55 protein-coding genes, 1 tRNA gene and 1 pseudogene (1 of these 57 running past the window's edge) are annotated in these 56558 nt (G+C 56.1%); 34 read left to right on the top strand and 23 right to left on the bottom strand.

Going from position 1 to position 56558, the window contains the following annotated elements:
• The 5 genes from ABMA60_RS13100 to ABMA60_RS13080 all read left to right on the top strand — a co-directional run.
• On the top strand, positions 1-663 hold the 3' portion of the coding sequence (locus tag ABMA60_RS13100; protein WP_392803798.1) for an alpha/beta fold hydrolase. 147 nt of this gene lie to the left of the window's left edge; 663 of the gene's 810 nt are visible here — the last part of the coding sequence; its start codon lies beyond the left edge, outside the window; the stop codon is at positions 661-663.
• Between the two features lie 3 nt (positions 664-666).
• Positions 667-1485 (top strand): alpha/beta fold hydrolase, encoded by an 819-nt coding sequence (locus ABMA60_RS13095; RefSeq protein ID WP_392803796.1) that lies wholly within the window; start codon positions 667-669, stop codon positions 1483-1485.
• 103 nt (positions 1486-1588) lie between these two features.
• Complete coding sequence (prmB, locus tag ABMA60_RS13090; protein WP_392803794.1) at positions 1589-2530, top strand: 50S ribosomal protein L3 N(5)-glutamine methyltransferase; 942 nt, start codon at positions 1589-1591, stop codon at positions 2528-2530.
• Between the two features lie 48 nt (positions 2531-2578).
• Positions 2579-3676 (top strand): chorismate synthase, encoded by a 1098-nt coding sequence (gene aroC, locus ABMA60_RS13085; RefSeq protein ID WP_392803792.1) that lies wholly within the window; start codon positions 2579-2581, stop codon positions 3674-3676.
• Positions 3677-3753: 77 nt separating this feature from the next.
• The gene (locus ABMA60_RS13080) at positions 3754-4131 is read left to right on the top strand and encodes a DUF2914 domain-containing protein (protein ID WP_392803789.1); all 378 of its coding nucleotides are present in this window, start codon (positions 3754-3756) and stop codon (positions 4129-4131) included.
• Here ABMA60_RS13080 and ABMA60_RS13075 read toward each other — a convergent pair.
• From ABMA60_RS13075 to ABMA60_RS13065, 3 genes are all read right to left on the bottom strand, one after another.
• Complete coding sequence (locus tag ABMA60_RS13075) at positions 4112-5269, bottom strand: cation diffusion facilitator family transporter (protein ID WP_392803787.1); 1158 nt, start codon at positions 5267-5269, stop codon at positions 4112-4114. The two genes, ABMA60_RS13080 and ABMA60_RS13075, sit on opposite strands and share 20 nt — an antisense overlap.
• Positions 5266-5943 carry a tRNA (guanosine(18)-2'-O)-methyltransferase TrmH gene (trmH, locus tag ABMA60_RS13070; protein ID WP_392803785.1) on the bottom strand — a complete coding sequence of 226 codons (678 nt, stop codon included), beginning with the start codon at positions 5941-5943 and terminating at the stop codon, positions 5266-5268. Before trmH ends, ABMA60_RS13075 begins: the two co-directional genes overlap by 4 nt.
• A 91-nt stretch (positions 5944-6034) precedes the next feature.
• Positions 6035-7864, bottom strand: coding sequence for a beta-ketoacyl synthase (locus ABMA60_RS13065; RefSeq protein ID WP_392803783.1), 1830 nt, complete (start codon positions 7862-7864; stop codon positions 6035-6037).
• Positions 7865-7965: 101 nt separating this feature from the next.
• On the opposite strand from ABMA60_RS13065, the gene ABMA60_RS13060 reads away from it, so the two are divergent.
• Entirely contained in the window at positions 7966-8943 is a 978-nt protein-coding gene (locus ABMA60_RS13060) for a GlxA family transcriptional regulator (protein ID WP_392803781.1), read from the top strand.
• Here the strand turns inward: ABMA60_RS13060 and ABMA60_RS13055 are convergent.
• Genes ABMA60_RS13055 through ABMA60_RS13035 form a run of 5 tightly spaced genes read right to left on the bottom strand, consistent with a single transcriptional unit; the run spans position 8940 to position 11887 of the window.
• A complete protein-coding gene (locus ABMA60_RS13055; RefSeq protein ID WP_392803779.1) occupies positions 8940-9395 on the bottom strand; it encodes a hypothetical protein in 456 nt (151 codons plus the stop codon). The genes ABMA60_RS13060 and ABMA60_RS13055 overlap by 4 nt on opposite strands.
• Positions 9382-9981: an NAD(P)H:quinone oxidoreductase gene (gene wrbA / locus ABMA60_RS13050; protein ID WP_392803777.1), complete on the bottom strand. Its 600-nt coding sequence runs from the start codon at positions 9979-9981 to the stop codon at positions 9382-9384. Before wrbA ends, ABMA60_RS13055 begins: the two co-directional genes overlap by 14 nt.
• Position 9982: 1 nt before the next feature.
• The gene (gene arsC, locus ABMA60_RS13045) at positions 9983-10330 is read right to left on the bottom strand and encodes an arsenate reductase (glutaredoxin) (RefSeq protein ID WP_392803775.1); all 348 of its coding nucleotides are present in this window, start codon (positions 10328-10330) and stop codon (positions 9983-9985) included.
• A 19-nt stretch (positions 10331-10349) separates the two neighbouring features.
• On the bottom strand, positions 10350-10694 hold the full coding sequence (locus tag ABMA60_RS13040; protein ID WP_392803773.1) for a hypothetical protein: 345 nt from the start codon (positions 10692-10694) through the stop codon (positions 10350-10352).
• The gene (locus ABMA60_RS13035; protein WP_392803771.1) at positions 10691-11887 is read right to left on the bottom strand and encodes a transposase; all 1197 of its coding nucleotides are present in this window, start codon (positions 11885-11887) and stop codon (positions 10691-10693) included. The genes ABMA60_RS13040 and ABMA60_RS13035 overlap by 4 nt, the downstream gene beginning before the upstream one ends.
• A 228-nt stretch (positions 11888-12115) precedes the next feature.
• On the opposite strand from ABMA60_RS13035, the gene ABMA60_RS13030 reads away from it, so the two are divergent.
• The 3 genes from ABMA60_RS13030 to ABMA60_RS13020 all read left to right on the top strand — a co-directional run bounded on the left by ABMA60_RS13030 (position 12116) and on the right by ABMA60_RS13020 (position 14842).
• Positions 12116-13822 (top strand): protein-disulfide reductase DsbD family protein, encoded by a 1707-nt coding sequence (locus tag ABMA60_RS13030; RefSeq protein WP_392803769.1) that lies wholly within the window; start codon positions 12116-12118, stop codon positions 13820-13822.
• A 128-nt stretch (positions 13823-13950) separates the two neighbouring features.
• Complete coding sequence (locus ABMA60_RS13025) at positions 13951-14466, top strand: hypothetical protein (protein ID WP_392803767.1); 516 nt, start codon at positions 13951-13953, stop codon at positions 14464-14466.
• Positions 14467-14539: 73 nt separating this feature from the next.
• On the top strand, positions 14540-14842 hold the full coding sequence (locus ABMA60_RS13020) for a BolA family protein (RefSeq protein ID WP_392803764.1): 303 nt from the start codon (positions 14540-14542) through the stop codon (positions 14840-14842).
• A 15-nt stretch (positions 14843-14857) separates the two neighbouring features.
• Here the strand turns inward: ABMA60_RS13020 and ABMA60_RS13015 are convergent, their stop codons facing one another.
• A complete protein-coding gene (locus tag ABMA60_RS13015; protein ID WP_392803762.1) occupies positions 14858-15403 on the bottom strand; it encodes a YecA family protein in 546 nt (181 codons plus the stop codon).
• Positions 15404-15532: 129 nt separating this feature from the next.
• Here ABMA60_RS13015 and ABMA60_RS13010 point away from each other — a divergent pair.
• Positions 15533-15608, top strand: a tRNA-Arg gene (locus ABMA60_RS13010).
• Between the two features lie 49 nt (positions 15609-15657).
• Entirely contained in the window at positions 15658-16410 is a 753-nt protein-coding gene (locus ABMA60_RS13005) for an S-methyl-5'-thioinosine phosphorylase (RefSeq protein WP_392803760.1), read from the top strand.
• A gap of 72 nt (positions 16411-16482) precedes the next feature.
• On the opposite strand, the gene ABMA60_RS13000 is transcribed toward ABMA60_RS13005, so the two are convergent.
• Positions 16483-17304: a CsiV family protein gene (locus tag ABMA60_RS13000; protein ID WP_392803758.1), complete on the bottom strand. Its 822-nt coding sequence runs from the start codon at positions 17302-17304 to the stop codon at positions 16483-16485.
• An 8-nt stretch (positions 17305-17312) separates the two neighbouring features.
• Positions 17313-20774, bottom strand: a complete 3462-nt coding sequence (gene mfd / locus ABMA60_RS12995) for a transcription-repair coupling factor (protein ID WP_392803755.1) — start codon at positions 20772-20774, stop codon at positions 17313-17315.
• Between the two features lie 303 nt (positions 20775-21077).
• Here mfd and ABMA60_RS12990 point away from each other — a divergent pair, with 303 nt between their 5' ends.
• The 9 genes from ABMA60_RS12990 to sthA are packed head-to-tail and all read left to right on the top strand — an operon-like array spanning position 21078 to position 29631.
• Positions 21078-22415, top strand: coding sequence for a Na(+)-translocating NADH-quinone reductase subunit A (locus ABMA60_RS12990; RefSeq protein ID WP_392803753.1), 1338 nt, complete (start codon positions 21078-21080; stop codon positions 22413-22415).
• Between the two features lie 2 nt (positions 22416-22417).
• Positions 22418-23620, top strand: a complete 1203-nt coding sequence (locus ABMA60_RS12985) for an NADH:ubiquinone reductase (Na(+)-transporting) subunit B (protein ID WP_392803751.1) — start codon at positions 22418-22420, stop codon at positions 23618-23620.
• Positions 23610-24392, top strand: coding sequence for a Na(+)-translocating NADH-quinone reductase subunit C (locus tag ABMA60_RS12980; RefSeq protein WP_392803749.1), 783 nt, complete (start codon positions 23610-23612; stop codon positions 24390-24392). The genes ABMA60_RS12985 and ABMA60_RS12980 overlap by 11 nt, the downstream gene beginning before the upstream one ends.
• A 2-nt stretch (positions 24393-24394) precedes the next feature.
• A complete protein-coding gene (locus ABMA60_RS12975) occupies positions 24395-25054 on the top strand; it encodes an NADH:ubiquinone reductase (Na(+)-transporting) subunit D (protein WP_392803747.1) in 660 nt (219 codons plus the stop codon).
• Positions 25055-25663 (top strand): NADH:ubiquinone reductase (Na(+)-transporting) subunit E, encoded by a 609-nt coding sequence (nqrE, locus tag ABMA60_RS12970; protein WP_392803745.1) that lies wholly within the window; start codon positions 25055-25057, stop codon positions 25661-25663. It begins immediately after the preceding gene.
• An 18-nt stretch (positions 25664-25681) separates the two neighbouring features.
• Complete coding sequence (gene nqrF / locus ABMA60_RS12965) at positions 25682-26908, top strand: NADH:ubiquinone reductase (Na(+)-transporting) subunit F (protein ID WP_392803743.1); 1227 nt, start codon at positions 25682-25684, stop codon at positions 26906-26908.
• The gene (locus ABMA60_RS12960; protein ID WP_392803741.1) at positions 26908-27933 is read left to right on the top strand and encodes an FAD:protein FMN transferase; all 1026 of its coding nucleotides are present in this window, start codon (positions 26908-26910) and stop codon (positions 27931-27933) included. The genes nqrF and ABMA60_RS12960 overlap by 1 nt, the downstream gene beginning before the upstream one ends.
• Positions 27934-27976: 43 nt before the next feature.
• Complete coding sequence (gene nqrM, locus ABMA60_RS12955) at positions 27977-28213, top strand: (Na+)-NQR maturation NqrM (protein ID WP_392803738.1); 237 nt, start codon at positions 27977-27979, stop codon at positions 28211-28213.
• A gap of 23 nt (positions 28214-28236) precedes the next feature.
• A complete protein-coding gene (gene sthA / locus ABMA60_RS12950) occupies positions 28237-29631 on the top strand; it encodes a Si-specific NAD(P)(+) transhydrogenase (protein WP_392803736.1) in 1395 nt (464 codons plus the stop codon).
• Positions 29632-29698: 67 nt separating this feature from the next.
• Here the strand turns inward: sthA and ABMA60_RS12945 are convergent, their stop codons facing one another.
• From ABMA60_RS12945 to nhaB, 4 genes are all read right to left on the bottom strand, one after another.
• Positions 29699-30559 (bottom strand): DNA replication terminus site-binding protein, encoded by an 861-nt coding sequence (locus tag ABMA60_RS12945; RefSeq protein ID WP_392803734.1) that lies wholly within the window; start codon positions 30557-30559, stop codon positions 29699-29701.
• A gap of 173 nt (positions 30560-30732) precedes the next feature.
• Entirely contained in the window at positions 30733-31659 is a 927-nt protein-coding gene (tal, locus tag ABMA60_RS12940) for a transaldolase (protein WP_392803732.1), read from the bottom strand.
• Positions 31660-31741: 82 nt separating this feature from the next.
• Positions 31742-32737 (bottom strand): tRNA dihydrouridine(20/20a) synthase DusA, encoded by a 996-nt coding sequence (gene dusA / locus ABMA60_RS12935; RefSeq protein ID WP_392803730.1) that lies wholly within the window; start codon positions 32735-32737, stop codon positions 31742-31744.
• A 59-nt stretch (positions 32738-32796) separates the two neighbouring features.
• Positions 32797-34311 (bottom strand): sodium/proton antiporter NhaB, encoded by a 1515-nt coding sequence (gene nhaB / locus ABMA60_RS12930; protein WP_392803728.1) that lies wholly within the window; start codon positions 34309-34311, stop codon positions 32797-32799.
• A gap of 294 nt (positions 34312-34605) precedes the next feature.
• Here nhaB and ABMA60_RS12925 point away from each other — a divergent pair, with 294 nt between their 5' ends.
• Positions 34606-35253 carry a multidrug transporter gene (locus ABMA60_RS12925; RefSeq protein WP_392803726.1) on the top strand — a complete coding sequence of 216 codons (648 nt, stop codon included), beginning with the start codon at positions 34606-34608 and terminating at the stop codon, positions 35251-35253.
• 2 nt (positions 35254-35255) lie between these two features.
• On the opposite strand, the gene ABMA60_RS12920 is transcribed toward ABMA60_RS12925, so the two are convergent.
• Complete coding sequence (locus tag ABMA60_RS12920; RefSeq protein ID WP_392803724.1) at positions 35256-35570, bottom strand: SCP2 sterol-binding domain-containing protein; 315 nt, start codon at positions 35568-35570, stop codon at positions 35256-35258.
• Between the two features lie 125 nt (positions 35571-35695).
• Between ABMA60_RS12920 and sohB the strand changes: the two genes are divergently transcribed.
• Positions 35696-36697, top strand: coding sequence for a protease SohB (sohB, locus tag ABMA60_RS12915; protein WP_392803722.1), 1002 nt, complete (start codon positions 35696-35698; stop codon positions 36695-36697).
• A gap of 59 nt (positions 36698-36756) precedes the next feature.
• On the opposite strand, the gene ABMA60_RS12910 is transcribed toward sohB, so the two are convergent.
• The gene (locus ABMA60_RS12910; protein ID WP_392803720.1) at positions 36757-38502 is read right to left on the bottom strand and encodes a LysM peptidoglycan-binding domain-containing protein; all 1746 of its coding nucleotides are present in this window, start codon (positions 38500-38502) and stop codon (positions 36757-36759) included.
• Positions 38503-38638: 136 nt separating this feature from the next.
• On the opposite strand from ABMA60_RS12910, the gene ABMA60_RS12905 reads away from it, so the two are divergent.
• The 3 genes from ABMA60_RS12905 to dnaQ are packed head-to-tail and all read left to right on the top strand — an operon-like array spanning position 38639 to position 40617.
• Positions 38639-39430 (top strand): class I SAM-dependent methyltransferase, encoded by a 792-nt coding sequence (locus ABMA60_RS12905; RefSeq protein WP_392803718.1) that lies wholly within the window; start codon positions 38639-38641, stop codon positions 39428-39430.
• The gene (gene rnhA, locus ABMA60_RS12900; protein WP_392803716.1) at positions 39423-39869 is read left to right on the top strand and encodes a ribonuclease HI; all 447 of its coding nucleotides are present in this window, start codon (positions 39423-39425) and stop codon (positions 39867-39869) included. The genes ABMA60_RS12905 and rnhA overlap by 8 nt, the downstream gene beginning before the upstream one ends.
• Position 39870: 1 nt before the next feature.
• Positions 39871-40617, top strand: coding sequence for a DNA polymerase III subunit epsilon (gene dnaQ, locus ABMA60_RS12895; protein WP_392803714.1), 747 nt, complete (start codon positions 39871-39873; stop codon positions 40615-40617).
• A gap of 19 nt (positions 40618-40636) precedes the next feature.
• On the opposite strand, the gene lexA is transcribed toward dnaQ, so the two are convergent.
• Positions 40637-41245 (bottom strand): transcriptional repressor LexA, encoded by a 609-nt coding sequence (lexA, locus tag ABMA60_RS12890; RefSeq protein WP_392803712.1) that lies wholly within the window; start codon positions 41243-41245, stop codon positions 40637-40639.
• Between the two features lie 74 nt (positions 41246-41319).
• Here lexA and ABMA60_RS12885 point away from each other — a divergent pair, with 74 nt between their 5' ends.
• Entirely contained in the window at positions 41320-42162 is an 843-nt protein-coding gene (locus ABMA60_RS12885; RefSeq protein WP_392803710.1) for an alpha/beta hydrolase, read from the top strand.
• Between the two features lie 64 nt (positions 42163-42226).
• On the opposite strand, the gene ABMA60_RS12880 is transcribed toward ABMA60_RS12885, so the two are convergent.
• Positions 42227-43321, bottom strand: a complete 1095-nt coding sequence (locus tag ABMA60_RS12880) for a 3-deoxy-7-phosphoheptulonate synthase (protein WP_392803708.1) — start codon at positions 43319-43321, stop codon at positions 42227-42229.
• A gap of 108 nt (positions 43322-43429) precedes the next feature.
• Between ABMA60_RS12880 and ABMA60_RS12875 the strand changes: the two genes are divergently transcribed.
• Positions 43430-43876: a hypothetical protein gene (locus ABMA60_RS12875; protein WP_392803706.1), complete on the top strand. Its 447-nt coding sequence runs from the start codon at positions 43430-43432 to the stop codon at positions 43874-43876.
• Positions 43877-43881: 5 nt separating this feature from the next.
• Here ABMA60_RS12875 and ABMA60_RS12870 read toward each other — a convergent pair whose 3' ends face one another.
• The gene (locus ABMA60_RS12870; RefSeq protein WP_392803704.1) at positions 43882-44643 is read right to left on the bottom strand and encodes a sulfite exporter TauE/SafE family protein; all 762 of its coding nucleotides are present in this window, start codon (positions 44641-44643) and stop codon (positions 43882-43884) included.
• 238 nt (positions 44644-44881) lie between these two features.
• On the opposite strand from ABMA60_RS12870, the gene cysB reads away from it, so the two are divergent.
• Positions 44882-45856 (top strand): HTH-type transcriptional regulator CysB, encoded by a 975-nt coding sequence (gene cysB / locus ABMA60_RS12865; RefSeq protein WP_108165360.1) that lies wholly within the window; start codon positions 44882-44884, stop codon positions 45854-45856.
• Between the two features lie 9 nt (positions 45857-45865).
• On the opposite strand, the pseudogene ABMA60_RS12860 reads toward cysB, so the two are convergent.
• Positions 45866-46591: pseudogene (locus tag ABMA60_RS12860) on the bottom strand (phosphoadenylyl-sulfate reductase); the annotation flags it as partial.
• 239 nt (positions 46592-46830) lie between these two features.
• Here ABMA60_RS12860 and thrH point away from each other — a divergent pair.
• Entirely contained in the window at positions 46831-47448 is a 618-nt protein-coding gene (gene thrH / locus ABMA60_RS12855) for a bifunctional phosphoserine phosphatase/homoserine phosphotransferase ThrH (RefSeq protein ID WP_392803701.1), read from the top strand.
• A gap of 10 nt (positions 47449-47458) precedes the next feature.
• Here the strand turns inward: thrH and pabB are convergent, their stop codons facing one another.
• Positions 47459-48826: an aminodeoxychorismate synthase component I gene (pabB, locus tag ABMA60_RS12850; RefSeq protein ID WP_392803699.1), complete on the bottom strand. Its 1368-nt coding sequence runs from the start codon at positions 48824-48826 to the stop codon at positions 47459-47461.
• An 80-nt stretch (positions 48827-48906) separates the two neighbouring features.
• Positions 48907-49287 (bottom strand): FHA domain-containing protein, encoded by a 381-nt coding sequence (locus ABMA60_RS12845; RefSeq protein WP_108165356.1) that lies wholly within the window; start codon positions 49285-49287, stop codon positions 48907-48909.
• Between the two features lie 157 nt (positions 49288-49444).
• On the opposite strand from ABMA60_RS12845, the gene ABMA60_RS12840 reads away from it, so the two are divergent.
• From ABMA60_RS12840 to pgsA, 5 genes are all read left to right on the top strand, one after another.
• The gene (locus tag ABMA60_RS12840; protein ID WP_392803696.1) at positions 49445-51502 is read left to right on the top strand and encodes a protein kinase; all 2058 of its coding nucleotides are present in this window, start codon (positions 49445-49447) and stop codon (positions 51500-51502) included.
• 44 nt (positions 51503-51546) lie between these two features.
• Positions 51547-52947 (top strand): PhoH family protein, encoded by a 1401-nt coding sequence (locus ABMA60_RS12835; RefSeq protein ID WP_392803694.1) that lies wholly within the window; start codon positions 51547-51549, stop codon positions 52945-52947.
• A 123-nt stretch (positions 52948-53070) separates the two neighbouring features.
• Positions 53071-53715: a UvrY/SirA/GacA family response regulator transcription factor gene (gene uvrY, locus ABMA60_RS12830; protein ID WP_392803691.1), complete on the top strand. Its 645-nt coding sequence runs from the start codon at positions 53071-53073 to the stop codon at positions 53713-53715.
• Between the two features lie 7 nt (positions 53716-53722).
• Positions 53723-55555, top strand: a complete 1833-nt coding sequence (gene uvrC, locus ABMA60_RS12825; RefSeq protein ID WP_392803689.1) for an excinuclease ABC subunit UvrC — start codon at positions 53723-53725, stop codon at positions 55553-55555.
• A 119-nt stretch (positions 55556-55674) separates the two neighbouring features.
• A complete protein-coding gene (pgsA, locus tag ABMA60_RS12820; RefSeq protein ID WP_392803687.1) occupies positions 55675-56232 on the top strand; it encodes a CDP-diacylglycerol--glycerol-3-phosphate 3-phosphatidyltransferase in 558 nt (185 codons plus the stop codon).
• Positions 56233-56558: the final 326 nt, after the last annotated feature.

Genomic DNA, 56558 nt, shown 5'->3' with positions numbered 1-56558 from the left:
CCGCATCTGAAACAACAGTTGATCGACAGTATTGAAGCCCAATGTGATCGACCGGTGATTGGCCTGGGGCATTCCCTGGGTGGCGGTCTGACGATGATGGCGGCTCGCGAACGACCGGATCTGTTCGCAGCCATCCTGTTACTTGATGTGCCTTTGTTTAATTGTCTGGAAAGCCTGTTAGTGCGAGCGGTGAAACAGTTGGGCCTGGTTGATGCCGTCACTCCAGCAGGGCGATCCAAACGCCGGCGTACCCAATGGCCTGATGCAGAAACCGCACTCAACTATTTCCGCACCCGTGGATTGTTCAGCCGTTTTGATGAGCGCTGCCTGCGGGATTACGTCGACAGCGCCCTGCGGCCTGCCGCCAATGGTGGTGTCGAATTGGCTTACGAGCTGGAGGTGGAGTTAGCGATTTTCCGCAGCATGCCGCATACCCTGGCGGTGCGTGCCGGTCAGTTGTCGATGCCGGCCGGCATTTTGGTCGGCCGCGATACCGATACGGTTCGTAAAAGCCAGTATCTGCGTATGAAACGACGCCTCGGCTTCTATGGCGAGCGCATTGAAGGCACCCATATGTTCCCACTGGAATACCCGGAGCAAACGGCTGCGGCCATCAATCGTCAGCTGCTGCATATGCAGCTGGATCAGCAGCAGGTCGGTTAATCCATGCGTGAATTCAGTCTGTTGCAGGGACGCATTCAAGGCGTTCGTTGGGGGCAGGGCCGTCCGGTGCTGGCGTTTCATGGTCTGCTCGATAATGCCATGAGCTTTCAGCCGTTGGCGCAGCATCTGGATGACTGGGAAGTCTGGGCGATTGATCTGCCGGGCCACGGTCGTTCGGCGGCGTTGCCGGGTCGCGGTGGCTGGAGTTTGCCCGACTGGCTGCCGTTATTGGGTGAACTGCTGGACGATCTGGACTGGCCGCAATACGAAATTCTGGGACATTCTCTCGGCGGTATTCTCAGTCAGATGTTGGCGACCCTGGATGCGCGCATCCAGCGCTTATGGTCGCTGGATGCGTTGGGACCGATCAGCGACAGCGACCGTGGTAATCTGGACCGTTTGCAGCGGCTTTATGAGCGTCGCCTCAAACCCAACAGCCGTCGTCGTCATTATCATCATCCCGATGCGCTCTGGAAAGCGCGGATGGCAGGGCGCTTTCCGTTATCTGAACGTTCAGCGCAGTTGTTGACGCGACGCGGCGTTGGTCTGGATGGCGACGGCTGGTTTTTTAATTACGACCGGCGCCTGCGCCAGGAAACCAGCTGGCGACTGAGTGAAGCGCAAGTGTTGGCGATGTTGGCGCGGTTAGGTTGCCCACTGCATCTGGCCTTGTTTGAACAGAGTCCCCTGGCTGATCAGCAACAACTGGCAGCACGTCAGCAGGCGGTTCCGCAGTTGCATCTGGCCAGCTTTGCCGGCGGACATCATGCGCATATGGAAACCCCGCAGCCGATTGCCGAATGGCTTCAATCCAGTGTCTGAAATCTCGGTGCTCTGAAGGTCAATAAAGCTTGCTGGCGGGTGCGCAAGTCGATGGCTAAATCAGGTATACTGCGGCTTCTTTTTTAAAGGCTTGTTTCTTGGCATGTCTCAGTTTGCCTTTGCATTCGATGATTCCGATCTGCAGCAGCGTTGTCAGCAGCAATTAACTCAGTTGGCCGACTGGGTACGCTTTGGCGCCAGCCAGATGGCCCGTCATGAGGTGTTCCACGGTCAGGGTTTTGAGTCCGCCTGGGATGAGTCGCTGTTCTTGTGTCTGCGGGCACTGCAACTGGATTGGGACCTGCCGGCGGCGGCTTTGTCGACGTCCTTGCTCGACGAGGAGCGGGCGCAATTGTGGCAGTTGCTGCGCCAACGTTGCGAAGCCAAGGTACCCACGGCTTATCTGCTGCAGGAAGCCTGGTTTTGTGGCGAACCGTTTAAGGTCACGCCAGACGTGCTGATTCCACGCTCTCCCATTGCCGAACTCATCGAGACCGGATTTGAACCCTGGTTAAGCCAGGCTCCCGAGCGCATCCTCGATTTGTGTACTGGCAGTGGTTGTATTGGCATTGCCGCTGCCCGTGTGTTTCCCGAGGCGCAGGTCGATCTGAGCGATCTCAGTGAAGCGGCGGTGGCGGTGGCGGTGGAAAATGTTGAAGCCAAAGACCTGGGCTGGCAGATCGATGTCTACCAGGGCGATCTGTTCGCAAGCCTGACCGATGCACGCTACGATTTAATCATCGCCAATCCGCCTTATGTCGATGCCGAAGACATTGATTCGATGCCGGCTGAATTTCACCACGAGCCAAGACTCGGTCTGGCTTCGGGTGAGGATGGTTTGGATTTGGTACGGCGACTGTTAACTCAGGCTGCCGATCATCTGAGCGACGATGGTCTGTTGGTGTGTGAAGTCGGTAACAGTGCCGGCGCGCTGATGGAAACCTATCCCGATTTACCGCTGGAGTGGCCGGAATTCAGCCAGGGTGGATTGGGCGTTTTTATTATTCATGCGGCGGATTTACGCGCTTATTTTTCTCAGCTTTAATCCGTCTCCTTAATTTTGAACCGATAAAAAACTGCAACGGAATTCAGGATGTCAGGCAACAGCTTCGGAACACTTTTTACCGTCACCACCTTTGGCGAAAGTCACGGCCCGGCTTTGGGTGCCATTGTTGATGGTTGCCCTCCGGGAATGACGCTGTCAGAAACGGATTTGCAGGGCGATCTGGATCGCCGTAAACCCGGTACCAGCAAATACACCACTCAGCGGCGTGAAGCTGATGAGGTGCGTATTTTGTCGGGGGTTTTCGAAGGCAAAACCACGGGTACTCCAATTGGATTGTTGATCGAAAACACCAATCAGCGCAGCAAAGATTACTCCGAAATTATGAACACCTATCGGCCGGCACACGCTGATTACGGCTACGATCAAAAATACGGTTTCCGCGACTATCGCGGCGGTGGTCGCAGCTCCGCGCGTGAAACCGCTATGCGTGTGGCCGCCGGCGGAATTGCCAAGCGTTATCTCGCCAGCCAGGGCATTCATATCCAGGGATGGCTCAGTCAGATGGGGCCGATCGAACTGGAATATAAAGATGCCTCAGCCATCGAACAGAACCCCTTTTTCAGCGCCGATCCAGATAAAGTGGCCCAGTTGGAAGAGCACATTGTGCAGTTGCGCAAAGCCGGCGATTCGGTTGGCGCGCGTGTCAGCGTGCGTGCCACTGGTTTGATTCCTGGTTTGGGTGAGCCGATTTTTGATCGTTTGGATGCCGATCTCGCCAAGGCGTTGATGAGCATCAATGCGGTTAAGGGCGTGGAAATTGGCGATGGTTTTGGTGTGGTTAATCAACGCGGCAGTGAGCATCGCGATGAGTTAAGTCCGCAAGGATTTTTGTCCAATCATGCCGGCGGCATTGTCGGTGGTTTAACAACCGGTCAGGCCATCGAAGCGCACATCGCGCTGAAGCCGACGTCGAGTATTACCATTCCCGGCCGCAGCATTACCCGCCAGGGTGAAGCGACGGAAATGATCACCAAAGGTCGTCATGACCCTTGTGTTGGCATTCGCGCGGTGCCTATTGCTGAAGCCATGCTGGCTTTGGTGTTGATGGATCATTGGTTGCGTCATCGCGCTCAAAACGCTGACGTTACACCACCCATTCCTCCAATTCCCGGCGCTGTTGAATAAGTCGATCAGCGCATTTACAGCGGCAGCGTTTCATGCCAATTTGACGGAATACTTCGCGCCAAGAGGAGACAATAATAATGCGAAGCTTCCGTTGGCCGGCGGTTATTCTGGCGGTCCTCTTACCAGTGCTGGCCCAGGCGGACGTGGTCCGTCATCACTTCACCCGCAATGTCGTTGAGCGCGAACCAGTCGATCGACTGAGCAGCGCCACCAACATTAATCCGCTTTATTATTTTACCGAACTCGAAGACATGACCGGTGACACCATCGTGCATCGCTGGCGCTTGAATAATCGCCTGATGGCCGAGGTGCGTTTTGAAGTGCAGGGTCCGCGCTGGCGGGTCTATTCGAGCAAAGAAATGTTGCCCGACTGGGATGGCATCTGGAAGCTGGAAGTGCTCGATGGCGACGGCAATTTACTGGCGACCGATACCATCAGTGTGCTGATCGACTGAGCCGTTCACCGGTTATGGTCAGGGTAATGTCGGCAATCCAGTCGATATCGTTTAACAATTTCAGGCAGGGCTGACGCGCTGCCTGACGTTGTTCATCGCTGGCAAAACGCAGCTCCAGTTGGGCGCGTTGTTGATGGTAGTGAATGATCAAACGGTCGTAATCGATTACCGAGTACTCTGCTAATAAACGTTCCACTTCCGGACGCAAAGGCGCCAAGGAGCGGACCTGGCTGTCTTCCGGGTCGGGCTCGTGATCGATATGCAGGGTGACATCCGCGATATCGTCGAACTTTTCTTTGAGCGTGGTTAATGCCCATTCGTTGATCTGGTGTCCTTCGGAGACGGAGATACGGCTGTCGACTCTCAGGTGCGCATCGACGAACAGATCCGCGCCCATGCGGCGGGTACGTAACAGATGGACGTCGTATACGCCTGGTATCGTCGCCAGCGTCGTCGCCAGTTCATGCTGACGATCGTGATCAACGCCCTGATCGACCAATTGTTGAATGGCCTCCCAGGCCAGACGAACGCCCATCCAGCCAATCATGACGGCAACGATAAGCGCGGCGATGATCTCTAATGCCGGGAAACCGGCCAGCGTCGCCAATAAACCAACCAAGACCACCACCGATGACAGACTGTCCGACCGAGCGTGCCAGGCATTAGCTTCGATCAAGGCCGATCGTGCCAACCGTGCCTGACGAATGGCGTATTGGAAGTAGCCTTCTTTTAAGACAATGGCGATTACCACTGTTACCAGACCAAGCAGGCTTGGCAGCGGTCGCGTATCGGAAAACAGCAGCCCGACGGTTTCAACCGCAATTCCCAGAGCAACGGTCAGCAGCAGGGCACCGAGCATGACCGTGCCAAGAGTTTCAAAACGGGCGTGACCATAAGGATGATCGCTGTCCGGGCGCTGGCGGGCGATGCGCGCCAGCAGGATGATTGGCAAGTCAGCCAGCAGATCAGACAGGCTGTGCATGGCGTCGGCAATCAGTGCTGGCGATGCAATTAGCCAGCCCACGGCCAGTTTGATGACAAAGGCCAACGTATCAACCACTACCGCCCAGGCATTGGTGCGCCGGATGCGCCGATGGCGATCTTTCTCGGTGCTGGTCTCGGTCTGGTTCTGGCTCACAGCGCGCCTCGGTAGGCCGGATCGGCCGGTGGAATCACATCGCCATCTTCGTCAAGTTCCGGGTAGGGCAGACCATGGCGATCGCAGTAGGCGGCCATCTTTGGCTGCGCCCAGCGAAACAAGGTGGCGTGATAACTCGAATCTTCGACAAAGGGCCGTTCATAGAGCCCGGCCTGACGCCGCTGATGCATGGCTTCTTCCAGAATGATGGCGGCTGCAACGCTGACATTATAGCTTTCCACCATGCCGACCATAGGGATGGTCAGGTGTTCATCGGCGGCCTCAGCGGCTGCTTCACTCAGGCCGCGTTTTTCCGCGCCCATGATCAGTGCGAAGGGTTGCCGGTAATCGACTTCGCGGTAGTTGCGCGCCCGTGGTGACCAATGCGCCGCGTACAGTTTGAAGCCACGCGCACGAGCGGCCTGCATGGCGTGTTCGATGTTGTCGTGAACCCGGGCCGCGACAAAGCGACCACTGCCGCCGGCGGTATTGTGATACACCAGCCGGCCGCGAAGCGGTTGCACCATATGGATTTCCGGAATGCCGACCGCATCGGCGGTGCGCAAGATGGCAGAGATATTTTGTGCCTTGTGAACCTGATCGGTCAGCACCGTCATATCGGGCTGACGATCACGCAGCACCTGCTTGAATTTTTCGAAACGTGAACGACTCATGCGGTTCCAGGGTTTTCAGGACGGCGCTACTTTAACGGCCTTTCGGTAAAGCGCAAAGCGGCGGGCGAGGGTAGGCCTCGCCCGCAGTGGATCAATCGAGGTAGGGGTTGTGCTGCGGCAGGTCGATGGCGGAGGTGAAGCGGCTCAGCGACAGTTGCTCGCGGCTCAGGCTCAGGTCGTTTTCACCCATCACTGCCTCACCGAAGGAATACATCACCTTCAGGCCCTGTTCGCGCGTGCGACGGTCATAGTCGGCCTGGGCAGCGGCGATGACTTCGTTGCGGCCTTGCCAGCCATCGAGGCTGTTTTGACCGTGACGCTGACGCAGCAACTCGAGCGTCTTGGCTGGCGACAGCACCAGGGCGCTGGCGTTGTTGCCACCAAAGCCCTTGGCATTGATCAGCGCACCGTCCATCTCGGTGCCAAACTCACCGACCGCTTTATGATCCATGAGAATGTCCAGATTGGAGCGATGCACATCCTCAGCAATATGATCAATGGTACGAATACCGGGAATAAAGCCTTCCGCCCAAACACCCAGGGCGGCGGTCAGGCTATCGCCCGCCGCAGGCGCCTGGGAATGGCCCAGATAAGCTTTGATCGCACTGATCGGCCAGTGCTGGATGCCGAAGGTCTTGGCAATTTCATTAAAGATATGCGATTCGGTGACCCGGTTTTGCGGCGTGCCGGTACCGTGCGCCATCACAAAAGTTCGTGCCAGCCCAGCGTCGCCCAGAATGGCACGGGCGAGCGCAGTGGCCTTGGCCATGGTGATGTAATTACCGACACCCGGGCTGGAAATGGATTTCTTGTTGGCATCGGCGTTGACAAAGACATCGGCGACCGAGCCGAAGATGGTGGCGCCGCATTCCAACGCCAAAGCATCGTCCATCAACACCACGAACTGGCTGGATTCGGCCATGGTAAAGCCGGCGTTGGCGGAAAACGGACGGCAGGCGCGGCGGTTATCGACCCGATCACTGCCATCGAGCGCGCGCAGTTGATCGTCTTCAGCCAACGCGCCCATGGTGCGAAAACCCTCAATGATTTCCGGCACGATCGGCGCTTCGGAGTTACCGACGATGGCGACCCGGCACTGGCCGGATTGAATATCGGCCATGCCCTGGCGCAGATTGTACAAAAAGGTCGCACAGGCGCCGACGTTGGTACCGGTATTACCGACACTGTTGATCACGTAGGAGTTGATAAAGTCGGCCGACATTTCTGGCAACGACAGCGGCAGCATCTTGGAGGTGATGCGTGAACCCGTCATTGGCGACTGATAGAGCCCGCGCAAGCCAGCCTGGTCGAGCTGAGAATAAGCCGAGCCGGCGTAGACCGAGATTTGATCCGGACGCACCCGCTCCAGTACCGACTGCCAATCCATGCCGATTGATTGAATCGCATCGGACGCGCCATAAACCGCCATCTGCAAACCGCGCGGATGGTGAGTGGCGTTGTAATAAGAAGAGGGATCAAAACCACTGGGCAAGGAACCGGCAGAAGACACCTTGCTGCTATAGCTGCCGGGCAACAACACCGGCATATCACCAGCGACGTGAATCTGCACTTTATTGCTGTGCTCGCCGGTGATGGTCCAGCCTTCAGGCAGTGGGTCGGGCAACTGACGACGGGTTAATTCGAAGTTCAGACCGTCGGCATGGCTCAGCTTGGCTTTGGTCTGAGTCTGGACCTGGTCCGGGTCGTAGTGACTGGCGGGATTGATGCGGCGCACCAGAGTGCCATCGAGCATGGCTTGCCGATCGTCGGTGCCCATCAGCGTCGCCAGGTCTTGCCAGGTTGCGGCCATACGGCTGTCGTCGAGCGCTTCGTGCACCAGGCGACGATAGCTGTGATGCATGGAGACCCGGCCAGCGGCGTTGATGCCACCAAAGCCGACGATCAGAGGCAGTGATTTCATGAGTGGACGTCCGTCAGTCAGTAACTGGGCGAGGACTATAGAGCCTGACGTTCGGTGGTGTTATAACTATCTGGACGAAAAGCAATACAAAAAGGACAACCATGAAGCTGGCCTTTGTTATCGGCCCTCAATCCTTGCTGACCGGTATCGCCTTGCCGGTGGAGATGTTTTACGCCGCCAGTCGACATCGGGTGCGGCATCGATCGTCTACGCCACTGTCCATTCAACTGGTGGGGGAAACGCTGCAGCCACAGCGCGCCATCGGCGGTCTGAATATTCAGGCCGATCATACCTTTGAACAAGCCGACAATGCCGATCTGGTGTTTGTGCCGCCGATGTGGGGTACGCCCTGGCCAGTTATCAGCAAGGCTCAAGCGCTGCAAAACTGGTTGGTCGAACAATATCAGCAGGGTGCGCGCCTGGCGGCCACCGGTACCGGCGTCGGTCATCTGGCGCGGGCTGGCTTACTCGATAACAGAGTGGCTACTACGCATTGGTATTATCTGGACCGGTTTCGTCAGCGCTACCCGCAGGTGAAATTCGAAGGCCATCATTTCGTCACCCATGAAGATGGCCTCTATTGCGCGGGCTCGATCAATGCCCAAACAGACTTGGTGCTGTTTTTAATCGAACAGACTTTCGGTGAAGAAGCGCTGGCGCTGGTTGAACGGCAATTTATGCACGAGCTTAAACGAACCTTTTCGACACCCTATTTCGAACCGGGCGGCGCGGTGCATCACGATGAGGGTGTCAGCCTGGTGCAATCCTGGATACGCCAGCATCTGACTGAAGACATTACCCTGATGAATCTGGCCGCCTTGGTCGATCAATCGTCGCGTAATTTCAGTCGACGTTTTCAGGCAGCAACGGGCGAAAGCCCCATGGCCTATGTGCTGCGTTTGCGCCTGGACAGCGCTCGGGAGTTGTTACGTGATACCAATTTGACGGTGGCCGAGGTGGGCGAGGCGTGCGGCTTTCGAACCGCCGCCTACTTTGGTCGGGTGTTTCGCGAACGGCTGTCGATGACGCCCGGCGAGTATCGCAAGATGGTGCGTTCTAAGCTGTTTACCGCCGGTTAAAGTTGCTGTTCTTTAGCGGCCTGAGCTTTGCGTTGACGAATGACTTCCTCGCGGGCTTTTTTCGCCTTGGCGGCTTTTTTGAACGGCCGCAGCCAGACGATGATTTGTACGAAGGCGTTTAAGGTTGTTCCAGTGATGGCCAGGCCGGCAATCAGAGCGCCGGGTTTGAAGATCAGCACGATGCCGAACATCAAGTAAGCCAGAATCAAAAAGCTCAGCCAACTGACGGAGCCGGGTTGCGGTTTGTGCGCCACGGCGACAAAGCAGAACAGCGGAATGGAACTGAACAGACCGACCACAAAGCACGAAGCGATCCACTCGCCCAGTGGCATGGAGCCGTAGTCCGGGCCATACAAAAAAGCGCCGGCGTAGAGCGCAATCATCAACAGCCAGTAAGCCAGTTTCAGTTGGCGGTTCAGATTGATGGTGTTGTCTTTTTCAGCGGTTGCCATCGTCAAGCCTCAATGCCAGTTGTGCCAGTCGTCGACCCTGATTGCGAGCCAGACGAAGAACTTCAGCGTCCGGAGTTTGGTGGTCAGGCCCGGCGACCCAGGAACTGCCGTACGGCGTACCGCCAGCGCTGTGATCGTGCAGCGCGGCTTCGCTGAAGGGAATGCCGCTGATCAACATACCATGATGCAACAGGGGCACCATCATCGACAGCAAGGTCGATTCCTGGCCACCATGAGGTGTACTGGTGCTGGTGAACACGCCGGCGGGTTTACCGATCAGTCGTCCGGAGACCCATTCATTAGTGCTCTGTTCGAGGAAGTATTTCAGGCTGGCGGTCATATTGCCAAAGCGACCTGGGGAGCCGAGCGCGAGGCCCGCGCAACCGGCCAGGTCGTCCAAGGTGCAATAGAGCGGGCCATCGTCGGGAATATCACTCGCGGGGGTTTCGTGATCGGCGCGTACCGCGGGTACCGTACGCAGCCGCGACTCTATGCCACTGACTTCATCCGCGCCCGCTGCAATGGCCTGTGCCAATCGCGCCACACTGCCGTTGCGGCTGTAATAGAGCACCAGTAGATAAGGCACCTCAGATAAGCTCCAGAATCTGTTCCGGCGGACGGCCGATACGGGCGGATTTACCATCGCTCAATAGCGGCCGTTCCATCAGTTTCGGGTAGGCGGCCAAGGCTTTGGAGATGGCGTCAGCATCGCTGTCGGCCGACAATCCTGAGGCGGCATAATCGGCTTCTTTGGTGCGCACTAAGGCACTGGCCGGCGTATCCAATTGAGCGATCAGGGTTTTGATTTCTGCGGCGTTAAGCGGCTCTTGCAGATAGAGGCGTGTCTGAAATGCCACGCCGGCATCCTCCAGCAGCGCCAGAGCCTGGCGCGATTTTGAACAGCGCGGGTTGTGATACAAAGTCAGGGTGGCCATGGCGTTTCTCCGAGTCTGGCTAACTGCCGGGGCGCCAATCGTAGAGGCGCTCCAATTCATTCTGGTGCCACATTTCCGCTTCCGGACCACGATCAGTGCCCTGGTAAACGCCCAGGGTTTTGAGCTTGATAAAAAAGCCCGGGCGCGGAATCGGCTCGTTGCCTTTTTGAATGACCAGAGCAGCGCGCTGCGGTCGTCCCAGCAAGGCATCATCTTCCTGTACGGCTTCCAGCAGTTCGGCCAGTTTTTGAATCTGTTTGGGGGGCGTAAGCCCGAGGGCGTCGGCCAGAGGTTTGTACTGGATGGTCTCACGACGCAATCGCAGACCTTCCAGTAATTGCAGCAGGGCGTTGGTATCACTCATGAATGGCGAACAGCGACCGGTTTCAGGGTGTATTGACGCAGCATGGTGGTGAACTCGGCCAGAGTTTCGTTGCCATAGGCTTCGGCCTTTTCACACCAGGCTTTGAAGGCTGCGGCCAGTTCATCGCGCGAGCGGGTGCGCAACGCCCAGATGGCGTTCAGTTCTTCTTTGAGGCTGTGCAGTCGGTGCAATTCCGGGTGTTTGTCGAAGAAATCGGTCATCCACTGGCGACGCGATTCATCCCATTGTTCCTGACTTTGTGACAACCAGGCCGACAGGCGACGATAGTGCTGACCGGCGCTAAGGCGAATGCCAGCCTCTTCGCGCACCGCCTGACGCAGCACGCGGCGATGGAATTGCGCCATCACCCGGAAGCGGTCGTTAGCGGCTGCAACGGCGGTATCGGCATCGATCATTGACTTGCCATCGTGACGGAACACCAAAGGACCACGACGAATATTGCTCGCCAGCCCCAGCGCTTTGAACAGTCGGATATAGGTCCAGCCCAGATCGAACTCATACCAGCGCGACGACAGCTTGGCCGAGTTGGGGTAGGTGTGATGGTTATTGTGCAGCTCTTCACCACCAATAACGATGCCCCAAGGCACCAGATTACGGGCGGCGTCCGGTGATTCGTAATTGCGGTAACCCCAGAAATGCGCCACGCCATTGATCACACCAGCAGCCCAGAACGGAATCCACAGCATCTGAATCGCCCAGATGGACAAACCAATAGGGCCGAACAGGGCGATATTGATAACGGCCATTAAACCGATCCCCGCCCAGTTGCCGATTTTATGGCTGTAGATATGGCGCTCAACCCAGTCGTCGGGTGTACCGTTACCGTAACGCTTGAGCGTCGGTTCGTTGGCGGCTTCTTTGTACAGCTCGGCGCCTTGCCAGAGGACTTTGCGTAGACCCAGAATTTGCGGGCTGTGCGGATCGTCTTCGGTCTCGCAACTGGCGTGATGACGACGGTGAATGGCGGTCCATTCCTTGGTGATGATGGCCGTGGTCAGCCACAGCCAAAAGCGGAAAAAGTGTGCCAGAACTGGATGCAGATCCAGGGCGCGATGGGCGCTGTGGCGGTGCAGATAAACGGTTACAGATACGATAGTCAGGTGTGTCAGTACCAGGGTGTAGAGCACAGGGTGCCACCACTGCCACTGCAAGAGACCGGTTGCCAGCGTCATTGATTCTAAGGTCCACGGAGATTGAAGCTGGCAGTATAGGCAAGCGATGCCAGTGGGTGAAGCTGTGTCTTGCGGTCTGTTCTAAACTGGCATCAATGACAAAGTAAAGAAGCCGAAAGCTGGCTGGCCGGTGCCCCCTTGGGATCCCTAGTATTTGACGCCAAATTGACAGACCTCCCGTCGTCGGCTTTCTATGTTGACGTTCTAACACTAAGGACCTGAGCTTCGATGAGATCGCTAGTCGCAGTATTGCTGATGATGGCAGCCAGCCTGGCTCAGGCGACCGACTTCCTGCCGGTGGATGATGCCTTTCAGTTGAACGTTGAGCGCCAGGGTGATGAGCTGCGTCTGCACTGGCAGATTGCCGATGATTATTATCTGTACCGCGATCAGCATCGCATTCAGCCAAGCGAGGGCGCTGAATTGGGGGCGGTGCAGCTGTCTCCCGGAGCAGTAGAAAAATACGACCCCACCTTCGATCAGCAGATGGTGGTCTACTACGACAGCATGACCGCCGTTTATCCGGTACGTACTGACAGCGGCGAGATCGAAGTGGTCTATCAAGGCTGTGCCGATGCCGGTCTCTGTTATCCACCCCAAAAACGCCGTTTCGATCTAAACGGCGTGGCCCTGGCCAATGCCGACTCCGGTTTCGGAGATTTCTCTTCCTTTGACGAATCGTCCCTCATCGACCTCTCTGACAATAACCAACCCAGTGACAAACTGGCGGCCGTTACCCTGGCCAGCGCGCTGCTGTTTGCTCTGATCGGCGGCCTCATTCTCAATCTGATGCCCTGCGTGTTTCCGGTGCTGTCGTTAAAAGCTTTGCAACTGGCGCAGCACCGCGCTGAACCTGGTCCCGGCGAAAGCGAGCACAGCGCCATTGCCCACGGTTGGGTTTATACCGCCGGCGTGGTGATCAGCTTTATTTTGGTGGCGTTGTTGTTATTGGTGCTGCGCTCGCTTGGTGCCTGGGTAGGCTGGGGTTTTCAATTGCAATCGCCGGGCTTTGTGGCGGCGCTGGTGGTGCTGTTTTTTGTGCTCGCCTTGGCGATGAGCGGTTTTATCGAAATCGCCGGGCGCTGGATGGGAGCCGGCCAGAATTTGGCGACCCGTTCCGGCTGGAGCGGCAGTTTTTTTACCGGCGTGCTGGCGACCCTGGTGGCCACACCCTGTACCGCGCCTTTCATGGGCGCGGCCATCGGTTATGCGTTAACTCAGCCGATGCTGATCGGCCTGACTGTTTTCGCTGTTATGGGTCTGGGGCTGGCGTTGCCGATTCTGGTGTTGACCTATCTCCCTGGCCTGGGCCGCTTACTGCCTAAACCCGGCGCCTGGATGGTGACGTTCCGGCAACTGATGGCTTTCCCGTTGTTCGCGACGGTGTTGTGGCTGCTGTGGATCCTGATCGAACTGACCGAGCCAGTGGTGGTTATGAGCGCAGGTTTAGGGCTGTTGTTGCTGACGCTGGTGTTGTGGGCCGGCCGTTGGGCAACGCGCCTCGATGGTGCGCCTTTATGGTTGCTGCGCGGTGGACAGCTGGTGGTGGCGTTATGGGCACTGACGTTGGTGTTTTCCGTGCCGCAAGCGGATGAGCAGTGGCAGCCCTATGATGCTGCTACCTTGCAGCGTTACCAGAGCAATGGCGAAGCGGTGTTCTTAGATGTCACTGCCGCCTGGTGTATTACTTGCAAAGCCAACGAATCGGTTGCCTTATCGGGTGATGCTTTTGATCAGTTGGTACAACGCACTGGCGTGCAGTTGATGCGCGCCGACTGGACGCGGCCTTCGCCGGCCGTCGATGCTTTGATTGACAGCTTTGGTCGTAACGGTGTGCCGCTCTATGTGTTGTATCCGGCTAATGGTGGTGCGCCGCAAGTGTTGCCACAAATTCTGACGCCTGGTGCTGTCGCTGCAGCGTTTGAGTCACTCTAGGCGGAAAGAGTTTGCAGCGGCTGCTAGCATCACACTAATGCTGGCAAAGCTTGCTAAGCTATTGATCAGACTGTTAAACATGCCCTGTAACGGGCCAATCCCATTGCAGGAGTAGGTTGTCAACGCGGATGTTGTTGCCAGGTATTTTGGACATAGAAGCGTCCGGTTTCGGCCGGGGCAGTTACCCCATCGAAGTCGGCGTTGCCACGGAGCAAGGCGAAGAATACGCCTGGCTGGTTGTGCCGGAGCCCGACTGGTTGCATTGGGACGAAGGCGCTCAGGCGATCCACGGCATTAGCCAGGAGATGTTGTTGAGCGAGGGCGTTTCGGCTGCTTTGGTGGCCGATCAGTTGAATGAATTGCTCGAAGGTCAGATTTTATACAGCGATGGCTGGGGTTTTGATTCCGGTTGGCTGGCTCTGCTCTATTACAGTGCCCGCAAGACCATGACTTTTCGTCTGGAAACGCTGCCGCGCATTCTCAGCGAATTTCAGTTGTCGGTCTGGGATGAAACCAAGCATCGCATTCGTACCGAGCGTGATTTGAGTCATCATCGCGCCGGTGTTGATGCCAAGGTGTTGCAGCTGACTTATGAAGCCACCAGCTTGCTTGAACACCAACAGCAATTGCGCGGACCGGGTTGATTTTCAGCGATTGCCGCCCATTTTGGCAGCCTGTAGCTTTATCTTTCGCCTGTGACTGTTATCGAGGTTGATCATGTCTGTTGCCGCATCCATCGAAGCCAAACTGGCGGAATTGTCGCCATCCCATCTGGTCATCGAAAACGAAAGCCATCGTCATTCGGTACCCGAAAACAGCGAAACCCATTTCCGCCTGGAGATCGTCAGCGACCGTTTTGATGGCTTACGCTCGGTGAAGCGCCACCAGTTGGTTTATGGATTGTTGCAGGAAGAGTTGAATGGTCCGGTGCATGCGTTGGCGATTCATGCCTATGCTCCGCAGGAGTGGGCCGGACAGGCACCGGCGTCTCCCGATTGCCGTGGTGGCAATAAGCTCTGAGCGATTAACGCCGGGTTATTTGACCGGCGCCTGCAGCAGTAAGTAGAGGTCGGTCAGCACTTCGGGCAGATCGTCGATCATCTGGCGAATCAGCTTGGGCTGACGATAGATTGGCTGGTAATCGGCTTCATCAGCAAACAGACCAGACGCCACTTCGATGGGCAGCAACAAGGTCGCCAAGTTGTCTTGCTGTTCGCTCTCGAACGATTCCGGGGTCGTGAAAACCACTTCCATAAAAGCTTCCGCCCAGAGCTGCTGCGGTGAATCCTGCCAGTCGGCGGTGGGTTCGAAGGTCAGAGCAATGCCATCGTCGGCATAGAGTTCGGTGGCAATCTGCTGATGCAGCTGCACGCATTGATCGGCAAACCATTGCGCTTCGGCTTCTGGCAGCTCGTGCAGCGATTGGTCGATGGCGCTGGCCAGCCATTCATCTGACAGCGGCTGGGCACTCACCGCCAGGGCGGTCAGGTAACCGTGCAGGCCGTGAATGTCGAGGCAATCCTCGGCGCGTTGGTCATCTTCCAGCCAATCGGCCAGTTGGTCCAAATCAAGATCAGTCATGGTTTTTCCTTGGCAACTTGGCGCTGATTATAGCGGTCTCAGAGCCGGCTGAATATGACATCGACGTCGCTAATGCCTTGATCACAAACGGTTTCCATGCCGGCGAGGGGTCGGTACAATGCCCGCCGACTCCCTGTAGTTCAACTGGATAGAACGAGGCCCTCCTAAGGCCTAAATCCTGGTTCGAGTCCAGGCGGGGAGACCAGCAAACATCAGAACAACACCAACAACAACAGCAACGAGAGGTGTCACGGATGTCAGAAACACTGGCCATTATTGGCGGTACCGGTTTGACCCAATTGCCGGGACTGACAATTTCCAAAGCACACGATGTGCAAACACCTTTCGGCAGTCCGTCGGCGCCGATCCTGGAGGGCGAACTGGATGGTTATCGCGTGCTGTTTTTGTCGCGTCACGGTCATCCGCATCGCATTCCGCCGCATCAGGTGAATTACCGCGCCAACCTCTGGGCACTGCAAACGCTTTATGCCACCGACGTTATTGCTGTCACCGCTGTCGGCGGCATCACCCGCAATATGTCGACCGGATCATTAGTGGTGCCGATGCAGATCATCGATTACACCCACAGCCGCGAGTCGACCATTTTTGAAGGCGAACTGGCGAGCGTTACCCACGTCGATTTCAGCTACCCCTACACCGAATCGTTGCGTCAGCTGTTGTTGCAGTCGGCCAAGAGCGCCGGCGAAGCGGTGATCAACGGTGGCGTTTATGGAGCGACTCAGGGGCCGCGTCTGGAAACCGCCGCTGAGATTTTCCGTATGGAACAGGATGGCTGCGACATCGTCGGCATGACCGGTATGCCCGAAGCGGTATTGGCGCGCGAACTGAAGCTGCGTTATGCCGGTTTATCGCTCGTGGTGAATCCGGCCGCGGGTAAAGGTGACGGCGTTATTACCATCAAGCAGATCGATGAAAATTTGGCCGATGGTATGGAGCGGGTGAAGCGGATTTTGAACGTCGCTGTTGATCAGTTTTACGGTTCTTAATGGGCGCTGTTATCAAGCAAAAAAAGGTCGGCATTGCCGACCTTTTTTATGTTTAATTATTGTGCCGCAAGCTTATTTGTCGATCGGCGTAATCAATATCAGCATGCCAAATTCCGGGTTGTCGAGATAGTGCAGCTCGCCGCTGCGCATACGACGACGTTGCTTCAGGCTGATGCTGTCGGTGGCGACAAAAAAGCGTTCACGACTGCTTTGTGCAGTCAGTTCACTTTGATAAACCGGCGCGCCCTGGTTTAACGACAAGCCTGTGAAAGGTGCGGTTGCGTTGCCTTCCTGGTGGTCGTTTATCAAACGAAAGGGATTGTCCGTTTGGGCGTAATGAATCAACTGCAGGTCGGTGGTGAGATGAAAATACCGCTCGACGTAGAGCTCCAGATAACCTTGCAATTCGTGTTGCTGGCCGTAAGTTTTGCCACCACTGATGCGCAGCAATTCGACATCGTCGCGACCCGGTACCGGCTGCACCCATGCCTGATGAAATAACAGGCGATAACCATCGCGGCGACTCATGGCCTCGATTTCATCGGCCAGTTGGTATTCGGATTCACCCAGCAAACGGAAGGGTGATAATTCGCTCATATCGCCATCGAGGACGGTGCGCTCTGGGCCGAAGGTGATCTCGTGGCTTTCCTGGGGTTCGTCGTCGGCATCTTCGTCGTCGCGATCGAAGCGCAGGGTATTGGGTATTTCAACGCGAAAGGGTTGCTCGGCGAGCATCGGGTAGGTTGGCCATTGTTCCGGGCTGTCGGTTTCCCGGTCCGGGTTTTCGAACACCAGAATTTCAACCTGATACCAGCGCTCCTCGTCGGATTCGGCCAGCACCAGAGGTGCAATCAGGGTCAACGTCAATGCCAGGGCGGCATGCTTGAGTGTCATCAGAGGTCTCATCCGGGTTTGCTGGTGATCAGTGTGAGGATTTCTTCGACGGTGTCAAACCGCTGTTCGGGCGTTGCACAATCGGCGCTGAAGCGCAGTTGAGTACCGTTTTTTAACTTGAACCGATGCGGCTGTGATTGAATCAACTGCACCAGTCGAAACGGGTCGATGATGGTGTCTTTGGCGAAGTCGATAAAGCCACCACTGGGGCCGACATCAAAGCGTTCAATACCAATGGGTTCCAGGCGCAGGCGCACCGAGGTCTGGCGGACAAGGTTGCGTACTGGCTCCGGCAACAGACCGAAACGGTCGATCATTTCCACCTGCAATTCATCCAGCTCATCGGCGTCGGCGGCCGAGGCGATGCGTTTGTACAGCGACAGTCGAGTATTGATGTCAGGAATGTAATCGTCGGGAATTAACGCTGGTATGCGCAGGTTCAGGTCGACACCGCCGCGTTCGGCCGCTTCCGGTGAGAACGTCTCGCCTGCTTGAATGGCTTTGACGGCGCGATTAAGCATATCCAGATAGAGCGAGAAACCGATGCCTTCGATGTGGCCGCTTTGTTCGTCACCCAGCAGTTCGCCGGCGCCGCGAATCTCCAGGTCATGGGTGGCGAGCGTAAAGCCGGCACCGAGATCCTGAGCTTCACCAATGGCTTCGAGGCGTTTTTGGGCGTCTTTGGTCAGCGACTTCCAGGGCGGCGTCATCAAATAGGCGTAAGCCTGGTGATGTGAGCGACCGACGCGACCGCGTAACTGATGCAACTGCGCCAGACCAAAGCGGTCGGCGCGTTCGATAACGATGGTGTTGGCTGAAGGCACGTCGATGCCGGTCTCGATAATGGTGGTGCACAGCAACACATTAAAACGCTTGTGATAGAAGTCGGACATGATGCGTTCCAGCTGTCGCTCGGGCATCTGTCCGTGCGCCACGACGATGCGCGCTTCCGGTACCAGCTCGCGCAACGCCTGGGCGGTGCGCTCGATGGTGCTGACTTCGTTATGCAGGTAATACACCTGACCACCGCGCAAGATTTCACGCAACAAGGCTTCTTTAACCTGGGCGTCATCGCGTTCGCGCACGAAGGTTTTTACCGACAAACGGCGCGCCGGCGGCGTGGCGATAATGCTCAGATCGCGCACCCCAGACATCGACATATTGAGGGTGCGCGGAATCGGTGTGGCAGTCAGTGTCAGGATGTCGACATTGGCGCGCAGCGCTTTGATTTTTTCTTTCTGGGTAACGCCAAAACGGTGTTCTTCGTCGATGATCAGCAAGCCCAGATCTTTAAAGCGCACGTCTTTTTGCAGCAGCTTATGGGTGCCGACGACGATGTCGACGCGACCGTCAGCCAAGCCATCAATGATGGCGCTGGTTTCTTTACCGGAGCGGAAGCGGCTCAAGGCTTCGACGCGCACCGGCCAGTCGGCAAAGCGGTCGCGGAAGTTCTCGAAATGTTGTTGCGCGAGCAGGGTGGTCGGCACCAGTACCGCCACCTGACGACCGGCCTGGGCGGCAATAAAGGCGGCGCGCAGCGCAACCTCGGTTTTACCGAAACCAACGTCGCCACAGACCAGGCGATCCATCGGTTGCTGGCGTTGCATATCGGCAATCACAGCGTCGATGGCGTTGGCCTGATCGGCGGTTTCCTCGAAACCAAAGCCAGCGCTGAAACGAGCGTAATCGGCTTCGTTGAAGTCGAATTTGTGACCGCTGCGTGCCTCGCGTTCGGCGTAGAGGTTGAGCAGTTCGGCAGCGGTGTCGCGCACTTTTTCCGCCGCCTTGCGCTTGGTCTTGGCCCAGCGATCGTTGCCCAGTTTGTTCAGTGGCGCTTGGTCGATGTCGGCGCCGGAATAACGGCTGATTAAATGCAGGTTGCTGACTGGTACGTAGAGCTTGGAACCTTCGGCGTAGGTCAGCATGACGAATTCCTGCGCCTGGCCGTCCACTTCCAGCGTTTCCAAACCAAGGTAACGACCGACGCCATGATCGAGGTGCACCACCGGTGCGCCCGGGCTCAATTCGGTCAGGTTCTTGATGATCTGATCGTTGTTGTCGTTCTGGCTGCGATTGCGTCGCCGTTGCTGAACAACATAGTCGCCGAACAGCTGGGTTTCGCTGATCAGCACGAATTCGCCTTCGCGCGCGACCAGACCTGCGCTCAGCGGCGCCACAGTCAGGCCATAACGAATGCTGTTGTCGGCGATAAAGTCGCTGACCCGGGCCACGCCTTGTGGCTCGACACCGATACCGGCGAGCAGTTCTTTCAATGCTTCGCGGCGGCCCAGAGATTCGGCGCAGAACAACACCCGATAATGGGTTTCCATCAGGAAGCGTTCTAAATGCAGCAGCGGTTGCTGAGCGCGATGGTCGATCGGCAGTTCTTCAGGCGCTTCGACCGGCAGGTTCAGGTGGCCGCTTTGTTCGCGTATAGCCTGTGACGAGAGCGTCAGCCGCGGAAAAGTATTGGCGCGACCAAAGAGTTCATTGCTGGGCGTAAACAGTTCGGTGGGCGTCAGGATCGGTTGGGTGATGTCGTGGCGTCGGTTTTCAAAGCGTTCTTCCACTTCGCTCCAGAATTGTTCCAGGGCGTTTTCCAGGTTGTCGCCATGCACCACCAGTGCATCGTCTGGCAGGTAATCCCAGAGTGTATCGGTGCGTTCATAAAACAGCGGTAAGAAATACTCGATGCCACCGGGGGCGATGCCGTCACTGACATCCTGATAGACCGCGCAACGGCTGAAGTCGACATCAAAACGCTCGCGGAACGCCTGACGGAAACGACTGATGCCGGCTTCGGTCATCGGCACTTCGCGGCCGGGCAAGAGGGTGATGCGCTCCAGTGATTCTTCAGAACGCTGCGTTTCAGCATCGAACCATTTCAGCGATTCGATCTCGTTGTCGAATAAATCAACGCGGATAGGGCGATCGGCGCCCATGGGGAAAACATCGAGGATGGCGCCGCGCACGGCAAATTCACCGTGCTGATAAACCGTATCGGTCGCTCTATAACCAGCGCTTTCCAACTGGCGCCTTTGCGCAGCTAGGTCTAGGGTTTGTCCCAGATGCCAATCGAAGGCGGTACCGATCAGCGCTTCGCGTGGCGGTAACCGGTGGCTGAGGTTGGCGGCGGTGGTCAGGCAGATGCCGTGCGGTGCTTCGGCCAGTTGGTTTAGCAGGCTCAGGCGATCGGAAATGATGTCTTCGTGGGGCGAAAAGTTGTCGTAGGGCAGGGTTTCCCAGTCAGGGAAGCTGAGGATCTTCCAAGCGTCATCAGCGGCCCGAAAAACGGCCAGCTCAGTGGCCAGACGATCCAGTTGCGCGGGACTGTCAGCGATAACCAGAACGGTGCCACCCTGATCGCGAACCAGCTCCGCCAGATAGGCGCTGTCGGCACTGCCGCGGACATTGCCAACACGACGATGATCGCCGCCGTTTTCGGGTCGATTGAGCGCGAGACTGAGCATGGAGGGCAGTATTTTCCTGGCCGTACAAAGGGCGCGAATGCTATCAAAAAAGCAACCACCGGCACAGCCACAAGCGCCACTGTACAGGCTTTATACAATAATAGCGCTGTTCGAATAAAGGCAGCGTGATGGTAGCAATGGCGGGTGACGATCTTTATACTTGGGCCCGCTTTTTCTAGGTGGGTTGGTCAGGTTTGCCGCCTTGGCACAAGTCTCTCCGGCCTGAAACGCATTTGACACCAGACTGCCGGAATGGGCCGTGCCCTGCCGGTTTCGTCTGTCAGTCATCGGGTAAAGCACACTATGATAAAGATCAGTAAAGGGCTCGACCTTCCGATCTCTGGTGCCCCGCGCCAGGAAATTTCGGACGGTCGGCCGGTTTCGACCGTCGCCCTGGTCGGCTACGACTACCAGGGTATGAAACCGACGATGTTGGTGCGCGAAGGGGATCGGGTAAAACTCGGTCAGCCGGTTTTCACCGACAAAAAATCAGAGGGTATCGTTTACACTGCGCCAGCTTCGGGCATCGTTAAAGCCATCAACCGGGGCGCTCGGCGTGTTTTTCAATCCATGGTGTTCGAAGTGGACGGCAATGACGCCGAAGACTTCGGTGCGACTCCGGCCGATCAACTGGCCAGTCTGGATACCGCAACCTTACGCGAGCGTTTGGTTAAGTCGGGTTTCTGGAGCGCTTTCCGCACTCGCCCTTATTCCAAAGTTCCTGCCATCGACAGCACTCCAGCGGCGATTTTCGTTCAGGCAATGGATACCAATCCGCTGGCGGCCAATCCGGAAGTTGTTATTGCTGAGCAGACTGAAGCCTTTACTCAAGGCTTGTCGCTGCTGACCAAGCTGACCGACGGAAAAGTCTGGTTGTGCAAAGCCCCGGGCGCCAAGATTCCGACCGCTGAAGGTATCAGTGTTGAGGAATTCGCCGGTGTTCACCCGGCCGGCAACAGCGGCACTCACATTCATTTCCTGGAACCGGTCAGTCTCAACAAGACGGTCTGGTCGATCGGTTATCAGGACGTGATTGCTCTGGCCAAGCTGGTTACCACCGGTCAACTTTATACTGATCGAGTGGTGGCTTTGGCTGGCCCTCAGGTTAAAGAGCCGCGTTTGGTGCGTACCCGCATTGGTGCTTCGCTGTTTGATTTGAGCCGTGACGAACTGAAAGACGGCGAGAGCCGACTGATTTCCGGTTCTGTCTTCGGTGGCCGCGGTGGCGTTGATGAAGTGACCTACCTGGGTCGTTATCACAGCCAAGTCAGCGTTCTGGCCGAAGGTCGCGAGCGTCCGATCCTGCATTATCTGCACGCCGGTCGTAACCGCCATTCAGTACTGAACATCTATCTGTCCAAGTTGTTCAAAGGCAAAAAATTCGACTTCACCACCACGACTAACGGTTCCGAGCGAGCCATGTTGCCGGTGGGGCAGTACGAGAAAGTCATGCCGCTGGACATCCTGCCAACGCAATTGTTGCGTGCTCTGGTCGTGGGCGACCTCGACACCGCCGAACAGCTCGGCGCTCTGGAGCTGGATGAAGAGGACCTGGCGCTGTGCACCTATGTCTGTGCCGGTAAGTACGAATACGGTCCGATTCTTCGCGACAACTTGACGCGCATCGAGCAGGAGGCCTGAGCATGGGTTTGCGTAATACTCTCGACAAGATGGCGCCTTATTTCGAAAAAGGCGGCAAGTACGAAAAGTGGTACGCCCTCTATGAGGCGGTCGATACCATCTTTTACATGCCTAACAGCGTGACCAAGACCACGGCGCACGTGCGTGATGGCATGGACCTCAAGCGCATCATGATCACCGTCTGGTTGTGCGTCTTCCCGGCCATGTTCTGGGGTATGTGGAACCTGGGTTTCCAGGCCAATACCGCCATCGCTGGTGGTTTGTCACCGAGCGATAACTGGCATGAAGCCATCATCAGCCTGCTGGCGGGCCACGATCCGTCCAGCATCTGGGACAACATGATCTACGGCGCGGCCTACTTCCTGCCGATCTACGCGGTCACCTTTGTGGTCGGTGGTTTCTGGGAAGTGTTGTTCGCCATGGTGCGCGGCCACGAAGTCAACGAAGGTTTCTTCGTGACCTCCATTCTGTTCGCCTTGATTTGCCCGCCGGATCTGCCGCTTTGGGCGGTTGCGCTGGGCATTAGCTTCGGTGTGGTCGTTGGTAAGGAAGTCTTCGGTGGTACCGGTAAAAACTTCCTTAACCCGGCGCTGACCGGTCGTGCCTTCCTGTACTTTGCCTATCCGGCCAGCATGTCCGGTGATGCGATCTGGACAGCGGTCGACGGCTTCTCCGGCGCCACAGCATTGAGCTATGCGTTCAGCGATGGCCTGGTCGATTCCATGCTCGGCGGCCTGACCTGGATGAATGCCTTCCTGGGTATTCAGCAAGGCTCCATCGGCGAAGTATCCACCTTGATGATTTTGATCGGTGGTGCGGTTCTGTTGATTATGGGGATTGCCAGCTGGCGCATCGTTGCCGGTGTAATGATCGGCATGATTGCGTTGTCGACGCTGCTTAACTTTGTCGGCAGCGATACTAATCCTATGTTTGCTTTGCCCTGGTATTGGCATCTGGTCATCGGTGGTTTTGCTTTCGGTATGATGTTTATGGCGACCGATCCGGTGTCTGCATCGATGACCGATACCGGCAAAATCTGGTTCGGTATTCTGATTGGTGTCATGACCGTGATGATCCGCGTGATCAACCCGGCATTCCCGGAAGGCATCATGTTGGCCATCATTTTCGCCAACATCTTTGCACCGACCATCGATTACTTTGTGGTGCAACGCAACATTAAACGGAGGCTTGCTCGTGGCCAGTAATAAAGACTCCATTCAAAACGTCATCAAGGTAGCGCTGCTGGTCTGTCTGGCCTGTGCCATCGTGGTATCAACAGCCGCCGTTGTATTGCGTCCGATTCAGCAACAAAACCAGCAAGCGGACCTGCGCCGCAACGTGCTGCAAATTGCCGATATGTATCAGGCCGGTGTGCCGGTCGATCAACAATTCGAGCAGATCGAAACACGGCTGGTGGATTTGCAAAGCGGTACCTTCTCGGATGCGTTCAATACCGAGAATTTTGACCCTCGTTCAGCGCCTAATAACCCGGAAATCAGCAGCAGCATTCCGGCCAGCGAAGACATTGCTGGTATTAAGCGTCGCGAGCGTTATACCGAGGTTTACGTTGTTAACGGCGAAGACGGCGCCATGCAGACGCTGATCCTGCCGGTTCGTGGTTACGGTCTGTGGTCGACTATGTGGGGCTTTATCGCTCTGGAAGACGACCTCAATACCGTGGTTGGCTTTGGCTTCTATGACCAGGAAGAAACGCCTGGCCTGGGCGGTGAAGTCGACAACCCGCGCTGGAAATCTCAGTTCCCAGGCAAGCTGGTTTACGGCGAAGACGGCAACGTCCAGCTGGAGCTGAAGAAGGGCGGTATTAACCCGAACAATGAGATGGACGCCACCTACCGCGTCGATGCACTCAGTGGTGCAACACTGACCAGTCGCGGTGTGACCAACCTGATCCAGTATTGGATGGGTGAGCGTGGCTTCAAACCTTTCCTGGACAATCTTAAAGCGGGAGAAGCCTGATCATGTCTGAAGCACGTAAGGTGTTAGTGACACCGATTTTCTCCGATAACCCCATTGCCCTGCAGATTCTGGGCATCTGTTCGGCGCTGGCGGTGACCACCGGTCTGAAAGTGACCGTGGTGATGTGTATCGCTTTGACGCTGGTAACGGCGTTTTCCAACCTGTTTATTTCCATGATCCGCAACCAGATTCCGGGCAGCATCCGCATCATCGTGCAGATGACCATTATTGCCTCGCTGGTGATCGTGGTGGACCAGGTGTTGAAAGCCTACGCCTACGACATCTCCAAACAGCTGTCGGTCTTCGTCGGTCTGATCATCACCAACTGTATCGTGATGGGTCGCGCCGAAGCTTACGCTATGCAAAACCCACCGGGCCTGAGTTTCCTTGATGGTATCGGTAACGGCCTGGGTTACAGCGCGGTGCTGTTGTTCGTTGGCTTCCTGCGCGAGTTCTTCGGTTCTGGCAGCCTGTTTGGCTTCCAGGTGCTGCAGACTGTCAACCAGGGTGGCTGGTACGTTCCTAACGGCTTGATGCTGCTGGCACCCAGTGCGTTCTTTATTATTGGTGGTTTTATCTGGATTCTGCGTACCCGAGATCGCTCTCAGATCGAAGACAATGAATTCAGTATGAAAGCGCACGTTAAGAAGGAGGCGGTGTAAATGGAAGCCTTGTTGAGTCTGTTTATTCGTGCCGTTTTCGTTGAAAACATGGCACTGGCCTTCTTCCTGGGTATGTGTACTTTCCTGGCGATTTCCAAGAAGGTGTCGGCAGCCATCGGTCTGGGTATTGCGGTCATTGTGGTGCAAACCATCACGGTGCCGGTTAACAACCTCATCCTGAATTACGTTCTGGCTGAAGGTGCTCTGAGCTGGGCTGGCTTCCCGGAAGCTAACCTGGAATTCCTGGGTTACCTCAGCTACATCGGCGTTATTGCCGCCATCGTCCAGATTCTGGAAATGGTGCTCGATAAGTACTTCCCGGCGCTGTACAACGCCCTGGGTGTGTTCCTGCCGTTGATCACTGTGAACTGCGCCATCATGGGTGCTTCCTTGTTTATGGTGGAGCGGGATTACAACTTCAGCGAATCCGTGGTTTACGGCATTGGCGCCGGCGCCGGTTGGGCGTTGGCGATCGTTGCTCTGGCGGGTATTCGCGAGAAGCTTAAGTACAGCGACGTTCCGGCTGGATTGCGCGGCCTGGGCATCACCTTCGTTACCGTTGGTCTGATGTCTCTGGGCTTTATGTCGTTCTCCGGTGTTTCTCTGTAAAGGCTGAGGATTGAATCGATGAGTACAGAAATCATTTTGGGTGTGGTGCTTTTCACCCTGATCGTTCTGGCACTGGTCGCCGTCATTCTGTCGGCCCGGGCCAAGCTGGTAAGCACCGGCGATGTAAAAATTGAAATCAACGAAGATCCTGATAAGGCCATCACCGTTCAGGCCGGCAGCAAGCTGCTGGGCACGCTGGCCAATCAGGGCATCTTCCTGTCGTCTGCCTGTGGCGGCGGCGGTACCTGCGCTCAGTGCAAATGTAAGGTTGTCGACGGTGGTGGCGCTGCGCTGCCGACCGAAGAGACGCATTTCACTAAGGGTGAGCTGCGCGAAGGCTGGCGTTTGTCTTGCCAGGTCGCGGTTAAGCAGGACATGAAAATTGAAGTTGATCCGGAATTCTTTGGCGTTAAACGCTGGGAATGCACGGTTGAGTCCAACCCCAACGTGGCGACCTTCATCAAGGAATTGACCTTAAAATTGCCGGAAGGCGAAGACGTCGATTTCCGCGCTGGTGGTTACGTTCAGCTGGAAGTTCCGCCGCACGAAGTGCACTACAAAGACTTCGATATCGAGAAGGAATTCCACGGCGACTGGGACAAGTTCAACATCTGGCAGTACAGCTCTAAGGTGACTGAGACCGTTACCCGCGCTTACTCCATGGCGAACTATCCGGATGAGAAGGGCATTGTTAAGTTCAATATCCGCATTGCTTCACCGCCGCCGGGAACCAACCACCCGCCGGGTCAGATGTCATCCTATGTGTTCAGTCTGAAGCCGGGCGACAAGATCTCAGTGTTTGGTCCCTTCGGTGAGTTCTTCGCCAAAGATACCGATGCGGAGATGGTCTTTATCGGTGGTGGTGCTGGCATGGCGCCGATGCGTTCGCATATCTTCGATCAGCTCAAGCGTCTGCATTCCGATCGTAAGATCAGCTTCTGGTACGGTGCGCGCAGCTGGCGTGAAGCCTTCTACGTTGAAGATTTCGATGGCCTGGCCAAAGAGAACGACAACTTTGAATGGCATCTGGCGCTGTCTGATCCGCAGCCTGAGGACAACTGGGATGGCTACACCGGCTTTATCCATAACGTTCTCTACGAGCAGTACCTGAAGGATCACGAAGCACCGGAAGATGTTGAGTACTACATGTGTGGACCACCGATGATGAACGCCTCGGTGATCAAGATGTTGGAAGACCTGGGTGTGGAACCGGAAAACATCATGCTGGATGACTTCGGCGGTTGATGCGGTTTTTTCATCTCAGTTGCAGCCTGGCGCTGGTTGTTACAACCGCGCTCTTGGCTGCCTGCGGCGACCGAGAGGTCGCCGTTCGTACTTTAGCCGGTTACAGCATGGGCACCAGCTACAGCGTTAAGCTGGTGACCACTGTCGCTGAAGCCGAGCGTTTGGATGGCACGGTGCGTTCTCGTCTGGAGGCGGTGAACCAGTCGATGTCGACTTACTTGCCGCGTTCGGACGTATCGCGTTTTAACGAGGCTGAAGTGGGTGACTGGATTGAAGTTTCACCACTGACCACCGAAGTGGTCGCACTGGCGCTGGATATCGCCGAAGCCAGCGATGGCGCTTTTGATCCCACCATAGCGCCCTTAGTCGATCTGTGGGGCTTTGGTCCGCAGCCGAGGCCGGATCAGGTGCCGTCACAGCCGCAGATTGATGAGCTGCTGGGGCAGGTTGGCTGGTCGGCCATCGAAGTGGACGAGGCGAGCCATCGACTGCGTAAGCAAGCACCGCGCGAGCTGGATTTATCCGGCATCGCCAAAGGCTTCGCTGTTGACCAGGTAGCCGATGCACTGGCGCAAGCCGGGGTCGATGCCTACCTTGTAGAGGTCGGCGGCGAGTTGCGCTTTGCCGGTACCAAGCCCGGTGGCGATCCCTGGCGGGTTGGTATTGAAACACCGGACAGTGGCGCACGCAGCGCTTATCGCATTCTCGAAGTCACCAACGGAGCTATGGCGACGAGCGGTGATTATCGAAACTATTATGAAGAAGCGGGAGTGCGTTACTCCCACACTCTGGACCCGAGTAACGGACGACCCATTCACCATTCATTGGTGTCGGTTACCGTCCTTGCTGACGATTGTGCCTTGAGTGACGCCTTCGCCACCGCCATGTTGGTTAAAGGCGCTTTGGCCGCGCGTGAACTGGCGCAACAGCAAGGCCTGGCAGTGATGCTGATTGAACGGTCCGACTCAGGCTTTGCCGCCTGGCAGTCGGAACGCTTTGCCGAACTCTATGGTTCGGCGTCCTGACAACTGAACTAGTGACGCCCAAGGGGCGAAGGAGAGGTGCACCATGGCAACCTTTCTGGCCGTACTGGCCTTTATGTTGATTGTAGTGGCGGCGATGTCCGTCGGTGTGATGTTCGGCCGTCAGCCGATCAAAGGTTCCTGTGGTGGCATGGCGGCCATCGGTATGGAATCAGAGTGCGATGTGTGTGGTGGCGATAAAACTCGCTGCGATTCAGATACACCTTTAACGCGTCGTGCCAAGAAAAAAGCGGCTGATCTGGCCGTGGATGCAACCCGCTGAATCGATTCTGGGAGTAATGGCAGTTGACCGAGACGCAGTATGATCTGGTAATCATCGGCAGTGGTCCTTCTGGCGAAGGCGCTGCGATGAACGCCGCCAAAGCTGGCCGCAAAGTGGCCGTTATCGATATGCGCCAACGCGTGGGTGGCAACTGCACTCACCAGGGCACCATTCCTTCCAAGGCGTTGCGTCATGCGGTGCATCAGGTGATGCAATTTAACCGCAACCCTATGTTCCGACATATTTCGGAACAGAAATGGTTGTCGTACAGCCAGGTGCGTGAAACCGCCCAGCGTGTTATCGACAAACAAGTCGCCATGCGCGCGCGGTTTTACAGCCGCAATAGCATTGATCTGTATTACGGTGTCGCCAGCTTTGTCGATAACCATTCTATTCAGGTGGATCAGGGCGATGAACAGGCCGATGTGCTGACGGCGAAGGAATTTATCATCGCCACTGGTTCACGTCCCTGGCGTCCGCCGGCGGTCGACTTCAATCATCCGCGCATCTTCGACAGCGACACCATTCTGAATTCCACCGAAACACCGCGCCATATTGTGATTTACGGTGCTGGTGTGATCGGCAGTGAATACGCCTCTATCTTTAATGGCTTGGGCTGCAAGGTCGATCTGATCAACCCCGGTGGTCGTCTGCTGGCCTTTATGGACGATGAAATTTCCGATGCTCTCAGTTACCACCTGCGTGGTCATGGCGTGCTGGTACGCCATAACGAGACTTTTCAGTCGGTCGAAGCCTTCGACGATCACGTCGTACTGGCGCTTGAATCGGGCAAGAAGATCAAAGCCGATGCCTTTATGTGGGCCAACGGCCGCAGCGGTAATACCGACACCCTGAACCTGGATGCGGTCGGCCTGGAAGCTAACCGCCGCGGTCAACTGGAAGTGGATGAGCATTACCGCACCTCGGTAGAGAACATCTACGCCGCCGGCGATGTAGTCGGCTGGCCGAGCCTGGCCAGCGCTGCTTACGATCAGGGCCGCAGTGCCTCTGGGGTGATCGTGCAGAACAATACCTACCGTCATATTAACGATGTGCCGACCGGTATTTACACCATTCCGGAAATTTCCTCTGTCGGTTTGACCGAAGGTGAACTGACCGATGCCAAGGTGCCTTACGAAGTCGGCAAGGCTTACTTCAAAGACATCGCCCGGGCGCAAATTACCGGCGAAGACGTCGGTGTGTTGAAGCTGTTGTTCCATCGTGAAACGCTGGAGCTGCTGGGCATTCATTGCTTTGGTGATCAGGCGGCAGAAATTCTGCACATTGGTCAGGCGATCATGGCGCAGAAGAACGGTGGCAATACCATTCGTTACTTTATTGAACACACCTTTAACTACCCGACCATGGCGGAAGCTTATCGGGTAGCGGCGCTGAACGGTTTGAACCGAATATTCTGATCCGCGCTCAATTAAAAAGCCGGCTGCGTGCCGGCTTTTTTGTGCGCGTTTAACTGCGGGAATACAGTTAGTAGGTTCTGTGTTTGGGCTGTCGATAACGATGCACTCTTATCGACGGCAGCCAGGGTTCGTCTTCCAGCTTGTTATCGCTGCGCACCAGACGATGGCGTTCGTTCGGTGGCGTTTCAGGCGGAATCGAAAAGTCGGGCAGTTCGTTAATGCCCTGACTGGGAAACAGCAACGGCAGCGAGACATTCATCGACTTGCGGCGGCCATCGGCAAACACCAGGTTGGCGCGCAACACCGGCGCCTGACGCTGCACCCGCGCCAATGGCTCGTTGTCGGGCAGGGTAGCCAGGCGTTCCATCTGAATGCGGATATGAGCTGCTTCGGTATTCAGTTTGATCAGCCTCTCCCAGGCCTCGGCCTTGGTGATGCGTGCAATCGAACGACCGCTGCTGTACCAACTGAAACCGACGCGGTCGGGTCGTTTAACCACCAGCGGTAGATGACGGAATACCTGCTTTAAATGCAGGCGTGCCAGGCCCTCACGGCCGAGAGAGTCGTTCAAACTTTGGTAACGTCGCGATAATCGGCCCTGGATTTCCCGCCAGGCGACGTTGTCGGCTTCCTTTAACGCATGGACCACCTTACGGAACTGATCCTTGGCCAGATTGACCTCGGCGGCCAGAGTGATCTGTTCGCGGTTGAGCGCGATCAATCCCGGATAGATGCGCGTTTCACGGCCGTCCTGTTCTTCCTGATACCAAAGATCCAGTAGCAGATCTTCCAGGTCTGGCGCGCGCACTGACCCCGCCCAGGGCGCGATCCAGTGAGCGCTGTCGTACTGATTGACCGATTTGGCAAAGGCGGCGATGGCGCGGCGCATATGCTCGAACTGATCGAAGAGGCGGGTTTCGCTGTCCATTTATACCGTTATCTCCTGTGGTGTGGCGTCAGTTTAGCGGTTTGTGTTGGTGTCGCCAAGGTAGGTGGGTGCAGGTACCGGACGTCGTATTAGCGAGGTATTGGAAGGAGAGCTATTAGAGGCGTGGTGAAAGAAGCTGGGCGACGCATTGCGTCGCCCAGGTGATCAGGAAATCAGGAAGCGCGTGAGCGGATCAGTTCTTCCATCTTGACCTGGTCTTCGATGAACTTACGAATACCTTCGGCCAATTTTTCAGTGGCCATCGGGTTGTTGTTCATGCCCAGACGGAAGTCAGGTTCGCTGATGGCTGCGGTCTGGTCGTCACTGCCGCCCGCGGCATTCAGCGCGCGTTTCAGCTCGCCGTTGTCCTGGCTCAGTTCTTCCAGCAGCGCCGGGCTGATGGTCAGGCGGTCGCAACCGGCCAACGCTTCAATCTCACCGGTGTTGCGGAAGCTGGCGCCCATAACGATGGTTTTGTAGCCATTGGCTTTGTAGTGCTCGTAGATCTCGCGTACCGAAACCACGCCCGGGTCGGTTTCAGCGGTGTAGTCTTCGCCGGTCGATGCCTTGTACCAATCGAGAATACGACCCACGAACGGCGAAATCAGTGTGGCGTTGGCGTCGGCGCAGGCCTGAGCCTGTTCCATGCCGAACAACAGCGTCATGTTGCAGTTGATGCCCTCTTGTTCCAGCACACGAGCAGCCTGAATGCCTTCCCAGGTGGAGGCGATCTTAATCAGGATGCGATCACGGCTCCAGCCATCGGCTTCGTACAGCTCGATCAGGCGGCGTGCTTTGGCCAGGGTGGCGTCGGTATCGAACGACAGGCGGGCATCGACTTCGGTAGAAACATAACCCGGTACTTCTTTGAGAATTTCCTGGCCAATGGAGGTCAGAATGCGGTCGATGCCGTCATCGAAATTCTCGGCCTTGGCCATGCAACGATCGATCAGATCGTCGTAATGGCCGCCCTGGATGGCTTTGAGTACCAGAGAAGGGTTGGTGGTAGCATCTTGCGGCTTGAACTTGCGGATCGATTCGAGCTCGCCGGTATCAGCGACGATGACGGTGAACTCTTTGAGTTGTTCGAGTTTGTTCATAGCGACTCTCTGTGCTTTACCTGTGTTGTCTAAGTTGCGTGCACCCCGTTGCTGATCAACCGGGCCGATGATGAGTTCGTGCTCAGGCGCTTAGGGCCTGCGCATCCCGCAGTTGCACCTGATGCAACGCCTGGCGGATCAGTTCCGGGCTGGCGTCGGCCTTGTGCATGCCTTCACTGAGTTGACGCCGGAAGCGCCGCGCGCCGACCTGTCCTTGAAACAGTCCTAAAGTATGGCGCGCCAAATACTTCAGCGGCGTGCCTTGGGCATATTGACGTTCAATCCAGTCCAGATAACGAACGGCGATGTCTTCTTGAGTCTGACACGGCGCTGCTTCGCTGTAGTAGATAAGGTCGACATCCTGGAGTATCAACGGGTTCTGGTAAGCTTCGCGGCCCAGCATAACGCCATCAAGACCATCGGCGATCAGTTGTTGCGCCGTCTGATGGTCTTTGATGCCGCCATTGATGACGATATTCAGCTGCGGAAAATCGGCCTTTAATTGCTTGACGCGATCATAGTCCAGCGGCGGGATTTCGCGGTTCTCCTTGGGGCTGAGGCCGCTCAGAATCGCCTTGCGGGCGTGCACGATAAAGGTATCGCAACCGGACTCGGCGGTGGCGCCGACAAAGTCCCGCAAGAAGCTATAGTCGTCGAAATCGTCGATGCCGATGCGATGTTTGAGGGTGATCGGAATATCCACCGCATCGAGCATCGCCGCCAGTCCATCGCGTACCAGCCCAGCGTGGCCCATCAGCACCGCGCCGATCATACCGTTCTGCACTCGATCGGACGGACAGCCGGCGTTGAGGTTGACCTCGTCATAACCCCAATCTTTTGCCAGCCTGGCGCACTGGGCCAGATCGGCCGGCTCGCTGCCACCGAGTTGCAACGCCAACGGGTGTTCGCTGGCATCGAAGCGCAGAAAGCGTTCGGTATTGCCGTGAATCAGCGCGCCGGTAGTGACCATTTCGGTGTAGAGCAGGGCACGCCGGGTCAGCAGTCGGTGAAACTGACGGCACTCGGACGTGGTCCAGTCCATCATGGGGGCGACGCTGAAAGGATGTGGGTAGGCCAAAGCGGTCTCCGCGAATTGGAATCGGAGGGGCGGAAGCCCCTCTTAATTCGGGTGCCGAATTATAACCAAAAAGTCACTGCCAGATAACCCAGCGTAGACATCACGATGGTGTACGGCAGCGCCATGATCACCATGCGTCCGTAAGACAGGCGAATCAGCGGCGCGATGGCTGAGGTCAGCAGGAACAGAAACGCTGCCTGGCCGTTAGGCGTAGCAACAGACGGCAGGTTGGTGCCGGTGTTGATGGCCACGGTCAGCAGGTTGAAGTGCTCCAGATCGATGGCGCCGCTTTCCAGCGCGGACTTTACTTCGTTGATATAAACGGTCGCCACGAAGACATTGTCACTGATCGCCGACAGCAAACCATTGGCCACAAAGAACATGCCCGGCTGAATGGCTTCGGGCAGGCTCAGTACCAGTGTGATAATCGGTGTGAAAAGGTGCTGGCTGTGAATCACCGCGACGATGGTGAAAAACACCACCAGCAGGGCGGTGAAAGGCAGTGCTTCTTCGAAGGCTTTGCCCAGTTGATGCTCGTCGGTAATGCCGTTCAAGGCGGTCAGCAATACGATCACGCTTAAACCGATCAAACCAACTTCGGCCAGATGCAGGGCGAGACCAGCGATCAACCAGACCGCCGCCAACGCCTGGACAATCAACTTAGTGACATCACGACGCGTGCGCTTGCTTTGCTGGTGGGTTTCATAGTCGGTCAGGATGGTACGCACCGATGCCGGCAGGCGCGCGCCGTAGCCGAACCAGCGCAGCTTTTCGAGCAGCACGCAGGTGGTCAGACCCGCAAATAATACCGGCATGGTGACCGGCGCCATGCGCATAAAAAATTCACCGAATTGCCAGCCGGCGATGTGGGCAATCAACAGGTTTTGCGGTTCGCCCACCAGAGTGCAGACGCCACCCAGAGCAGTACCCACAGCACCGTGCATCAACAACGAACGCAGGAAGGCGCGGAACTCGTTCAAGTCCTGACGGTGCAGGTCTTCTACTGAGTCGTCTTCGTTATGGTTGTGTTCGTTTTGCTGGAAGGGTTTGCCGGAAGCGACTTTGTGGTAAACGCTGTAGAAGCCGACCGCAACGCTGATCAAAACCGCAGTGACCGTCAGCGCATCGAGGAAGGCCGACAAAAACGCAGCCGCCGAACAGAACATCAATGACAACAAGGACTTCGAGCGGATGCCCAGCAGCAATTTCGTGAAGGTAAACAGCAACAGATCCTTCATGAAATAAATGCCGGCGACCATAAACATCAGCAGCAGAATTACCGGAAAATTGACCGCGGCTTCGTGATAAACGACTTCCGGATTAGTCAAACCGATGAGAACCGATTCCAGCGCCAGCAGGCCGCCCGGTTGTAACGGGTAGCATTTCAGCGCCATGGCCAGGGTGAAAATAAACTCGCCGATCAACAGCCAGCCAACCACGTGCGGGCCGGCGTCGCCGAGTGCCCACAGCAGAATGGGGTTGATGATCAGAAAACTGACAATGGTCTGTTTGTACCAGGTCGGGCTGTTGCCCAGAAAGTTGGCAACGATGGACTGAGTGTAGGTGGTGCTCATTGTGTGCTCATTGGAAAGGGGAAAGCGGTTGGGAGCCCGTCGTGCTGGGACGTCGTTCTCCCGAAAAATGGGCGCTTAAACTACTCGTTTTTGCCGATTTTTCAAGCGATTAGAGGGAATAACTGAGAATCTTGCCGGCCATAAACGGTGCTTTTCTTGGCTCTGTGACTGTGGAAGACTGAACGGCGTTATCTCAGGCGCTGTTGTGCCTCTCTAAACCGACTAGAGTGTATCGCTAAGCTCAGGCTTTTCGGTTCAATCGGACCCCATCGCAAAGGTGTAAGAGGGAAGCATATGACCTACTGGCCGTTACTCTTGATTCTGTTTCCGGTGTGCGTGCTGCTGCTGTTTCTGGCTGTGCGCTTGTTGTTTCGTGGCGGCTGGGTGGGCGGTTTTTTCCGCGGCCTGATTGGTATTGGCAGCCTGCTGATTATCGTTGTGCTCGGTTATCTGGTCGTCGATCTGGCGGCTTACCGGGCCTTGCGCGCCGAAACCACCATTGCCAGCCTGTCGTTCCAGCAACTGGGCGATCAGCGTTATCAGGTCGAACTGACGCCCACCGATGCCGATGCCAGCCAAAGCTTTGAACTGACCGGCGATGAATGGCAGATCGATGCGCGCATTCTCACCTGGACCGGCCCGTTAACGGTTTTGGGCATGGAACCGGTGTTTCGCCTGGAACGGCTGTCCGGTCGTTACCGTGATCTGGCGCAGGAGCGCAGTGCCGATCGTCGGGTGCATTCGCTGGAAAATGACCGCTGGTTAAGCATGCGGCAGTTTGAACCCTTCCTGCCTTGGGTCGATGCGCGTTTTGGTAGCGCGGCTTATTTACCGATGGTTGATGGTGGGGTCTTTGAAGTGGCGTTGACGTCGCGGGGCTTGATTGCCCGGCCGGTCAACGAACCGGCGCGGGCAGCGGTGGGCAGCTGGAGCTCTGAATAGAATCAGAGTGAGAACAGATCCGACAGGCGTGTCGCCAGCATCATGTCACCTTCGGTGCGCAGCCGGCCGGCCATAAAGGCCTGCATGCCATTCAACTCACCCTCGGCAATCTCGTTGAGAGTATCGGCGTCCATCAGCAGGGTCACGCTGGGATCGTCGTGCTCACCTTCACCCAATTGGCACTGGCCGTTCTTAACGATCAGGTGGTAGGTTGCGTCGTCTTCGATGGCAAATTGGAAAACTTCATCCATATCGCCCGCTGCGTCCGCGTTAAACCGTGATTGGATGGTATTGAAGAGTTCAGCCGTCGTAGCCATCTAAGGTCTCCTGTACATGGGCTTGGGAACTTCGGCATTGTAGGAGCCGCCCATGGTGAAATCAAACATCTGTTTGAAACGAAAGTTTGAAGCCGATAACAGTCAATACAGCAAGGAGCCACAGCGTGTGGAGTGATTACTGGTTGTTCTTATTGAAAGCCCTGACGGTGGCCCTGGTCATCATCCTTATTATCGGCGCCATTGCCCGCAATGCGCGCTCAGGGCAGGCGGGAGGTCACAAAGGCCGATTGATCGTACGCAAGCTGAACGAGCGTTTCCGCCGCCAGGCCGATGCTATTCGTCACCAGGTGTTCGATAAAAAAGCGCTCAAGGCTCACCAGAAAGAAGAGAAAGCGCGACATAAGGCGGACAAGGGAAAAACGCCGGAGCGCGTCTGGTTGCTGAACTTCAAAGGCGATATTCAGGCGTCGCAGGTTGCTTCGCTGCGTGAGGAGATCAGCGCGTTGCTGGCCGTCGCTAAAGCCGGCGAGGAAGTGGTGCTGGTGCTGGAAAGCCCGGGCGGTGCGGTCAGCGGTTATGGCCTGGCGGCGTCGCAGCTGATGCGCATCCGCGATGCCGGCTTGAAGCTGACCGTCTGCGTCGACAAGGTCGCCGCCAGTGGTGGCTATATGATGGCCTGTATTGCCGACCGCATTATGGCCGCGCCTTTTGCCATCGTCGGTTCCATTGGTGTGTTGGCTCAGGTGCCCAACGTCCACAACCTGCTGAAAAAGCACGATGTCGATGTTGAGGTGTTAACCGCCGGCAAACACAAAGCGCCGCTGACGCTGATGGGTGAGAAAACCGAAGCCGGTCGGCAGAAATTTCTCGATGATCTGGAAGCCATTCATCGCCGCTTTAAAGGCCTGGTCGGTCGCTTCCGTCCGCAGCTGGAGCTCGACAAAGTCACCGAAGGCGACTTCTGGTTGGCCGAAGATGCACTGGAGCTGCAACTGATCGACGAGATTGGCACCAGTGACGACTACCTGAAAAAACTGGTCGATGACAAAGAACTGGTCTCAGTCACCTGGAAGCCGCAACGTCATCTGAATGTGAAGGTGCGCACCGCTGCCTCGGCCGCGACGGAAGGTTTTTTTGAGCGCTTATCGCAGCGGATATTGCCGTAATTAACCAATAAAAAAAGCCGGCAGTTGCCGGCTTTTTTTATTGGGCCGTGACCCGTGCATTAGTTAATGCGGGTTACGTCCACATAGAGCGTGAGGCGTTGACCGGGTTGAATGTACGGCTGGTCAATGCTGTTCCAGCGTTCGATATCGGTAACACGGACATTAAAGCGGTTGGCGATGCGTGACAGTGAATCACCGGAGCGCACCACATAACCGACCCGACGTACCACTTCACGGTTGGTCGGCACATTGGTGCGGGCGTTATTGGAATCCAGCCAGATGGCAAGCGTCTGGCCCGGACGCAGTACATCGCGCGGCGCCATGTTGTTCCAGCGCGCCAGATTGCCGACGCTGACGCCGTATTCGCGGGAGATGTCCCAGAAAGTATCGCCGCCGCGCACCACATAGTTAACGCGGGTGCGGTTGCTGCCGGCCAGCGCATTCTGGGTGCGCGCCAGGCGTTGGCTGGCACTCATTGAATAATCGCTGGAGCGGGCGGAGGCGATGGGGATCATCAACGCATCACCGGCGCGAATCAGGCTGCCGGACAGGTCGTTGGCGTCGCGCAGCATTTCCACTGTGACATTAAAGCGACCGGCAATGGTGAGCAGCGAATCACCCGGTTTGATGGTATAGCGCTGCCAGGTCATGCGCGATTCCGGCGGCAGTTCAGCCAGTTTCTGGCGGAAGCCTTCGGCTTTATCGACGTAAACCAGCAAACGGTGCGGACCGTCCGGGTTGGTGGCCCATTGGTTGTAACCCGGGTTGAGCAGGTACAGATCGCTCAGGTCCATATCGGCCAGCTGGGCGGCTTGTGCCAGATCGATCTGACCACCGACTTCTACCACGGCGAAGTAGGGCTGAGTGCTGACCACGGGCAATTCGATGCCATAGACTTCCGGCGAGTGAATCAGCTTGGCCAGGGCAAACATCTTGGGCACGTAGGCTTCGGTTTCGCGCGGCAGGTTCAGGTGCCAGAAATCGGTTGGCCGGCCGGCGGCTTCGTTGCGACGCACGGCGCGCAATACGGTACCGGGGCCGGAGTTGTAGGCGGCCAGGGCGAGCAGCCAGTCGCCATCGAACATCTGGTTCAGGCGATCAAGATACTCCAGGGCGGCGCGGGTGGAGTCGACGACATCGCGACGGCCGTCGTACCACCAGTCCTGTTTCAGACCGTACATCCGGCCGGTGGACGGAATGAACTGCCACATACCGGCGGCGCTGCCGTGCGAATAGGCGAACGGATCGAAAGCGCTTTCAACGATCGGCAGCAAGGCCAGGTCGAGCGGCATATCACGCGCTTGTAATTCTTCGACGATGAAATAGAGATAACGACCGGCACGATCACTGACCCGATTGATGTAACTTTGGTGCCGGGCATACCAGCGCAGTTGGGCCGTGATCCGAGGATTGTCGAGCGTGACGTCGAATTCGAAGCCGCGGCGCAGGGTTTGGTAGAGGTCGTCAGGGTAGTGCGAGAAGGGATCGTATACAGCGCGGGCGCGGGCATTTTCTGCGCTCAGGTCCGGCTGGTGGGCGAAGATGTCGTCGGTGACCAGCAAGGTGGCAACCAGCGGATCGTAAACCGGATCCGAAAACGGCATGCTCAACGGTGGCCGCGGCATGATGGCCGGATAACCTGCATCCAGATCGATACCGGCGGTACGCACGGTTTGCTCGATGGGAATGCTGGTGCCGAACCAGGATTGGGGAATGCTTGAAAGGGAAGACCCGCCCAAGGTACTGCAGCCGCTAACCAGTATGCTGGCCAGGGCCGTTGGAAACAGATAACGATTTAAAAGCATGCAAGGGTCGCTTGGGTTTTGAAGCCGGTTTCGGTTTGGGCGATAATTCTATGTTGGTGATGGGGGTGTCGCAAGTGGACGGTCTTGTGCCTGATGTTCATCGGCGCTTCCTTGAACGATTTATTGCGAGGGTGTTTTGAATAACCAGATTGGTCAGCGCTTCAAACACCTGCTTCGTGCCGGGCCTCCGCATGTTGCCTCTCAGGAGGTTGCGCTTTCAAATTGGTATCGCTCTGCTTTGGGTCAGCGTCTGATCGAAACCGAGCGAGAACTGGTTGCGCGGGGACTGGCTGGTCGTTTCGGTTCTCATCTGTTGCAACTCGACAGCGGTTTGCACGAGCCACTTTTCGAGCAACGTCTATTTGGCTGTGGCACCATTGTCAGCCAACTGGATAACCGCGCACCTTGCCCGGTGGTTCGGGCCGACGCCGAAGCCTTACCCTTCGAACCGGAAAGCATTGATGCACTGGTGATGCATCATACGCTCGATCAGTGCGAAAACCCTTATCAAGCGGTGCGTGAAGCAGCCCAGGTGTTGCGTCCCGGTGGGTTGTTGGTGATCGTCGGCTTTAATCCGTTCAGTGCCTGGGGGGCTCGGGCGATGCTCAGTCGGGCTCAATCCGGGGTGTGGCGGTCGCGTTTTATTCGCAGTGGTCGTGTGGCTGACTGGATGCAACTGCTCAATTTCGAAATGGAGCGCCAGGAGAAACATCTGTTTATTCCGCCTTACCGCCGTCCGGAGTGGTTGGGGCGGTTAGGTTTTTTGAGTCGCGTGCAGCGACGTTTATTGCCGGTCTCCGGTGCAGTCTACCTTTTGGTGGGTTGCAAACAGGTGGCGGGACGAATCAATGGTCGGCCGCGCTGGCGCGCCCGGCCGGTACTGAAATCCGGCCTGACGAGCCGGACGATAAGGAATCAATATGAGTGACGCTGTCACCCTTTATACCGACGGCGCCTGCCGTGGTAATCCCGGTCCGGGTGGTTGGGGCGTGTTGATGCGCTCGGGCAAACACGAAAAATCACTGCATGGTGGCGAACGCGATACCACTAACAATCGTATGGAGCTGATGGCGGCCATCGCTGGTTTGGAATCTTTGAAGCGGCGTTGTCAGGTGGATCTGTACACCGATTCCCAATATGTGCGCAAAGGCATCACCGAGTGGATTCATGGCTGGAAACGCAATGGCTGGAAAACTGCCAGCAAGCAGCCGGTGAAGAATAAAGACCTGTGGCAGCGTTTGGATGAGCAGATCGGCAAGCACGAGGTGCAGTGGCATTGGGTAAAAGGCCACGCCGGTAATGAAGGGAACGAACGTGCCGATGCGCTGGCTAATCAGGGCGTCGACGACATTATTAAGCGAGGTTGATATGCGACAGATTGTACTGGATACGGAAACCACCGGTCTGAGCCCCAACAAGGGCGATCGCATCGTCGAAGTTGGGTGTGTCGAACTGGTCGGCCGTAAACATACTGGCCGACACTTTCACTACTACATCAACCCGGAGCGCGACATTCCCGAAGAAGTGATCGCCGTTCACGGCATTGATAATGAGAAGGTTAAGGACGCGCCTAAGTTTCGCGATATCGCTGACGACTTCTGGCAGTTTGTCGCGGGCGCTGAACTAGTCATCCACAACGCCTCCTTCGATATGGGCTTCCTGCAAATGGAATTTGATCGGTTGGCCGCCGAAGGTGACAGCCGTTTCGGTCGGTTGGACAGTCATTGCACCGTGCTCGATACGCTGATGCTGGCGCGTGAAAAACATCCGGGTGCCAAGGCTTCACTGGATGCGTTGTGCAAACGCTATGGTATCGATAACGGCCACCGTACACTGCACGGCGCTTTGCTTGACTCGGAGATTCTTGCTGACGTCTATTTGATGATGACCGGTGGCCAGACGGCACTGATTCTGGATGAAGAACCCCAGTCCAATAATGAAGAAGTGAGTTTTGATGCCAGTGCGGTGATGGCGGCTGGAGAGCGCTTGGTCGTTATTGAGCCGACGGCCGCAGAGCGCGAAGCGCATCTACAGATGCTGGCGATGATTGAGAAGAAATCCGGCACCGCGCCCCTGTGGAATAGCTCGAATGAGCCAGAGGCGCGACCGGAGTGATGCGTTTGCCGGGCGGTGCTTAGTGCAACGTCCGGCGAATAACGCCGACGTAGAGACCTTCGATGGCAAAGTCGTCCTGTTCCAGGTCGATCTTGATCGGATCAAAGTCGGTATTTTCCGGATAGAGCGTTACAATGCCGCCTTCGCGTTCATAGCGTTTGACGGTGACATCTTCACCGACTCGAGCAACAACGATATCGCCATTGCGGGCTTGATCGGTCTTGTGAACCGCGATTAGATCGTCTTCCAGTATGCCGATGTCTTTCATACTGAGCCCCTGCACCTGAAGCAAATAATCGGCTTTGGGGTTGAACAGACCGGAGGGAATTTCGACGAATTCCTCAATCTGTTCCTGGGCCAGAATAGGGGAGCCGGCAGCAACACGGCCGACGACGGGAATGCCCGCTTCGGCTTCGGATTCCGGCAGTCGGATACCGCGTGAGGCACCGGAGACCATCTCAATAGCCCCTTTACGGGCCAGGGCCTTGAGGTGTTCTTCCGCCGCATTGGGAGATTTAAAACCGAGCCGTTGGGCGATTTCTGCCCGGGTCGGTGGGTAGCCGGTGGCGCCAAGGTGCTCTTTAATGATATCCAGCACCTCTTGTTGACGAGCGGTCAGTTTCAGCATAGTGTCGCCCTGTTTTTTTATACAGTAGCTGTGATTATATACAGGCTACGCTCACTGTAAAGGACTCTAAAGGCTTGAAAAGTAGCAGTGAACTTTTCCCGGTGGCTTTGGCCAGTGCGGAATTCAAAGAAGGCGTCTACGAAGATGTCTATTCCCTGAAACCCAACAACAGCACCGACAAAACCGTCGAGATTGCACTGGTGCGTCTGCATCAGGAAAAAGTGACCAAGGCGTTGCCGCTATTGTTGGTTCACGATGCGTTCTACAACCACTGGCAATGGTTGGATTATGGCGTTGGCGGTACCGCTGGTGAGTTGGTACGTCAGGGTTACGATGTCTGGCTATTGGATTGGCGGGGCCATGGTTTGTCATCGCGCAACCAACGACCGCAAACCAATACGCTGGACATTATGGCTGAGTATGATCTGCCGTCCGTGTTCGCGTTTATTGAAGAACGCTGTGGCCACAAACCAGCCGTTGTTGCTCGCGGCATGGGTTGTGAGTTGATCAGCCGAACTCTGGCCTACGGTGAGACGCTGCCGGAGCTATTGTTCGTTAATTCCCACCAGTTACCGCCACGTCGCCTTTATTGGTTACCCGGCGCCAAGCTGATTCAGCGCATTCGTCTGCTTAAAAGCGCCTGGGTGAAAGGGCCGGGCGAAGAAATGGAAGTGCGGCAACTGTTTCGTCAATTGCTGAAAAAAGGGGGTTGGTTTGGTGGTTGGAAGACCACTGGCGGCCAGGCTATTCGTCCATCGCTGGATGCCCATCAGGACGTCACGCGTTGGGTATTTGAGCCGGGTCGTACTCCCTCCTGGTTAAAGCGCATGCGAGTGGCAGAAGATCATCGCAGCGAAGCCCGGGTGGTCGATTTTGATTGGGCGGCCTTGCTGCCCAAGGCGTCGGAGCCGGCCTGAAGCCAGTGTTCGAGTAATAAAAAAGGGTAGCCATAGTAGCTACCCTTTTTTGTGCCAGCGGGTTTTAGCCGGCTTTTATATTGGTGACATTCTTGCTGATGCGACGCGGCAATGCGTCTTTTAGTTTGTCGCGCATCGACAGCAGTAATTGCTCTGTTGTTGACCAGCTGATGCAAGCATCGGTCACCGATACGCCCGGTTTCAGGTCGGCCAGGTTCTCAGGGATTTTCTGATTGCCGGCTTCCAGATTGCTCTCAATCATCAGACCGATAATGGACTGGTTACCTTCCAGTATTTGGTTGGTGATGTTGTCAGCCACTAGCGGTTGCAGGTTGTGGTCTTTATTGGAGTTGGCGTGCGAACAATCGACCATGATGTTGGTGGGCACTCCGGCCTGACGCAGGCTTTCTTCACACAGCGAGACGCTGACTGAATCGTAGTTGGGTTTGCCATTGCCACCGCGCAACACCACATGACCGTAGCGATTACCGCGGGTATGGATAATCGCTACCTGGCCTTCGTGGTTGATACCCAGAAAGCGGTGCGGTGACGACACTGAATTCAGTGCATTAATAGCGACGTCCAGGCTGCCATCGGTACCGTTCTTAAAACCGACCGCAGAGGACAGGCCGCTGGCCATTTCGCGGTGAGTCTGGCTTTCGGTGGTACGCGCGCCGACGGCAGACCAACTGATCAGATCCTGAAGATACTGAGGTGAAATCGGATCCAGCGCTTCTGTGGCTGTGGGTAAGCCGATTTCAGCGATATCCAGCAACAGTTTGCGACCAATGTGCAGCCCGTCTTCAATCTTGAACGAATCGTTCAGATAGGGATCGTTGATCAAACCTTTCCAGCCGGTGGTGGTTCTGGGTTTTTCGAAATAAACACGCATCACCAGCAGTAAGCTATCCTGAACTTTCTCATTAAGCGCTTTTAAACGCCGCGCATATTCCAGCGCTTGTTCGGGATCATGAATAGAGCAGGGGCCGATAACGACAATAATACGATGATCGTCGCGATCCAGGATGCGTCGTACCGCTTCGCGGCCGGCATCAATAACGGCGTGGGCGCTGTCGGAAACAGGAAGGTCGGCTTTTAACGCCTCTGGTGTAATCAGAATTTCCTGGCTTTCGACGTTCAGATTGGTTAACTGTTGCATGGTTTGCGAGCGGCTCTTCTAAGTGAGGCTTTTTGGGGTCGTCTTCACAGGCAAAGATGATAGGGAAGTAAATAAACGAATACAAGCCGTAAACAAAGGGTTACACATATGAGTAGCAAGGGCGCAGTCAAAGAAAGTAGCGCAGCGAGCCAAATTGCCAAATGGGCATTGGTGCTGGCCTTTATTTTGGCCCTGGGCATCGCATTGGATGAATTCACCGCCAATACCGGCGATGGTGAATATCGTCTTTCCATTTGGGACCGTATTACCGGTAAGGAACCACCAAAACAAGGACGCGCGGAGGTGAGTGTGCAATTGGCACAGGAGCTCTGCCGTCAGCAGGTTCGGCAAAGTTTGGGCGAAATGTTCATTCGGGCGCATTTCGATAACCGATCTTCCCGGTACAACCAAGAACTTAAAGTTCACACCATCTTTCTGGACCTCGAAGTGACGTCTGGTGAATCGGGTGTTTACGGCCGTTGCGATGTCTCGGCAGTCGACCGTCGAATCCTGGAGTATCGCGTCAAGGGTTGGAGTAACCCCTTCTGGCGTTAACGGATTCAGAAGACGGCGTATTTCAGGCCTAACAGCAACAGCGCGGTTGCCAGTAACGGATGCATGATCCGGGCGGGCAATCGCGCTGATAGCGATGTGCCGATATAAATTGCCGGCAAAGACCCGAGAATCAACGCCGCCAGTAACGCAAAATCAACATTCCCCAGAAACAGATGCACCAGGCCCGCTGTCAGTGTCAGCGGCACGGCGTGCGCAATGTCTGTTCCGACGATTTCCTTCGGCATCAGCATCGGAAACAGCATCATTAATACGGCGGTGCCAATAGCGCCAGCGCCGACCGAACTGAGCGTTACCAGAAACCCCAGAACGACACCGACCAACCAGATCAGGATTGGATGATGGACTTGTTGTCGCGAATGCAGACGACGGGACAGGCGGTTGCGAAAAATCAGCACCGCAGCGGTGGTGACCAGCATGACACCCAGGGTGGTTTGCAGAATCGAGGCGTAGTGTTCAGGCTGGCGGAAAAAGAAAAACAGCATCAGACCCGTTAGTGCCGCTGCCGGTAGGCTGCCCGCGGCCATCAGAGCGACGATTGGCCAGCGCACATGACCACGACGATGATGGGCCACCATGCCACCGCTTTTGGTGATGGCGGCGTACCAAAGATCGGTGCCAATAGCGATGTGCGCGGGGAAGCCGAACATCAGCAGCAGCGGCGTCATCAGGGCGCCACCACCGACGCCCGTCAGGCCGATTATCAGGCCGACGGCGGCTCCGGACAGACTATAGAAAAGGATTTCCATACTGACTAAATCGTCATAGAGTACTGGTGTTGCTAAACCTATCGGTTATTAAGTATTCTTAAAAAGAATAATTGATCATACTTATATAACTTTACTGTTCTATCGCCCAGCACTGAAATTGACAGTAAGAAGAGTGCGGTAACGCACCGGATCCGATGTCGCTGTATTCAGTAATCGACAAGGACAAACAGGCAGCACTGCGCAAAGCGGTGATTGCTGCGATCGAAACGGGGAAACCATGAAGCTGCAACAGCTCAAATATATCTGGGAAGTCGCACATCATGATCTCAATGTGTCGGCGACAGCCCAAGTGCTCTACACCTCCCAACCGGGCATCAGTAAGCAGATCAGATTGCTGGAAGATGAGCTGGGCATCGAGATTTTTGCCCGTTCCGGCAAACACCTGACGCGCATTACACCCGCCGGTGAAGCAGTGTTGAAAGTCGCTGGCGAAGTGCTGCGTAAAGTCGATTCCATCAAGCAGATTGCCCAGGAATTCAGCAACGATCAGCAGGGTAATCTCAGCCTCGCCACCACTCATACTCAGGCGCGTTATGCGCTGCCCTCAGTGATCGACGATTTTATTCACGAGTTCCCTAATGTGGCCTTGCACATGCATCAGGGAACCCCGGTGCAGATTGCCGAAATGGCTGCCGATGGCACCGTCGATCTGGCCATCGCCACCGAAGGCATGGAGCACTTTGCCGACCTGGTGATGATGCCGTGCTACCGCTGGAACCGTTCTATCGTCGTACCGAAAAACCATCCACTGGCACAGAAAAGTCAGCTGACGCTGGAAGATGTTGCTGCTCATCCCATCGTTACGTATGTGTTCGGCTTTACCGGTCGTTCCAAGCTGGATGACGCCTTCGTCAATAAAGGCTTAACACCAAAAGTAGTCTTTACCGCGGCCGATGCGGACGTGATTAAAACCTACGTTCGTTTGGGATTGGGCGTGGGGATTCTGGCGCATATGGCGATCGATCCGGAGCAGGACAGGGATCTGGTCAGCCTGGATGCCAGCCACCTGTTTGAACCCAGTGTGACCAAGATCGGCATCCGCAAAGGCACCTTTATTCGTGGCTTTATGTATCGCTTTATCGAACGTTTTGCACCGCATTTAAATCGTGATCTGGTCGATCGTGCCATGGCGACACATAGCCGCCATGAGCTGGACGATCTCTTCCAGAATATTACTTTTCCCACCTATTGAGATGACGGACTAAACGCTGGGTGTTTTGATGTTTCCAGCGTGCAGTCCGCATTCTTTTTGCGTCGATTCTTCCCACCACCAGCGGCCTTCGCGTTCGTGCTGGCCGGGTAATACCGGTCGCGTGCACGGCTCGCAACCGATACTGACGAACCCTTGCTGATGTAAGTCGTTATAGGGAATTTCCATCAGCCGGATGTAATCCCAGACTTCCTTGGAACTCCAGTTTGCCAGTGGATTGTATTTGTACAACGCCTCGCCGCGGCCTTGAAAGCTGCCATCCAATTGCACGCTGGGAACTTCAGAACGCGTGCTTGGACTTTGATCGCGACGCTGACCGGTGATCCAGGCATCCAGGCCACTCAAGGCACGGCGCAGCGGTTCGATTTTGCGTATGCCACAGCATTCTTCGTGACCGTCCTGATAAAAACTGAACAGGCCTTTTTCCCGAACCAGGGTTTGCACCGCTTCCGCTTGCGGGCTGAACACTTCGATATCGATGTTGTAGTGGTTGCGCACGCGTTCAATAAAGGCGTAGGTCTGGGGATGCAGACGTCCGGTATCGAGGGTGAAGACCTTGGGTTTGTCAGTCAGTTTGCTCAGCATATCGACCAAGACAACGTCTTCGGCTCCGCTGAAGGAAACCGCCAGATATTCATGTTCGCTCAGGGCGCGCTTAACGATTTCTCGCGGTGACAGGCCGGATAATTCCAGGTTCAACTCGGTCAGGTTCATTAGGTCACGGTCTTTTTGAAGGTGGCGCTAGATTAGCAGCCTCGAACTCGGACGAAAAATAGCTGCAACTCATAAAGTTATTACCTAAGCGTTGCGACCCGATTTCCCGGTTCAGGGCACCGGACATTTTTTGATCAGCTCGCTACAGCATCAAGACAGTGCTGCATAAACTGCCGTTGCCAACTTTGAGGCCGCGTTCTAGTGTATCGGCCATTCTCAACAAGCGACTCAAGGAAACTGCCGTGGAACTGGCCTGCCTGGATCTGGAAGGGGTGTTGATACCGGAAATCTGGATTGCCTTTGCTGAGCAAACCGGTATCGAAGAACTCAAAGCAACTACGCGTGATATTCCCGACTATGACGTCCTGATGCGTCAGCGTCTGGCCATTTTGGAACAGCATAAGCTGGGGCTGAATGAAATCCAGGCGGTTATTGCGCAGTTGGCTCCGCTCGAGGGTGCGGCCGATTTTGTGGGCTGGTTACGCGAGCGGTTTCAGGTGGTTATTTTGTCGGATACCTTCTACGAATTCGCACAGCCATTGATGCGTCAGCTGGGTTTTCCGACGCTGTTTTGTCATCGATTGGAAGTGGCCGAGAATGGCCGGGTAGTGGATTATCACCTGCGTCAGAAAGATCCCAAGCGTGCTTCAATTCGCGCTTTCCACAGCCTGAATTATCGCTGCATCGCCGCCGGTGATTCCTATAACGACACCACCATGCTGGCTGAAGCTGATGCTGGGATTCTTTATAACGCCCCGGATAACGTCATTGCCGAGTTCCCGCAATTTCCTTCTGTGCGTGGTTACGATGAACTGCGTCAAGCCTTTTTAAGCGCCAGCAATCGCGACTTAACGCTCTAAGCTCTGGCCTTTAATCCGCTTCAATGTGCCCCAGGGTTTTGAGTAGTTGTCGAACCTTGGTGGCGCTTTCGGCGTATTCGCTGTCGGCATCGCTGTCGGCAACAATGCCACCACCACCGGCGCAGTTTAAGGTTTGGCCACGACGCACCACTGAGCGGATCAGAATGTTGCTGTCGAGGTAACCATCGTCGCTGAACCAGAACGCCGAACCGCAATAACTCGCCCGAGCCGCCAGCTCTAATTCATCGATAATTTGCATGGCGCGACGTTTGGGCGCGCCAGTAATCGAACCGCCAGGAAAGGCATCGAGCAACGCTTTTAACGGGCTGGTCTGCGGTTGTAGCTGCGCCGTCACGGTACTGACCAGATGGTGCACATTTGAATAAGACATCAATTCGAACAGGCGTGGCACCTGAACCGATCCTGGTCGGGCGTTGCGTGCCAGATCGTTGCGCAACAGGTCGACTATCATCAGATTTTCGGCGCGATCCTTGGTGCTGTTTAGCAGCGCCTGAGCCTGTTCATGATCACTTTGACTGTCTTTACCGCGCGGACGCGTGCCCTTAATCGGCTGGGTAACGATGGCGCCGTCATCGATGGTTAAAAAACGTTCTGGCGACACACTCAGCAGGCTGTGGTCGGTAGCCCGGTGATACACCGAAAACGGCGCGGGCACTTGTTCGATGAGTTGCTGATAGAGCGTCCAGTCATCGATGTCGGTGGGGCATTCGGCCCTCCATTGACGGGTTAAATTGGCCTGGTAAACATCGCCGTCGAGAATGTGCTGCTGCAGTTGTTCAAAACGTTGCTGGTACTGCGCTCGCGACATCATTGAACGCCAGTGCAGCGCAACGGATGGGCTCGCAGCGGTTTTTTCCAATTCGGGTGTTATGGTTTGCAAGGCATTCAGTCGTGCCACAATTTCAGCCGGGCAGTCGGGGTGAATCAACAGCCAGGTTTTCATTTGCTGATGGTCGAGCACCAGACTCCAGTCATAACGATCGACGCTGGCCAGGCATTGTTCGGCGCTGTGTCGGCTGCTGATCTGCTGCGATTCAAAACCGGCGTCGTAATCAAAGTGACCGGCAAGTCCCGAGGCGAAGGGCAGGTCGGGTGCACCGCCGTGACGACGATATTGGTTCAAAAAGACACTGAAGTCGTCGATGGTGAGCTGGTCAATCTGCTCAGCACGACGGCGTTCAACCTGGCCATGACCGAGATATCGAAAGCGTTCGGACGGCCAGGCGGAACACCATTCCCAGCGATGTTGTTGCGGGTCGGCCCGGCCGGAATGAAACCAAATAGCGCCGGTTTCATTGGCAATATGCTGAAACCAGGGACGGGCGCTGGCGGCGTATGGAAGTTCAATGCGTTGCAAGGTAAGAATCCGCGTCGGCCGATCGGTTCGGGTCAGGGGTTGAAAGGCAGGTCAGCGCCGGGGAGGCCCGGCGCCTGTTATTAATCTTTGGTGTAGTAAACGCCGGGGATCCAGCTTTTGTGGATTTTGGCGGTTTGTTCGAAATCCTGAGTGGTTTCATCCAGATAACGAAAGTTGACGAAGCCAATGCGAATATCGTCGTCGTGACGCAAAGCGGCGGGTTCGGGCAGCCGCTTCTCATTGAGGAAGGTACCGTTAGTGCTGTCAAGGTCGGTCAGTTGATAGAAACCGCCCTGTTCATTATCGGCTTTGACCCACTCAATGCGGGCATGGCGGCCAGACACAGCGCGGTCTTCGATTTGGATATCGTTGTCGGCAGCGCGACCAATCGACACATCCTGGCCGTTCAATGCGACCTTGTGTTGAACCACCTCATTGTTGACCTGCATAAGGATGGGCATGTTCTTACTCCAATCTGCTCTAGGACCTGCAGTCCTCTTTTTTGGCTTGTCCGCAAAGCGGCAATCCGTTATAGGTTACCATTAGTACCGGCCGACGTTGATATATAGCTAACAAATGACTCAGCAATCCGCAGCGGAACAGATTAGTAGGCGTTCAATGGTTTTGCGGTCCCTGTTGAGCTGGCCACTGGCTCTGCTTCTGGCCGTCACCCTGTTAATGGTTGGTTTCCCCGGCGGTCCGTTATTGGACCAAAGCTGGTTGCGATTGACCACTGCCTGGTCCTGGCAATCTTCCGCTCCGCCGCCACGCTATACTCTCGATCCTGCCAATGTGCCCGATGGCAGCCTGGTGGTCTGGCCGTCCGGCTGGCAACTGGGGCCGGTGTCCGGCCCGATGATGACGCCGCAACAGGGACTGAGTGCTGACTGGCCTGTCTGGGCCTCGGCGTTAATGTTGCCAACCTTGCCCTCAGTCTCGGCCGGCCCGGCACTCACGCCCTTCGACCTCTACTGGCAGCCAGCGCAACATGGCTATAAATCACTGGTCTATCACAGCGGCGACCGCTTGCTGGTGGATGCCCAGCTGACGCTGCTGGATGACGCCGACTGGCGTTATCAACCCGGCCAGCTGCTGATCAATCCGGATCGTCAATTTCCGGTGAACTGGCAGGGCGCCGTTTTGCTGGCTGACTTTGCTGTGCCGGAACCCGAATTCGAATCGCTCACCGCCGCGCCGTTGCCCAAAATCGCCCAGCGCGACGGGCCAGGACTCGCGGCCGTTCGTGAACACTGGGCGTTGCAGCAAGGTTTCTACTTATATACGCCGTTTTGGCTGTCACTGCTGGCGGCCTTTGCTATGGCCTTGCCTTGGCTTTTACCGCGTTATCTGGCTCGACCCTTGTGGGCGGGACCATTAATAGCAGTGGCCTGGATTGGGTTAAATCTAACGCTGGCGGTTACGCTGCGCTGGTGGTTGCCGCTGTGGTATCCGCTGGTGTCGATGTTATTGGCGGTGCTCTGGCACCGCCGGCTACAACGCAGCGAAGCAAAACGGGAAGCGCTGCTGGCGGAATATCAGACGCTGGCATTGAATTGGCTGCGGCACTTGCTGGACGACGGCAAAACCGAAGCGGGCCAACGGTTTCTTAACAGTTCTGCCAATCTGGCGTTCGATCCTGAGCTGACTTACGAGTTGGGCATGGGCTTCGAGAAGAAACGTCAGTATGAGCAAGCGCTGGCGTGCTATGAACGATTGCATCGATTTGCTCCGGGTTACCGAGATACCGACCAACGCCTGACTCAACTGAAACCGTTGAGTGACCCGAACCAGACCCTGGTGATCGGCGGCGGCAACAGTACGACCCGACCCATAGCGACGGTCGCCGGAATGCAGGCGCCGGAAATCGGTCGTTATCGCATTCTGGGTGAATTAGGTCGTGGTGCCATGGGCGTGGTTTATGAAGCTGAGGATCCACGCATCAGTCGCCGGGTGGCGTTGAAGGTGGTGCAGTTGGATACGCTGGCGATGGAAGAGGCCGACTCGGTCAAACAGCGTTTTTTCCAGGAAGCTCAGGCTGCAGGACGCTTGAACCACCCCAATATTGTGACTGTCTATGACGTTGGCGAAGAACGTGAGTTGGCCTATATCGCCATGGACCGATTGTCCGGTCAGCCGTTGTCGGATCGGCTGGAGCAAAAACCGCTGCCGGCGATGGCGTTGTTGTGCAATTGGCTGGCCCAAGCCGCCGATGCGCTGGATTTTGCGCACCGCAACGACATCATCCACCGCGATATTAAGCCCGCTAATCTGTATATCGATGAGCAGGCTGGCAAGCTAACAGTGACCGATTTCGGCATCGCCCGCGTTACCGGCATGCACCAGACCCAAACCGGTGTGGTGCTGGGCAGCCCGTCCTTTATGTCGCCCGAGCAGATCCGTGGTGAGTCATTGACGGGCGCCTCGGATATCTTCAGTCTGGGTGTAACGCTCTACCAGGCGTTATGCGGTCACCTTCCTTTCAGCGGCGATACCCTTCCGGGTCTGGCGTACGCCATCACTCAAACTCAACAGGAGAGCCCCCGCAAGCATAACCCTGAAGTACCGGTTGCCTTGGTGCGTATTGTCAACAAGGCACTGAAGAAGAATCCCGACGAGCGTTACGCTTCGGCGGGTGAGATGGCGCAGGCCTTACGCAAGTGGGCAGGCGCCGAGTAGGGCGCGGTAAACAGACCGCGGCCCACTGTTCATCAGGAGTCGCTATGCAGCCAACCCTTTCAGACCCAGCGGACCGAAAGATCTACGTCCTCGACACCAACGTCCTGATCCACGATCCCAACTCCGTTTTTAATTTCGAAGAGCACCAAGTGCTTATCCCCATGGTCGTGCTTGAAGAGCTCGACAAACTTAAGATTGGCAACACCGCCATTGCCGCCGACGCCCGTCAGGCAGTGCGCACCATCGACGCCATCCTGGGCCCTGCCAGCCCGACGGAAATCATGGCGGGTGTCGATATTCATCGTGTAATTCCTGGCGGACCCTTGGGAACGCTGACCATTCTGATGCCAATTGAAGAAGCGCCGGCAACCTTATCGACGCAGATTAACGACAACCGCATTATCAATGATCTGCTGGCATTGCAGGCGAAACGACCGGACTACAAAGTTATCCTGGTCACCAAAGACATCAATATGCGCTTAAAAGCGCGTGGCAGCGGCCTGGAGTCTGAGGATTATCACAACGACCAGTTGATCACCGATATCGACAGCCTGACCAGCGGTTACCACCATATCGAAGGCAGTTTCTGGGAAAAACTGGATGCCATGGCGCCGCAGACCGTCAACGGTGAACGCGAGCACAGCGTCGATAGAGGGGTGATGGAAGAGCTGCTCGGCGCGCCGTTTTTCGTCAATCAGTTTTTCTTCGATGAGCGCGAATTCGCTGGCCGGATTTTGTCCGACGATGGCACTCGGGTGCGTTTGGAGCTGCTCAATACCGGTTCCTTGATGCGCCAAAAAGCCTGGGGTCTGGCGCCGCGCGATCTGTATCAGGCCATGGCCATGCATCTGCTGTTTGATCCGGACATTGACCTGGTTGCGCTCAATGGCGCCGCCGGCAGTGGCAAGACGATTTTGGCGCTGGCCTGTGCGCTGGAGCAGACCATGGAGACCAAACTCTACAAACGCATTATCGCCACCCGTTCGACGCGCGGGCTGGACGAAGACATCGGCTTTCTGCCCGGTACCGAAGCCGAGAAAATGCAGCCCTGGCTGGGTGCCTTTACCGATAATCTGGAAGCGCTGCACGCCGAGGATTTCGATCCGTCCAGCAGTCAGCATTTTGTCGGTGCCAAGGTGCCGTTGCAGTTTAAGAGCCTGAACTTTGTGCGCGGGCGCAGCTTCCAGCAGAGCATCATGATTGTCGATGAAGCTCAGAACCTGACGCCACACCAGATAAAAACCATCGTGACGCGGGCAGGTCAGGGCACCAAGGTGATATGCCTGGGTAACCTGGCGCAGATCGATACGCCTTATCTGGGGCCGACCAGTTCGGGGCTGACCTTTATGAGCGAGCGCTTCAAAGGCTTTGCTCATGCCGGCACGGTGACTTTGAAAGGCGTGGCCCGCAGTCGTCTGGCCGCCTATGCCGAGTCGCATCTGTAACTACTGGACGTTAAGGGCGCGCTTTGACTATGCTGGTAACCAAGGATGGTTCCGCAGTCGAAGAGACTTTGCGCCCTGGATGGCTGGACGTATGATGTCAGTAAGTTGTCAGGGGGAAGCGCAGTGATTCAGGTGGTCGTTGTCGATGATCATGACCTGGTCCGGATGGGGCTGGTGCGGTTACTCGAGGATATCGAGGGACTGAGCGTGATTGCCGAAGCGGCCAGCGGCGAAGAAGCCGTGCGTCTGGCCAAAGAACTGGAACCGGATGTCATCCTGATGGACGTGCGCATGCCCGGTTTGGGCGGCCTCGAAGCCACTCGCAAAATTCACCGCCTGTATCCTGAAATCCGTGTCATCGCCGTCACCGCCTGTGGCGAAGATCCATTCCCCTCCCGTCTACTGCAAGCCGGTGCCGCCGGTTACCTGACCAAGGACGCCTCCACCGACGAAATGGTGCGTGCCATTCGCACCGTCAATGCCGGTCAGAAATATCTCTCGCCGAAGGTCGCTCAGGAACTGGCCTTACAAAACCTCAGCGGTAAGGCCTCGCCCTTTGCTGAATTGTCGGATCGGGAAATGCAGATCACCACGCTGATCTGTTCGTGCAAGAAAGTTCAGGAAATATCCGATCAACTCTGTTTGAGCCCCAAGACCGTCAACACCTACCGCTACCGTATTTTCGAAAAGCTGGGCATATCCAGCGATGTGGAATTGACGCATTTAGCGATCCGTCATGGTCTGTTGGAACCGCAGGAAATGATATAGTAGCGGCATGGAAGACACCGCAACCCCCTTCGATCACAAAGCCTATCTTAAGCACCTGACCATCAGACCCGGCGTTTATCGCATGTTCGATGCCGAGGGCACCTTGCTGTATGTGGGCAAAGCCAAGAACCTGAAGAATCGGGTTTCCAGCTATTTCCGTGGCCGCGGCCTGAACAACAAAACTCTCGCCCTGGTGGCACGCATAGCGCGTATTGAAACCACAGTGACACACAGCGAAACCGAAGCGCTGTTGCTGGAACAAACGCTGATCAAGCAGCACCGGCCGCAATACAATATTCTGCTGGTCGACGATAAATCCTATCCCTATATCAAGCTGACCACTGGTGGCGACTGGCCCGGTTTGTACGTGCATCGCGGTGCGCGTAAGGGCAGCTCGGAGTATTTCGGACCTTACCCCAGTGCCAGTGCGGTGCGCGAAAGCCTGGCGATTTTGCAGAAGGCGTTCAAAGTCCGCCAATGTGAGGACAGCGTCTTTCAAAACCGGCAGCGGCCCTGTTTGCAGTATCAGATCAACCGCTGCAAGGCGCCTTGTGTCGGCTTTGTTTCCAAAGAGGATTATGAGGCTGATCTGGAAAAAACCCGGACCTTTTTGCAAGGCCGTAGCCAGAGTCTGATCGACACCTTAGAAGTCGAAATGGATACCGCCAGTGCCGAACTGAACTTCGAAGCCGCAGCAGAAGTGCGCGATCAATTGCTCTATTTGCGCAAGGTACAGGAGCAACAATTTGTTTCGTCCGATCGTGGCGATGTCGATGTATTCGCCTTGGAAGCCAGCGAGGCCGGACTGTGTGTGCATTACCTGATGATTCGCCAAGGGCGTTTGTTGGGCAGTCAGAGTTTCTTTCCCAAGCCGGGTATCGATGAAGAACCGGCCCAGATCATGATGAGTTTTCTGGCTCAGTATTATCTCGGTCGCACCCGTGATGATTGCCCGCAAACCATCCTGCTGAATACTCCGGTCACCGAAAAAGACTGGTTGGAAAAAGCCCTGGCCGAACAGTTTGGGCGCAAGGTCAGTTTGTCGTCGTCGGTGCGTGGCCGCAATGCGCGCTGGGTGGAACTGGCGCAGACCAATGCGCGTGAACAGTTGCAGCACCGCATCAGCCAGAAACAACAGGTCGTGCAGCGTTTTGCCGCCCTGCAGGCAGTATTGAAACTGGAAGCGGCGCCCGAGCGCATGGAATGCTTTGATATCTCTCACAGTTCCGGCGAAGCGACGACGGCGTCGTGCGTGGTCTTCGATCAGAACGGACCGAATAAATCCTTGTATCGTAAGTTCAATATCGAGGGCGTGGCGGCTGGCGATGATTACGCGGCCATGTCGCAAGCCATTCAACGTCGTTATAGCCGCCTGCAAAAAGAAGCGGCGCGGCTGCCCGATTTATTGATCGTCGACGGCGGCAAAGGCCAGATGAAAATGGCGCGCGAAGTCATGAATGAACTGGGGTTAAGCATTCCATTGCTGGGTGTCGCCAAGGGGGAAACGCGCAAACCAGGTATGGAAACGCTGTTTTATGAAACGCCGGACCGGGTCATTCAACTGCCCAATCACAGCCCAGCCTTGCATCTGATTCAACACATTCGCGACGAAGCGCATCGCTTTGCCATTACCAGCCATCGTGGCCGGCGCGGCAAGGCGCGTCTGGGTTCTATTCTGGATGATATCCCCAGCGTGGGCGCCACACGCCGTAAAGCACTGATCCGCCATTTTGGCAGTGCTCAGGGCGTAAAAGCCGCCAGCGCCGCTGAGATTGCCCGGGTCAAAGGCATTTCCAAGGCGCTGGCCGACAGCATCTACGACCATCTGCATTCAAGTTAAATAGGGGTAATAGTGACGAAGGTGACTTTACAGCCCGCCGTGAAGCTGAAATCCTTGCAGCCTTTCGCACAAGCCATAAGTCGTCGGTACAAAGCCGACCAGCCTGATTAAGGGTCGTTATGAACATTCCCAATCTTCTGACGCTGTTTCGCATCATCATGATTCCGGTATGCGTCGGTATTTATTACTTGCCCTATGGCTGGGCCTATATGGTCGCTGCCGCCGTTTTCACCGCGGCTGCAGTCACCGACTGGTTTGATGGTTACTTGGCACGCCGCCTTGGCCAGATGACCCCTTTCGGCGCTTTTCTTGATCCGGTTGCCGACAAACTGATCGTCGCTGCCGCTTTAGTGGCTCTGGTGGAAACCCACGGCAACCTCTGGATGACGCTGCCCTCCATCGTCATTATCGGCCGCGAGATCGTTATTTCTGCTTTGCGTGAATGGATGGCCGAACTGGGCAAACGCGCCAGTGTCGCTGTCAATATGCTGGGCAAGGTGAAGACCACGCTGCAGATGATCGCCATCGTCGTTTTGCTCAGTCAGAACCCCGCGGCCCATACCAGCCTGTCGACCCTGGGTCTGATCGCTTTGCAAGTCTCAGCGGTACTGACGCTCTGGTCGATGGTCGTCTACCTGCGCGCCGCCTGGAGCGAACTCAAGCCAAGCGCCGGCTGAAACAGCCGTGATGGCTAAGTGCTTAAATTAAAAGGAAAATTATTGACCGGGCCCATCCCAGCCCTTAGAATTCGCCGTCGTTGTCTGGGTTGGTTAATGCAGGCAACAGATAGTTTTGCGGGAATAGCTCGTTGGGTGAAGCCCGATGCATTCCGAAGCACTGCTTCGGATCGGAGCTGAACGACTCGGATCTATGATCTGAGGCCGGAAGAGCACAACCTTGATCGAGGTTGGGGCGGGGCGCGCAGCCTCGCGAGTTCGGTTCGACGCAGTCGAACTTGGCTCGAATGCAACAGTTTTGCGGGAATAGCTCAGTGGTAGAGCAC

Source organism: Saccharospirillum sp. HFRX-2 (assembly GCF_043196805.1).
GTDB lineage: Bacteria > Pseudomonadota > Gammaproteobacteria > Pseudomonadales > Natronospirillaceae > Saccharospirillum.
The sequence above is the reverse complement of the archived record's forward strand: the minus strand, read 5'-3'. Positions and strand labels throughout refer to the sequence as shown.

Coding starts and splice junctions, on each gene's coding strand:
- nqrE (WP_392803745.1), top strand. CDS start 25,055: ATGGAAGCCTTGTTGAGTCTGTTTATTCGTGCCGTTTTCGTTGAAAAC.
- prmB (WP_392803794.1), top strand. CDS start 1,589: ATGTCTCAGTTTGCCTTTGCATTCGATGATTCCGATCTGCAGCAGCGT.
- ABMA60_RS12845 (WP_108165356.1), bottom strand. CDS start 49,287: ATGCCCATCCTTATGCAGGTCAACAATGAGGTGGTTCAACACAAGGTC.
- ABMA60_RS12925 (WP_392803726.1), top strand. CDS start 34,606: ATGACCTACTGGCCGTTACTCTTGATTCTGTTTCCGGTGTGCGTGCTG.
- tal (WP_392803732.1), bottom strand. CDS start 31,659: ATGAACAAACTCGAACAACTCAAAGAGTTCACCGTCATCGTCGCTGAT.
- ABMA60_RS13055 (WP_392803779.1), bottom strand. CDS start 9,395: ATGGCAACCGCTGAAAAAGACAACACCATCAATCTGAACCGCCAACTG.
- ABMA60_RS13030 (WP_392803769.1), top strand. CDS start 12,116: ATGAGATCGCTAGTCGCAGTATTGCTGATGATGGCAGCCAGCCTGGCT.
- ABMA60_RS13040 (WP_392803773.1), bottom strand. CDS start 10,694: ATGAGTGATACCAACGCCCTGCTGCAATTACTGGAAGGTCTGCGATTG.
- ABMA60_RS12990 (WP_392803753.1), top strand. CDS start 21,078: ATGATAAAGATCAGTAAAGGGCTCGACCTTCCGATCTCTGGTGCCCCG.
- ABMA60_RS13005 (WP_392803760.1), top strand. CDS start 15,658: ATGTCAGAAACACTGGCCATTATTGGCGGTACCGGTTTGACCCAATTG.
- trmH (WP_392803785.1), bottom strand. CDS start 5,943: ATGAGTCGTTCACGTTTCGAAAAATTCAAGCAGGTGCTGCGTGATCGT.
- arsC (WP_392803775.1), bottom strand. CDS start 10,330: ATGGCCACCCTGACTTTGTATCACAACCCGCGCTGTTCAAAATCGCGC.
- uvrC (WP_392803689.1), top strand. CDS start 53,723: ATGGAAGACACCGCAACCCCCTTCGATCACAAAGCCTATCTTAAGCAC.
- aroC (WP_392803792.1), top strand. CDS start 2,579: ATGTCAGGCAACAGCTTCGGAACACTTTTTACCGTCACCACCTTTGGC.
- rnhA (WP_392803716.1), top strand. CDS start 39,423: ATGAGTGACGCTGTCACCCTTTATACCGACGGCGCCTGCCGTGGTAAT.
- ABMA60_RS12870 (WP_392803704.1), bottom strand. CDS start 44,643: ATGGAAATCCTTTTCTATAGTCTGTCCGGAGCCGCCGTCGGCCTGATA.
- lexA (WP_392803712.1), bottom strand. CDS start 41,245: ATGCTGAAACTGACCGCTCGTCAACAAGAGGTGCTGGATATCATTAAA.
- ABMA60_RS13015 (WP_392803762.1), bottom strand. CDS start 15,403: ATGACTGATCTTGATTTGGACCAACTGGCCGATTGGCTGGAAGATGAC.
- mfd (WP_392803755.1), bottom strand. CDS start 20,774: ATGCTCAGTCTCGCGCTCAATCGACCCGAAAACGGCGGCGATCATCGT.
- dnaQ (WP_392803714.1), top strand. CDS start 39,871: ATGCGACAGATTGTACTGGATACGGAAACCACCGGTCTGAGCCCCAAC.
- ABMA60_RS13065 (WP_392803783.1), bottom strand. CDS start 7,864: ATGAAATCACTGCCTCTGATCGTCGGCTTTGGTGGCATCAACGCCGCT.
- ABMA60_RS12920 (WP_392803724.1), bottom strand. CDS start 35,570: ATGGCTACGACGGCTGAACTCTTCAATACCATCCAATCACGGTTTAAC.
- ABMA60_RS12835 (WP_392803694.1), top strand. CDS start 51,547: ATGCAGCCAACCCTTTCAGACCCAGCGGACCGAAAGATCTACGTCCTC.
- ABMA60_RS13095 (WP_392803796.1), top strand. CDS start 667: ATGCGTGAATTCAGTCTGTTGCAGGGACGCATTCAAGGCGTTCGTTGG.
- ABMA60_RS12945 (WP_392803734.1), bottom strand. CDS start 30,559: ATGGACAGCGAAACCCGCCTCTTCGATCAGTTCGAGCATATGCGCCGC.
- ABMA60_RS12975 (WP_392803747.1), top strand. CDS start 24,395: ATGTCTGAAGCACGTAAGGTGTTAGTGACACCGATTTTCTCCGATAAC.
- pgsA (WP_392803687.1), top strand. CDS start 55,675: ATGAACATTCCCAATCTTCTGACGCTGTTTCGCATCATCATGATTCCG.
- ABMA60_RS12840 (WP_392803696.1), top strand. CDS start 49,445: ATGGTTTTGCGGTCCCTGTTGAGCTGGCCACTGGCTCTGCTTCTGGCC.
- ABMA60_RS13035 (WP_392803771.1), bottom strand. CDS start 11,887: ATGACGCTGGCAACCGGTCTCTTGCAGTGGCAGTGGTGGCACCCTGTG.
- ABMA60_RS12875 (WP_392803706.1), top strand. CDS start 43,430: ATGAGTAGCAAGGGCGCAGTCAAAGAAAGTAGCGCAGCGAGCCAAATT.
- ABMA60_RS12960 (WP_392803741.1), top strand. CDS start 26,908: ATGCGGTTTTTTCATCTCAGTTGCAGCCTGGCGCTGGTTGTTACAACC.
- ABMA60_RS12910 (WP_392803720.1), bottom strand. CDS start 38,502: ATGCTTTTAAATCGTTATCTGTTTCCAACGGCCCTGGCCAGCATACTG.
- ABMA60_RS13020 (WP_392803764.1), top strand. CDS start 14,540: ATGTCTGTTGCCGCATCCATCGAAGCCAAACTGGCGGAATTGTCGCCA.
- ABMA60_RS12880 (WP_392803708.1), bottom strand. CDS start 43,321: ATGCAACAGTTAACCAATCTGAACGTCGAAAGCCAGGAAATTCTGATT.
- nqrM (WP_392803738.1), top strand. CDS start 27,977: ATGGCAACCTTTCTGGCCGTACTGGCCTTTATGTTGATTGTAGTGGCG.
- nqrF (WP_392803743.1), top strand. CDS start 25,682: ATGAGTACAGAAATCATTTTGGGTGTGGTGCTTTTCACCCTGATCGTT.
- ABMA60_RS13025 (WP_392803767.1), top strand. CDS start 13,951: ATGTTGTTGCCAGGTATTTTGGACATAGAAGCGTCCGGTTTCGGCCGG.
- ABMA60_RS13000 (WP_392803758.1), bottom strand. CDS start 17,304: ATGACACTCAAGCATGCCGCCCTGGCATTGACGTTGACCCTGATTGCA.
- nhaB (WP_392803728.1), bottom strand. CDS start 34,311: ATGAGCACCACCTACACTCAGTCCATCGTTGCCAACTTTCTGGGCAAC.
- ABMA60_RS12985 (WP_392803751.1), top strand. CDS start 22,418: ATGGGTTTGCGTAATACTCTCGACAAGATGGCGCCTTATTTCGAAAAA.
- ABMA60_RS13060 (WP_392803781.1), top strand. CDS start 7,966: ATGAAGCTGGCCTTTGTTATCGGCCCTCAATCCTTGCTGACCGGTATC.
- ABMA60_RS13080 (WP_392803789.1), top strand. CDS start 3,754: ATGCGAAGCTTCCGTTGGCCGGCGGTTATTCTGGCGGTCCTCTTACCA.
- cysB (WP_108165360.1), top strand. CDS start 44,882: ATGAAGCTGCAACAGCTCAAATATATCTGGGAAGTCGCACATCATGAT.